This window comes from Serratia sp. EWG9 (assembly GCF_019913725.1).
Classification (GTDB): domain Bacteria; phylum Pseudomonadota; class Gammaproteobacteria; order Enterobacterales; family Enterobacteriaceae; genus Serratia; species Serratia ureilytica.
Genome location: NZ_JADNRO010000003.1, coordinates 281,095 through 338,603, shown reverse-complemented (window position 1 = coordinate 338,603; position 57,509 = coordinate 281,095). Strand labels below are relative to the sequence as shown.

The 57,509-nt window shown below is 59.8% G+C and carries 48 protein-coding genes, 3 pseudogenes and 1 other annotated feature (2 of these 52 only partly in view); of the genes and pseudogenes, 27 read left to right on the top strand and 24 right to left on the bottom strand.

Annotated elements, in window-relative coordinates; translation table 11 throughout:
- Together gspM and ITX55_RS09785 are read left to right on the top strand one after the other, a co-directional pair.
- Positions 1–102, top strand: the 3' portion of a protein-coding gene (gspM, locus tag ITX55_RS09790; protein ID WP_033651100.1) for a type II secretion system protein GspM. 363 nt of this gene lie to the left of the window's left edge; 102 of the gene's 465 nt are visible here — the last part of the coding sequence; its start codon lies off the left edge, out of view; its stop codon occupies positions 100–102.
- Positions 103–117: 15 nt separating this feature from the next.
- Positions 118–933, top strand: a complete 816-nt coding sequence (locus tag ITX55_RS09785; RefSeq protein WP_223085021.1) for an A24 family peptidase — start codon at positions 118–120, stop codon at positions 931–933.
- Here ITX55_RS09785 and gspS read toward each other — a convergent pair.
- Entirely contained in the window at positions 930–1,292 is a 363-nt protein-coding gene (gene gspS, locus ITX55_RS09780) for a type II secretion system pilot lipoprotein GspS (RefSeq protein ID WP_223085020.1), read from the bottom strand. The genes ITX55_RS09785 and gspS overlap by 4 nt on opposite strands.
- A 257-nt stretch (positions 1,293–1,549) precedes the next feature.
- Here gspS and gbpA point away from each other — a divergent pair, with 257 nt between their 5' ends.
- Positions 1,550–2,977 carry an N-acetylglucosamine-binding protein GbpA gene (gbpA, locus tag ITX55_RS09775; RefSeq protein WP_147838716.1) on the top strand — a complete coding sequence of 476 codons (1,428 nt, stop codon included), beginning with the start codon at positions 1,550–1,552 and terminating at the stop codon, positions 2,975–2,977.
- 52 nt (positions 2,978–3,029) lie between these two features.
- Positions 3,030–3,548: a cytochrome b gene (locus ITX55_RS09770; protein WP_033651103.1), complete on the top strand. Its 519-nt coding sequence runs from the start codon at positions 3,030–3,032 to the stop codon at positions 3,546–3,548.
- 281 nt (positions 3,549–3,829) lie between these two features.
- Here the strand turns inward: ITX55_RS09770 and ITX55_RS09765 are convergent, their stop codons facing one another.
- The 3 genes from ITX55_RS09765 to ITX55_RS09755 all read right to left on the bottom strand — a co-directional run bounded on the left by ITX55_RS09765 (position 3,830) and on the right by ITX55_RS09755 (position 4,965).
- Positions 3,830–4,033 (bottom strand): HHA domain-containing protein, encoded by a 204-nt coding sequence (locus ITX55_RS09765; protein ID WP_004940313.1) that lies wholly within the window; start codon positions 4,031–4,033, stop codon positions 3,830–3,832.
- Positions 4,034–4,083: 50 nt separating this feature from the next.
- On the bottom strand, positions 4,084–4,452 hold the full coding sequence (tomB, locus tag ITX55_RS09760) for an Hha toxicity modulator TomB (RefSeq protein ID WP_004940312.1): 369 nt from the start codon (positions 4,450–4,452) through the stop codon (positions 4,084–4,086).
- Between the two features lie 159 nt (positions 4,453–4,611).
- Positions 4,612–4,965: a hypothetical protein gene (locus ITX55_RS09755; protein WP_047025751.1), complete on the bottom strand. Its 354-nt coding sequence runs from the start codon at positions 4,963–4,965 to the stop codon at positions 4,612–4,614.
- A gap of 409 nt (positions 4,966–5,374) precedes the next feature.
- Here ITX55_RS09755 and ITX55_RS09750 point away from each other — a divergent pair, with 409 nt between their 5' ends.
- Genes ITX55_RS09750 through ITX55_RS09740 form a run of 3 tightly spaced genes read left to right on the top strand, consistent with a single transcriptional unit; the run spans position 5,375 to position 7,846 of the window.
- Complete coding sequence (locus ITX55_RS09750; protein WP_047025749.1) at positions 5,375–6,088, top strand: metal ABC transporter ATP-binding protein; 714 nt, start codon at positions 5,375–5,377, stop codon at positions 6,086–6,088.
- Entirely contained in the window at positions 6,085–6,942 is an 858-nt protein-coding gene (locus tag ITX55_RS09745; RefSeq protein ID WP_033642105.1) for a metal ABC transporter permease, read from the top strand. The genes ITX55_RS09750 and ITX55_RS09745 overlap by 4 nt, the downstream gene beginning before the upstream one ends.
- Positions 6,943–6,967: 25 nt before the next feature.
- Complete coding sequence (locus tag ITX55_RS09740; protein ID WP_042783804.1) at positions 6,968–7,846, top strand: metal ABC transporter solute-binding protein, Zn/Mn family; 879 nt, start codon at positions 6,968–6,970, stop codon at positions 7,844–7,846.
- A gap of 105 nt (positions 7,847–7,951) precedes the next feature.
- On the opposite strand, the gene ykgO is transcribed toward ITX55_RS09740, so the two are convergent.
- The 4 genes and pseudogenes from ykgO to sdeX all read right to left on the bottom strand — a co-directional run bounded on the left by ykgO (position 7,952) and on the right by sdeX (position 12,895).
- Positions 7,952–8,092 carry a type B 50S ribosomal protein L36 gene (gene ykgO, locus ITX55_RS09735; RefSeq protein ID WP_004940304.1) on the bottom strand — a complete coding sequence of 47 codons (141 nt, stop codon included), beginning with the start codon at positions 8,090–8,092 and terminating at the stop codon, positions 7,952–7,954.
- A 12-nt stretch (positions 8,093–8,104) separates the two neighbouring features.
- Positions 8,105–8,359 (bottom strand): type B 50S ribosomal protein L31, encoded by a 255-nt coding sequence (locus tag ITX55_RS09730; protein ID WP_004940303.1) that lies wholly within the window; start codon positions 8,357–8,359, stop codon positions 8,105–8,107.
- 186 nt (positions 8,360–8,545) lie between these two features.
- Positions 8,546–11,691 (bottom strand): annotated as a pseudogene (gene sdeY / locus ITX55_RS09725) (multidrug efflux RND transporter permease subunit SdeY).
- A 16-nt stretch (positions 11,692–11,707) separates the two neighbouring features.
- The gene (gene sdeX, locus ITX55_RS09720; RefSeq protein WP_033642108.1) at positions 11,708–12,895 is read right to left on the bottom strand and encodes a multidrug efflux RND transporter periplasmic adaptor subunit SdeX; all 1,188 of its coding nucleotides are present in this window, start codon (positions 12,893–12,895) and stop codon (positions 11,708–11,710) included.
- Positions 12,896–13,037: 142 nt separating this feature from the next.
- On the opposite strand from sdeX, the gene acrR reads away from it, so the two are divergent.
- The 3 genes from acrR (at position 13,038) to mscK (ending at position 17,555) form a co-directional block, all read left to right on the top strand.
- Positions 13,038–13,697 (top strand): multidrug efflux transporter transcriptional repressor AcrR, encoded by a 660-nt coding sequence (gene acrR, locus ITX55_RS09715; RefSeq protein WP_033642109.1) that lies wholly within the window; start codon positions 13,038–13,040, stop codon positions 13,695–13,697.
- Positions 13,698–13,708: 11 nt separating this feature from the next.
- Positions 13,709–14,062, top strand: coding sequence for a DsrE/DsrF/TusD sulfur relay family protein (locus ITX55_RS09710; RefSeq protein ID WP_042783805.1), 354 nt, complete (start codon positions 13,709–13,711; stop codon positions 14,060–14,062).
- 100 nt (positions 14,063–14,162) lie between these two features.
- A complete protein-coding gene (mscK, locus tag ITX55_RS09705) occupies positions 14,163–17,555 on the top strand; it encodes a mechanosensitive channel MscK (protein ID WP_108680247.1) in 3,393 nt (1,130 codons plus the stop codon).
- Positions 17,556–17,586: 31 nt separating this feature from the next.
- On the opposite strand, the gene rsmS is transcribed toward mscK, so the two are convergent.
- Together rsmS and priC are read right to left on the bottom strand one after the other, a co-directional pair.
- Positions 17,587–17,766, bottom strand: a complete 180-nt coding sequence (rsmS, locus tag ITX55_RS09700) for a pleiotropic regulatory protein RsmS (protein WP_016928837.1) — start codon at positions 17,764–17,766, stop codon at positions 17,587–17,589.
- A gap of 108 nt (positions 17,767–17,874) precedes the next feature.
- Complete coding sequence (gene priC / locus ITX55_RS09695) at positions 17,875–18,411, bottom strand: primosomal replication protein PriC (protein ID WP_033642112.1); 537 nt, start codon at positions 18,409–18,411, stop codon at positions 17,875–17,877.
- Between the two features lie 134 nt (positions 18,412–18,545).
- On the opposite strand from priC, the gene ITX55_RS09690 reads away from it, so the two are divergent.
- The 12 genes and pseudogenes from ITX55_RS09690 to ITX55_RS09635 all read left to right on the top strand — a co-directional run bounded on the left by ITX55_RS09690 (position 18,546) and on the right by ITX55_RS09635 (position 31,959).
- Positions 18,546–18,926: a DUF454 family protein gene (locus tag ITX55_RS09690; protein WP_016928835.1), complete on the top strand. Its 381-nt coding sequence runs from the start codon at positions 18,546–18,548 to the stop codon at positions 18,924–18,926.
- A gap of 268 nt (positions 18,927–19,194) precedes the next feature.
- Positions 19,195–19,746: an adenine phosphoribosyltransferase gene (gene apt, locus ITX55_RS09685; protein ID WP_019454166.1), complete on the top strand. Its 552-nt coding sequence runs from the start codon at positions 19,195–19,197 to the stop codon at positions 19,744–19,746.
- A gap of 92 nt (positions 19,747–19,838) precedes the next feature.
- Positions 19,839–21,797 (top strand): DNA polymerase III subunit gamma/tau, encoded by a 1,959-nt coding sequence (dnaX, locus tag ITX55_RS09680; protein WP_047025747.1) that lies wholly within the window; start codon positions 19,839–19,841, stop codon positions 21,795–21,797.
- Positions 21,130–21,194, top strand: a sequence feature (DnaX frameshifting element). (Overlaps the previous gene by 65 nt.)
- A 41-nt stretch (positions 21,798–21,838) precedes the next feature.
- Entirely contained in the window at positions 21,839–22,168 is a 330-nt protein-coding gene (locus ITX55_RS09675; RefSeq protein ID WP_004940264.1) for a YbaB/EbfC family nucleoid-associated protein, read from the top strand.
- Entirely contained in the window at positions 22,168–22,773 is a 606-nt protein-coding gene (gene recR, locus ITX55_RS09670; protein ID WP_004940263.1) for a recombination mediator RecR, read from the top strand. The genes ITX55_RS09675 and recR overlap by 1 nt, the downstream gene beginning before the upstream one ends.
- A gap of 141 nt (positions 22,774–22,914) precedes the next feature.
- Positions 22,915–24,780: a molecular chaperone HtpG gene (htpG, locus tag ITX55_RS09665; RefSeq protein ID WP_033651110.1), complete on the top strand. Its 1,866-nt coding sequence runs from the start codon at positions 22,915–22,917 to the stop codon at positions 24,778–24,780.
- A 202-nt stretch (positions 24,781–24,982) separates the two neighbouring features.
- Positions 24,983–25,627, top strand: a complete 645-nt coding sequence (gene adk / locus ITX55_RS09660; RefSeq protein WP_004940261.1) for an adenylate kinase — start codon at positions 24,983–24,985, stop codon at positions 25,625–25,627.
- Positions 25,628–25,791: 164 nt separating this feature from the next.
- The gene (locus tag ITX55_RS09655) at positions 25,792–26,925 is read left to right on the top strand and encodes a sugar diacid recognition domain-containing protein (protein WP_033651111.1); all 1,134 of its coding nucleotides are present in this window, start codon (positions 25,792–25,794) and stop codon (positions 26,923–26,925) included.
- A 119-nt stretch (positions 26,926–27,044) separates the two neighbouring features.
- A complete protein-coding gene (locus ITX55_RS09650; RefSeq protein WP_042783808.1) occupies positions 27,045–28,310 on the top strand; it encodes a GntP family permease in 1,266 nt (421 codons plus the stop codon).
- 9 nt (positions 28,311–28,319) lie between these two features.
- Entirely contained in the window at positions 28,320–29,483 is a 1,164-nt protein-coding gene (locus ITX55_RS09645) for a glycerate kinase (RefSeq protein WP_223085019.1), read from the top strand.
- A gap of 119 nt (positions 29,484–29,602) precedes the next feature.
- Positions 29,603–30,564 (top strand): annotated as a pseudogene (gene hemH, locus ITX55_RS09640) (ferrochelatase).
- A gap of 90 nt (positions 30,565–30,654) precedes the next feature.
- A complete protein-coding gene (locus ITX55_RS09635) occupies positions 30,655–31,959 on the top strand; it encodes an inosine/guanosine kinase (RefSeq protein ID WP_033651114.1) in 1,305 nt (434 codons plus the stop codon).
- Between the two features lie 54 nt (positions 31,960–32,013).
- Here ITX55_RS09635 and ybaL read toward each other — a convergent pair whose 3' ends face one another.
- Positions 32,014–33,705, bottom strand: a complete 1,692-nt coding sequence (gene ybaL / locus ITX55_RS09630) for a YbaL family putative K(+) efflux transporter (protein ID WP_004940247.1) — start codon at positions 33,703–33,705, stop codon at positions 32,014–32,016.
- A gap of 245 nt (positions 33,706–33,950) precedes the next feature.
- Entirely contained in the window at positions 33,951–35,171 is a 1,221-nt protein-coding gene (locus ITX55_RS09625) for an MFS transporter (protein ID WP_033651115.1), read from the bottom strand.
- 178 nt (positions 35,172–35,349) lie between these two features.
- On the opposite strand from ITX55_RS09625, the gene ushA reads away from it, so the two are divergent.
- A complete protein-coding gene (gene ushA / locus ITX55_RS09620; RefSeq protein ID WP_033651116.1) occupies positions 35,350–37,002 on the top strand; it encodes a bifunctional UDP-sugar hydrolase/5'-nucleotidase UshA in 1,653 nt (550 codons plus the stop codon).
- 107 nt (positions 37,003–37,109) lie between these two features.
- Here ushA and ITX55_RS09615 read toward each other — a convergent pair whose 3' ends face one another.
- On the bottom strand, positions 37,110–37,877 hold the full coding sequence (locus ITX55_RS09615; RefSeq protein ID WP_033642122.1) for a helix-turn-helix domain-containing protein: 768 nt from the start codon (positions 37,875–37,877) through the stop codon (positions 37,110–37,112).
- Positions 37,878–37,976: 99 nt separating this feature from the next.
- On the opposite strand from ITX55_RS09615, the gene ITX55_RS09610 reads away from it, so the two are divergent.
- Entirely contained in the window at positions 37,977–39,140 is a 1,164-nt protein-coding gene (locus ITX55_RS09610) for a multidrug effflux MFS transporter (RefSeq protein WP_164057368.1), read from the top strand.
- A 3-nt stretch (positions 39,141–39,143) separates the two neighbouring features.
- Here the strand turns inward: ITX55_RS09610 and ITX55_RS09605 are convergent, their stop codons facing one another.
- The 6 genes from ITX55_RS09605 to ITX55_RS09580 form a co-directional block, all read right to left on the bottom strand.
- Entirely contained in the window at positions 39,144–39,905 is a 762-nt protein-coding gene (locus ITX55_RS09605) for a thioesterase II family protein (protein WP_255612306.1), read from the bottom strand.
- Between the two features lie 68 nt (positions 39,906–39,973).
- Entirely contained in the window at positions 39,974–40,711 is a 738-nt protein-coding gene (locus ITX55_RS09600) for a tryptophan 2,3-dioxygenase family protein (RefSeq protein WP_042783814.1), read from the bottom strand.
- Entirely contained in the window at positions 40,708–41,520 is an 813-nt protein-coding gene (locus ITX55_RS09595) for a cyclase family protein (RefSeq protein ID WP_108680252.1), read from the bottom strand. Before ITX55_RS09595 ends, ITX55_RS09600 begins: the two co-directional genes overlap by 4 nt.
- On the bottom strand, positions 41,507–47,215 hold the full coding sequence (locus ITX55_RS09590) for a non-ribosomal peptide synthetase (RefSeq protein WP_108680253.1): 5,709 nt from the start codon (positions 47,213–47,215) through the stop codon (positions 41,507–41,509). The genes ITX55_RS09595 and ITX55_RS09590 overlap by 14 nt, the downstream gene beginning before the upstream one ends.
- Before the next feature lie 68 nt (positions 47,216–47,283).
- Entirely contained in the window at positions 47,284–48,219 is a 936-nt protein-coding gene (locus ITX55_RS09585) for a diiron oxygenase (protein ID WP_033651120.1), read from the bottom strand.
- A gap of 13 nt (positions 48,220–48,232) precedes the next feature.
- A complete protein-coding gene (locus tag ITX55_RS09580; protein ID WP_108680254.1) occupies positions 48,233–48,517 on the bottom strand; it encodes a 2Fe-2S iron-sulfur cluster binding domain-containing protein in 285 nt (94 codons plus the stop codon).
- 354 nt (positions 48,518–48,871) lie between these two features.
- Between ITX55_RS09580 and dacB the strand changes: the two genes are divergently transcribed.
- Positions 48,872–50,338, top strand: coding sequence for a D-alanyl-D-alanine carboxypeptidase/D-alanyl-D-alanine-endopeptidase (gene dacB / locus ITX55_RS09575; protein ID WP_108680255.1), 1,467 nt, complete (start codon positions 48,872–48,874; stop codon positions 50,336–50,338).
- Between the two features lie 10 nt (positions 50,339–50,348).
- Here the strand turns inward: dacB and ybaK are convergent, their stop codons facing one another.
- From ybaK to copA, 3 genes are all read right to left on the bottom strand, one after another.
- Complete coding sequence (gene ybaK, locus ITX55_RS09570; protein WP_004940240.1) at positions 50,349–50,828, bottom strand: Cys-tRNA(Pro)/Cys-tRNA(Cys) deacylase YbaK; 480 nt, start codon at positions 50,826–50,828, stop codon at positions 50,349–50,351.
- A gap of 228 nt (positions 50,829–51,056) precedes the next feature.
- Positions 51,057–51,863 carry a TraB/GumN family protein gene (locus ITX55_RS09565; protein WP_108680256.1) on the bottom strand — a complete coding sequence of 269 codons (807 nt, stop codon included), beginning with the start codon at positions 51,861–51,863 and terminating at the stop codon, positions 51,057–51,059.
- A gap of 133 nt (positions 51,864–51,996) precedes the next feature.
- A complete protein-coding gene (gene copA, locus ITX55_RS09560; RefSeq protein WP_033651123.1) occupies positions 51,997–54,708 on the bottom strand; it encodes a copper-exporting P-type ATPase CopA in 2,712 nt (903 codons plus the stop codon).
- A gap of 107 nt (positions 54,709–54,815) precedes the next feature.
- On the opposite strand from copA, the pseudogene cueR reads away from it, so the two are divergent.
- A pseudogene (gene cueR / locus ITX55_RS09555) lies at positions 54,816–55,216 on the top strand (Cu(I)-responsive transcriptional regulator).
- On the opposite strand, the gene ITX55_RS09550 reads toward cueR, so the two are convergent.
- Together ITX55_RS09550 and ITX55_RS09545 are read right to left on the bottom strand one after the other, a co-directional pair.
- Positions 55,213–55,674: an NfeD family protein gene (locus tag ITX55_RS09550; RefSeq protein WP_033642133.1), complete on the bottom strand. Its 462-nt coding sequence runs from the start codon at positions 55,672–55,674 to the stop codon at positions 55,213–55,215. The pseudogene cueR and the gene ITX55_RS09550 overlap by 4 nt on opposite strands.
- 2 nt (positions 55,675–55,676) lie before the next feature.
- Positions 55,677–56,582 carry an SPFH domain-containing protein gene (locus ITX55_RS09545; protein WP_004940203.1) on the bottom strand — a complete coding sequence of 302 codons (906 nt, stop codon included), beginning with the start codon at positions 56,580–56,582 and terminating at the stop codon, positions 55,677–55,679.
- A 319-nt stretch (positions 56,583–56,901) separates the two neighbouring features.
- Between ITX55_RS09545 and cfa the strand changes: the two genes are divergently transcribed.
- Positions 56,902–57,509: the 5' portion of a cyclopropane fatty acyl phospholipid synthase gene (gene cfa, locus ITX55_RS09540; RefSeq protein WP_108680257.1), read on the top strand. 544 nt of this gene lie beyond the right edge of the window; only the first 608 of its 1,152 coding nucleotides appear in the window; it begins with the start codon at positions 56,902–56,904; its stop codon lies beyond the right edge, outside the window.

Here is a 57,509-nt window from a genome sequence, read left to right as displayed (position 1 = left end):
TCACTCGCCGCAGAACGTGCGGGGCAGGCGCCGGGCGTGGTGCAAATAAGCCAACTGCGGGTAACGGCGCAACCGGCGATGTCACCCACGCGACGACAATAGAGGATCCAGAGAACCATGCTATCCGCAATAAACGCAGTGGCCGATGAACACTGGCTGCTATTTAGCGCTGTGTTGAGCCTGTGCATCGGCAGTTTTATCAATGTGGTCGTTTATCGGCTGCCTGTCATGCTTGAGCGCGAAATGGAAATGGCGCAGGCCGAACGATTTAATCTCTTTTTGCCGCGTTCATTCTGCCCGTGTTGCACAATGAAAATATCGGCGCTCGATAATATTCCTTTATTAAGTTGGCTGCTGTTGCGCGGTCGCTGTCGTTATTGTCGCACGCCTATTTCCATCCGTTATCCACTGGTGGAGTTATTGCTGATGCTAATGGGAATAACGCTGGCCTGGCGCGTCGGCATCGGTGTGGATTGGTTTTTCATGTTGGCGTTTGCTGCATTGCTGCTGGCCTTGGCGGCGATCGACAGCGAGCGTCAGCTGTTGCCGGATTGCCTGACGCTGTCGCTGCTGTGGGCCGGGCTGTTGTGGCATTGCCTGGCGCACCCGGCATTTTTGCCGACGGCGGTCATCGGCGCGCTGGCGGGGTATTTGACGCTGTGGCTGCTGTATTGGGGATTTCGTCTCGCGACCGGCCGCGAGGGGCTGGGATACGGCGATTTTAAACTGCTGGCGGCGCTCGGCGCCTGGGGCGGCTATGCCGTTTTGCCGTCGATTCTGCTGTTTGCCGCCACCGGCAGCCTGCTGTGGCTACTGCTGCGGGTGTGGCGCGGCGGCGATGGGGCACAGCCCCTGCCTTTCGGCCCGGGGTTGGCGGCGGCGGGCGGCGGCGCGGTAGCCTGCCAGTGGCTTGCGCTACCGCTGGCGGGTTAACGGAGCTGGGCTAAAAACGGCGCCAGCGTTCGGTTGAGTCCGCTGCACTTCTCTTGCAACGGCGTGGCGTCGGCCTCCAGCTGCGCGGCGACGTTTTTGCCTGCATCAAGCAACTGGGTGCGATTAAGCGCCGGCGCCCAGCCTTTTCTCTCCGCCGCCTGCAACGCCGCCGCCGCGAGTGGGTCGTTGGTCGGGATATCGGCGCGGTTGCAGCGTTCTCTCAGAAACTGGCCGGCGCCGACCAGCGATGACAGCTGGTCGCGCTGGATGACGGCGTCAGGGGCCGATTTGGCGGCGTGCTGACAGCCGGATAACAGCAGGCATGCCATGAACGCCGTGGCGATGTTTTTCAATGTCACGTTATTTTCCCTGTGGAATTAATTGGCGCGGTGTCGGTATTTTCTTGCGCCGCATGGCGGCGCTTTACGAGGTCAGGAGTATTTTAACCCTTTATCATGCGGTTTAATATTCTGACGGCATTAGGTTTTATTATTTTAATGCATTCTAAGTGCCGGGCGTTCAGGGCTTCTACTTATTATTCCTCTCGCGGTATCGCCGCATCTCTTTGAGTTTCTTCTCACTCAGTTGGAATCCAATAAATTTAACTGGAGTCGTAATGAAATTATCCAAAATCGCCCTGATGATGGCAGCGCTCACTGCCTCCTCGGCCGCCTGGTCGCACGGTTATATCGAAGTGCCCGAGAGCCGCGCCTACAAGTGCAAGCTGGGCAGCAACACCGACTGCGGCCGAGCGCAGTGGGAACCGCAGAGCGTCGAGCAGGTTTCCGGCTTCCCTGGCGGCGCGACGCCGCGCGACGGCCAGCTGGCCAGCGGCGGGGTGGGCGGTTTCGAGCCGCTGGATCGTCAGGGCGTCAACGTCTGGGCGTTGAACACCATGAAGCCGGGACCGCAGACGTTCACCTGGTACCACACCGCCAAGCACAAAACCAATAACTGGCGTTATTACATCACCAAACAAGACTGGGACGTGAATAAGCCGCTGTCGCGCGAGGCTTTCGAAAAAGAGCCGTTCTGTGAAGTCGATGGCCATGCTCAGGCGCCAAAAGATCGCGAAGTGCACCAGTGCGTGGTGCCGGAGAGAACCGGCTATCAGGTGATTTATGGCGTGTGGGAAATTAATGACACGGTGAACAGCTTCTATCAGGTGGTTGACGTCAACTTCGAGGACGACGGCGTCGTGTCCGAATGGCGCAAGCAGCTGCAAGGCTCTCTCACCGGCAAAAACCTGCAGGTTGGCGACAAGGTGATCGCCCGCTTCTTCGATGCGGACGGTGAAGTGCTGACGATGAAAACCGAGCTGGCGATCGACAGTGAGGCGCTGACCGACAAAAACCGCTGGAGCCACGCGTTGGCCAGCAAGATCAACGCCGAACAGAAAACGGTGCGTGCCGGGGTGAAAGACGGTAAAGGCAACGTCAATCCGGTGTTTGGCAATAATGCGGTCTTCGCCAAACAAGGCAGCACGATGAAGAGCGTGGTGATCTCCTATGAGGAAGAAACGCCGGCTATCACCGAAGAGATCCGCATCGGCAACCTGTCCAGCACCAAGATCAAGGACGGTAAAGCTCAGCTGACCTTCAATGCCGAGGTTAAAGGCAAATTGACCGTTGAAGCGCGCGTTTACGATCACGGCCAGACGGAAAAAGGCTACGTGAAAGAGACGCTGGAAGACGCCAGCCAGCCGCTGACCATCGCGCTGAACAACGTCAGCGAGGGCCACCACATGCTGAAAGTGATCGCCAGCAATGACAATGGGCAGAGCATTCAGCCGGATATCGAAAACTTCAATCTGGAAGCTGAATCCACCGGCGGTGGCGGCAATGGCGACTACAACTTCGTCTTCCCGAACGCGCTGAGTAAATACACCGCCGGCACCACGGTGCTGCAACCGAAAGACGGCAAGGTTTATCAGTGCAAACCTTTCCCTTACAGCGGTTACTGCATGCAGTGGAACAGCGGCGCGACTCAGTTTGAGCCGGGCGTGGGATCCAACTGGCAGGACGCCTGGGTCGTGAAAAAGTAAGTGCGAATCGGATAGTCAAGCGGCCAATGATGGCCGCTTTTAAAGGAGCTTTATGTCACACGAACCTGCCCGTTACGATCTTTTCAGTCGGTTACTGCATTGGGGCATTGCCGCCGTGATGATCTACGTCATGATCGTGGGTTATTCACTGCATTTTATGACGGATGCGCGCATCTTCGCCTTTTTCTCCGTGACCAATATGTCGTTGGCCTTGGTGCTGACACCGCTGATGGCGGCGCGCTTTATCTGGCGTTTTTTCCGGCCTAAAGTGCCTTATGGCGATATGCTGCAAGGGCGCGAGAAGGGGTTGGTGCATTTGCTGCACGAAATATTCTACCTGCTGATTTTTGTGGTGTTGCTGAGCGGCTTTCTTATGCTGGAGCACGGCTTTGCGGTTTTCGGCGCGATCGATTTTCCCCGTCCGATTGCGAATCTTGAGGTTAATCGTTTCTTTTTCGCCGTGCACCGTTATTCATGCATCGCGCTGTCGGCCATGATTGTACTGCACATCGCGGCGGTGATTAAGCATCACTGTTTCGCCCGGCGGGCGATTTTACGCCGCATGCTCTGAGCCTGGCGGTGATGGATCACGCCGCCCGGCGCGGCGGCGTGGCAGCGATGGCCTCAGGGATATTCGCCGCGATGTGCACCACACAGGCAATGTGAGGCGAGCGTCTTCACGCGTGAATAGCGTTAAGGAGTAATACCCCGGGCATTAACCGAGAATTGTTGCTATTTATTATTAACGGCAAAGATGAGTGTAATTAACATTTCGTTGTCAATAGGAAAATGACCTATTCAACTTGAACATTGAAGCCGATAAAAGCATCGGCTCAACGCGTTGGGGGCTGATTATCTGACATATTTCCAAACGGAGGTGGGGATTTTGTCATACAGCTTGTTCATGGTCAGCTCCGCCAAACGATGATCGGCGGCTGAGTAAAACAGCTCCAGTTCATCATCGGAAAGCTCGTACTTATTTTTTTCAATAACACGTTCGAGAGTATCAATCGTGGTGCATTTACGTAAACGCATCAGATAGTCGGTTTTAGTCATGGTGGCCTTTTAGTTTAATAACCGTAAAATAGCTCGGGAATAATTATCCCCTAAGTTTTCATTGTCGTACAGATGTCCTCTCCTGAGAACATTCTGAATAATCTCGCCTTGGTTTTTTGCCAGCGGCGCAGGTCGGAATCATTGATACCGTAGCTGCTGAACAGCGTATAGGTATCGTCGAGATATTCCTCGACTAACTCCGACAAATCGGATTCGTCCATGTATTTAATTTTATAACTCATCACAAACGAAGCGATATGTTCGATCAACTCATTAAGCTGAAGGTTGACGGAGGATGTCGGATCGTTGACCCACCCGTGGTGGCTGTCTCCCAGGGTGGCGATACCTTCATCATACAAATTTTCGCACAAGAATTTGAGTTGAGCAATGTCGTGTCGCTTAGGCGAATACTCATCCATATCATCCCCTCCGTAAGTCTTAATGGCGGTGTTGATAACACTATGTGAGTAAGCTGATTTACATCATGAACGGAGGCAGCTTAACGGTGGTTAAATAAACTTCCCGTAAAATGAATATAAATCATTTTTTCGCGTTTGGCCTGCAGTTATTACGTAAACTTACAATTCATCCGCGGTTGATGGGCGTGAGTTATCAATGATGTCGAAGATTAAACCCCGTTGCGCCACACGGAACCGGACGCTATCGCTGATCGTGTCTTCGCTGTTGATATCCAGGCAAGCATTAAAAATGCCCCACTTATAGCGATAACTCATTGAATAATCGCTGTCACCTTGTTGCACTATATCAAGTATTTCTAATGAATCTTCGGCATAGCGTGCGCTTTCAGAATAAAAACTGAGTCCGCTGGTCAGCGACGGCACTAACTCCGCAATATTGTCATTAATCACTTTCTTTAATTTTTTAACAGAAAGTGCGTTGACGTCCAGGTTACAGGCAAGGGTAACAAGCATTAATCTCGGCCAACAACAATGTTATCTGCTCATCTTACTCCTTTTCCACTCGCGCCGGTAAATTTTTCGATTTACCGCTGTTTTTTTACCTTCCGCCAACATTTTTGCCGAACGTGAATATCCCTGAGTTTGATAAGGGGGCGAGGGGGGAGGGACCTGCTGCGCGACGAGCTGTTACGTTCCGTTGCATTAATGAGTCCGGCAACGCTTGAGACATACTATTAATTGTGATGTTATATTGTAACTATAAATCTGCTGCTTTGGTTATTCCCTTGATTCCCACTTCTCAAAATGACGCCGCGTCGTCACTGAATTCGTTGTTCACCACCTCCGCGGCCGTGCGCTGTGCGGGCGCTATCGTTTTGTTGACTCTGCTGTGGCTCGGCATTTTTTGGGCGGTGTCGCTGCCATGATTTCATTACGTCAGCTGGCGATAGGCTATGGCGCCACGCCGCTTTTCCCGCCGCTGAGCGGGCAGTTTAGCGCCGGTTCGTTAACCGCGGTGGTGGGCGTTAACGGGGCAGGGAAATCGACGTTGCTGAAAACGCTCGCCGGTTTGTTGCCGCCTGTGGCGGGTCGCCTGGACTTTAGCGGTGAAAAGCCGCCGCGCAAGGCTTATTTACCGCAGCAGGCGGAGCTGGATCGGCAATTCCCGATCGCGGTGAGCGATCTGGTGGCGATGGGATGTTGGCCGCAAAGCGGCATGTTCGGCGGTATGAATCAGCGTGCGGCGAGCCAGGTTAATGAGGCGCTGGCGAGCGTCGGCATGAGCGCGCTGGCGCACAGTCCGGTGGGCGAGCTCTCCGGCGGCCAGCTGCAGCGGGTGCTGTTTGCGCGACTGCTGGTCCAACAGGCGCCGTTGATCCTGCTGGATGAACCCTTCACCGGCATCGACAGCGCCACTACGCAGATCCTGCTGCAGGTGATCGCGCAGCTGCACCAGCAGGGGAGAACGGTGATCGCCGTCCTGCATGACATGTCGATGGTCGCCGAGCATTTTCCGCAGGTGCTGTTGCTGACCCCGCAGGCGTGTCATTGGGGCGCGGCCGAGCGCGTGCTGGAACAGGTGCCGCGGTATCTCGCCGCCGAACGGCAGCCGAGCCTGCGGGTGGTGGCGCCATGATGCTGTTGCATGGGCTTATCGACCCTTTTCTCTCTTTCGGTTTTATGCGTCGCGCATTGATGGCGTGTCTGGCGCTGTCGCTCAGCGCCGCCCCGCTGGGGGTGTTTCTGTTGCTGCGCCGCATGAGCCTGGTGGGGGATGCATTGTCCCACGCGGTGTTGCCCGGCGCGGCAATCGGTTATCTGATTTCCGGCATGTCGCTGGTGGCCATGGGCGTGGGCGGCTTTATCGCCGGGCTGGCGGTGGCGATGTTGTCCGGCCTGGTGAGCCGCCGCACGCCGCTGAAAGAGGACGCCAGCTTCGCCGGATTCTATCTGGGGTCGCTGGCGCTCGGGGTCACGTTGGTCTCGCTGCGCGGTTCCAGCGTGGATCTGCTGCACGTGCTGTTCGGTTCGATTCTGGCGGTGGATGCGCAGGCGATGCTGATGGTCGGTGCGATCGCCACGGTGTCGCTGCTGGCGCTGGCGGCGCTGTACCGCGCGTTGGTGATCGAGTCCTTCGACGTCACTTTCCTGCGCGTTAACGCGCCGCGCCGGTTGGCGCTGATCCACGGCCTGTTTTTGGCGCTGGTGGTGGTCAATCTGGTGGCGGGGTTCCAGATCCTCGGCACCCTGATGTCGGTGGGGCTGATGATGCTGCCCGCCGCCAGCGCACGCTTCTGGGCGCGCAATCTGCCGCAGACGCTGGCGGTGGCGATGGGTATCGGCGCGCTGTCCAGCCTGACTGGGCTGGTGTGGTCCTACTACGCTTCGCTGCCTGCCGGTCCGGCGATCGTGCTCAGCGCCAGCGTCATCTTCTTTGTCTCGATCCTGTTTGGAACGCGCGGAGGCATTTACGCCTTTGCGCGCCGTTGAGAAGTGCCATTTGCAAGGAGAAAATATGAAACGTTTACCTATATCGCTGGCGGTTGCTGCTCTGCTGGCCAGCCCATTGGCGATGGCGAAGACCGTCGACGCCGTCGCCAGCTTTTCCATTCTGGGAGATATCGTTAAACAGGTGGGGGGCGATCACGTCAAGGTCAGCACGCTGGTGGGGCCGGATGGCGATCCGCACAGCTTCGAGCCTTCGCCGCAGGACGGCAAGACGTTGGCGCAGGCCGACGTGGTGTTCGTCAGCGGCCTGGGGCTGGAAGGGTGGATCGATCGCCTGGTCAGCGCTTCGGGTTATAAAGGACAGGTGATTACCGCGTCACAGGGCATCAACACCCGCCAAATGGAGGAGGACGGCAAACCGATTACCGATCCCCACGCCTGGAACAGCATGAAAAACGGCGTGCAGTACGCCACCAACGTGATGAACGCCCTGATCGCCGCCGATCCCGAGGATGCCAACTATTTTCGCCAGCGCGGCGCCGAATACATTCAGCAGTTGCAAAAGCTGGATCTGTGGGCCAAAACCCAGTTCGCCGCTGTGCCGCCGCAGAAACGTAAGGTGCTCACCAGCCATGATGCCTTTGGTTACTTTGGGCAAGAGTATGGCGTCACCTTCCTTGCGCCGGTCGGATTTTCCACCGAGGCCGAAGCCAGCGCCAGCGATGTGGCCGGCCTGATCAAGCAAATCAAACAGGAAAAAGTTAACGCTTACTTTATCGAAAACCAGACCGATCCGCGGCTGGTGAAACAGATTGCCGCCGCCACCGGCGCCAAGGCGGGCGGCGAGCTGTACCCTGAAGCGCTCTCGCGCGTGGGCGGCCCGGCGGCCACCTATGAGCAGGCGTTCAAGCACAATGTCGACGCGCTGCTGAGCAGCATGAAGTAATCTCCGCCCCCGCTTGCCGGCGGGGGCAGCTTGCAGGCACTTTCTCGCCATAAAAAAAGCCCCGTTGAGCAGCAACGGGGCTTTGCGACAGATGACACTTTGGAGTTAACGCTTTTTCTTACGTCCCTGTACCGCTTTGAATCGCGGATTGCTTTTACAGATCACATAGATGCGGCCACGACGACGCACGACTTTGCAATCCGGGTGGCGATTTTTCGCCGAACGCAATGAACTCAATACCTGCATGGGGGTTCCTTGTTACTTATTGCCGATAAAGCGGCCAAAGCGCTGCTGGAAGCGCGCCGTGCTGCCTTCTTTGGAATAGTCTTTCTGCTTGCCGGTGTAATACGGATGCGAAGCGGAAGAGACGTCGAGGGTGACATACGGCCAGCTTTCGCCGTCCAGCTCGATGGTGCGATCGGTTTTGATGGTCGATCCCACTTTGAAGTAGGCGTTGGCGCTGACGTCGTGGAACACCACGGTGCGATAATCGGGATGGATGCCGGGTTTCATAATGGCTCTCTCATGTAATGTTATACTATAACAGTAATTATGCGCCGACCGGGCATCACGATCAAGCGTAAATTGCACACACGAGTGAATTAATGAGAACGGTTTGCATTAAGCAACTGAAGCAAAAGAAAAAGGCCGCATGCGCGGCCTTTTCGATTATCGGGTAGAAATCCCTTCACTGAACGATCAGTGATGCTCTACCGGGTGGCTGTGTTCCAGGTCTTCGTTCTTCTTGCTGAAGCGGCGGCGAACCACCACGAAGAACACCGGTACGAAGAAGATCGCCAATACGGTCGCGGTGATCATCCCGCCCATTACGCCGGTACCTACCGCGTTCTGTGCGCCGGAGCCTGCGCCGCTGCTGATAACCAGCGGCAGAACCCCGAGGATGAAGGCCAGGGACGTCATCAGAATTGGACGCAGACGCATACGCACCGCTTCCAACGTCGCTTCGATCAGACCTTTGCCTTCTTTCTCCATCAGATCCTTGGCGAATTCCACGATCAGGATGGCGTTCTTCGCCGATAGACCGATGGTGGTCAACAGCCCCACCTGGAAGTACACGTCGTTATTCATGCCGCGCATCGTCGCGGCCAACAACGCACCGATAACCCCCAGCGGCAATACCAGCATGACCGAGAACGGCACGGACCAGCTTTCATACAGCGCCGCCAGACACAGGAACACCACCAGAATCGAGATGGCGTACAGCGCCGGCGCCTGGTTGCCCGACAGACGTTCCTGATAGGACATGCCGGTCCAGTCGTAACCGATGCCGCTTGGCAGTTTGGACGCCAGCTGTTCCATCAGGTTCATCGCTTCACCGGTACTCTTGCCCGGTGCAGCCTGGCCCAGAATTTCCATCGACGGCAAGCCGTTATAGCGTTCCAGACGCGGTGAGCCGTATTCCCATTTCGCCGAAGAGAAGGCTGAGAATGGCACCATCTGGCCGCTGGTACCGCGCACGTACCACTTGTTGATGTCTTCCGGCAGCATGCGGAACGGCGCTTCGGCCTGTACGTACACCTTCTTCACACGACCGCGGTCGATGAAGTCGTTGACGTATGAACCGCCCAGTGCGGTGCTCAGCGTGCTGTTGATGGTGGTGATGCTCACGCCCAGCGCCTTGGCTTTCTCCTGATCGACGATCAGTTTGAACTGCGGCGTATCTTCCAGGCCGTTCGGGCGCACGCCCACCAGCACGTCCGGATGCTGAGCAACCATGCCCAACAGCTGGTTACGCGCTTCGGTCAGTTTTTCGTGCCCCAGGCCGCCCTGGTCAATCAGCTCGAAGTCGAAGCCGGTTGCGGTACCGAGTTCGATGATCGCCGGCAGGTTGAACGGGAACACCAGGCCTTCTTTAATCTGCGAGAAGGCGCCCATGGCGCGACCCGCGATCGCTTCCACCTTGTTCCCGGCCCCCGGCCGCTCACCCCAGTCTTTCAGGCTGACGAATGCCAGGCCGTTGTTCTGGCCGTTACCGTTGAAGCCGAAGCCCGCGACGGTAAACACCGAAACCACGTTGTCCTTTTCCTTGTTCAGGAAGTAGTCGGAGACTTCTTCCAACACCTTGTTGGTGCGGGATTCGGTGGCGCCGGCAGGCAACTGCACCATGGTCAACAGGATGCCCTGATCTTCGTCCGGCAGGAACGAAGAAGGCAGGCGCAGGAACAGCAGGCCCATGCCAACCACGATCAGCAGGTAGATGATCAGGTAGCGGCCGGTGCTGCGCAGGATGTTGCCCACGCTGTCGGTATAGTGATGCGTGCTCTTCTCGAACATGCGGTTAAACCAGCCGAAGAAGCCCGTTTTAACCCCGTGATCGCCTTTCGGGATCGGTTTGAGCAGGGTGGCGCACAGCGCCGGCGTCAGGATCAAGGCCACCAGCACCGACAGCGCCATCGCGGACACGATGGTGATCGAGAACTGACGATAGATGGCGCCGGTTGAACCGCCGAAGAACGCCATCGGCACGAATACCGCCGACAGCACCATGGCGATACCCACCAGCGCGCCCTGGATCTGGCCCATCGATTTACGGGTAGCTTCTTTCGGCGGCAGCCCCTCTTCGGACATGACGCGCTCGACGTTTTCCACCACCACGATGGCGTCATCCACCAGTAGGCCGATCGCCAACACCATGCCGAACATCGTCAGGGTGTTTATCGAGAAGCCGAACGCCGCGAGTATCGCAAAGGTCCCCAGCAACACCACCGGCACCGCGATGGTTGGGATCAGCGTCGCGCGGAAGTTCTGCAGGAACAGATACATCACCAGGAATACCAGGATGATGGCTTCGATCAGCGTTTTCACCACTTCGTTGATGGAGATCTTAACGAATGGGGTGGTGTCGTACGGATAAACCACTTTCATCCCTTGCGGGAAGAAGGGCGCCATCTTGGCCAGCTCGTCTTTCACACCTTTGGCGGTGTTCAAGGCGTTGGCGCCGGTCGCCAGTTTGATACCCAGGCCGGCGGCAGGCTTGCCGTTATAACGCGCGGTAACGGCATAGCTTTCCGCGCCGCGCTCAATGTGAGCGACGTCGCGCAGGCGCACCTGGGAACCGTCGGTATTGACCTTCAGCAGGATCTTGCCGAACTCTTCCGGCGAAGTCAGACGGGTCTGCGCGATGATCGAGGCGTTCAACTGCTGCCCCGGCACCGGCGGCAGGCCGCCCAGCTGGCCTGCGGCGATCTGGTTGTTCTGCTCGGTGATGGCGGAGGTCACATCCGTGGTCGTCAGCTGGTAGTTGTTCAGCTTGTTCGGATCCAGCCAAATGCGCATCGCGTACTGGGCACCGAACAGCTGCACTTCACCCACGCCGGACGAACGGCTGATCGGGTCCTTGATGTTGGACGCCACGTAGTCCGCAATATCGTCCTGAGTCATGTTCGGATCGTCGGAAACGAAGCCGGCCACCATCAGGAAGCTGCTGCTGGATTTTTCTACTTTCAGGCCCTGCTGCTGAACTTCTTGCGGCAGCAGCGGGGTGGCCAACGACAGTTTGTTCTGGACCTGAACCTGCGCGATGTCAGGATCGGTGCCGGACTCAAACGTCAGGGTAATGGTGACGCTACCAGAGGAATCACTGGTGGAGGACATGTACATCAGGTTATCGATACCGTTCATGTTCTGTTCGATAATCTGTGTGACGGTATCCTGCACCGTTTTGGCATCTGCACCCGGGTAGTTGGCGGAAATACTCACCGCCGGCGTGCAATAGTGGGATACTGCGCGATTGGCAGTTTCATTATTGCAAGCACCCCCGCCAACATGACGATGATGGCGATTACCCAGGCGAAAATTGGGCGGTCTATAAAGAACTTAGCCATGTATTACAGGCTCCTTTTATGACTTCTGCGCTTCAGACTGCGGCTGTTTTTGCGCCTGAGTGTCAACTTCCTGCACTTTTACCTGCGCGCCCGGATGCACTTTCATCAGGCCGGTGACGATGACGCGATCGCCGGCTTTCAGGCCATCGGTAACCAGCCATTTGTCGCCAATCGCCTGGTCCGCCTTCAGCGTGCGCAGCTCAACTTTGTTGTCTGCCCCTACCACCAACGCCGTCGCGTCGCCGCGCGGGTTGCGGGTGACGCCCTGTTGAGGCACCAGCAACGCATCGCTGCGTACGCCTTCGTCCAGACGGGCGCGCACGAACATGCCAGGCAACAGCGTATCGTTCGGGTTAGGGAACAGGGCGCGAATGGTGATGGAGCCGGTGGTCTCATCGACGGTGACGTCGGAGAACTCCAGCGTGCCTTCCTGCGCGTACTCGGTGCCGTTTTCCAGCATCAGTTTCACTTTGGCCTTGCCGTTTTCCTGCTTCAGCGCGCCGCTGGCCAGTTCTTGCTTCAGGCGCAGGAAGTCGGTGCTCGACTGGGTGACGTCGACATACATCGGATCCAGCTGCTGCACGGTGGACAGGGCGGTTGCCTGGCCGTTGCTGACCAGCGCGCCTTCGGTCACGGCGGATTTGCCGATGCGGCCGGAGATCGGAGAGGTCACCTTGGTGTACGCCAGGTTGATGCGCGCGGTTTCCACGGCGGCCTTGGCGGCCACCACGGCGGCATCCGCTTGCTGCAGCGTGGACACGGCGTTGTCATAGTCCTGCTTGCTGATGTAGCTGGTGCCCAGCAATGGCTTGTAGCGGTTTACCGTCACGCGCGCGATGGAAGCGCTGGCCTGCGCTTTGGCCAAATCGCCTTTCGCGCTGTCGTAGCTGGCCTGATAGGTCGCGGGATCGATTTGGTACAGAGACGTCCCGGCCTTGATATCGCTGCCTTCAACGAAGTTACGCTTCAGGATGATGCCGCTGACCTGAGGGCGAACTTCGGCGATGCGATACGCAGCGGTGCGGCCAGGAAGATCGGTAGTGATATTGAGAGGCTCGGCCTTCAAAGTGACTACGCCCACTTCAGGAGCCTGCTGTTGGGCGCCTTGCTGTTGGGTTTCTTTATCGTTACATCCTGTTAGCACTAAGCTGCCTGAAAGCATCAGAACGGCCGCCAGAGGCGTTAACCCTCTGTTTTTGTTCATAGAAAAACCTCAAGTGTCCGATTTCAAAATGATCAATGGATCACAAGCTTTAAAACCCATTGCTGCGTTAATTATATGTGCGTGCTATGGTACATACATTCGCGAATGTATGTAAATCACACTCCCCCTAAATAACAATGCCATGGCACGAAAAACCAAACAGCAGGCGCAGGAAACCCGACAGCAAATCCTCGATGCTGCGGTGAGAGAGTTCTCTGAACGTGGCGTTGCTGCAACGTCACTGACAGATATTGCCACCGCTGCCGGGGTTACGCGTGGAGCCATTTACTGGCACTTCAAGAATAAGGTAGACCTGTTTAATGAAGTTTGGGAATCTACCGAGCCGAAAATTGACCAGCTCGAAACAGAGTATCAGGCAAAGTTTCCCGATAATCCACTGCGGGTTATCCGGGAAATTCTGATTTACATTCTGACGTCTACGGTTGAAGACGGCCGCAGGCGGGCGTTGATGGAGATTATATTCCACAAATGCGAGTTTGTCGGTGAAATGATGCCGCTGCTGGATTCGCGCAAGGTGTTGTACCTCGCCGGCTACGAACGCATCGAAGCGGTGCTGTATAACTGCATTCACCACGAGCAATTGCCCGCCGATTTGCATACCCGCCGTGCGGCGATCATCCTGCGCGGTTATATCACCGGCCTGATGGAAAACTGGCTGTTTATGCCGGAAAGTTTCGATCTGCGGGCCGAAGCCGAAGCGCTGGTCGATGCGTTTTTGGAGATGCTGCAGTTTTGCCCCACCTTGCGCCTCAACCCCGACGTCGACCGCCTTCCTTTATAAGGAGAGATTTCATGTCATCAGTTGTTCTCATCGCCAACGGCGCCGCCTATGGCCATGAATCCTTGTTCAATGCGCTGCGGTTGGCCATCGCGCTGAAAGAGCAGCAAAGCAGTCTCGACCTGCGGCTGTTTCTGATGTCCGACGCGGTGGTGGCCGGGCTGGCAGGACAGCAGCCGCACGAAGGATACCATCTGCAGCAGATGCTGGAGATCCTCACCGCGCAGCAGGTGCCGGTCAAGCTGTGCAAGACCTGCGCCGACGCGCGCGGCGTCAGCCGCTTGCCGCTGGCGGACGGCGTGGAGATCGGCACGCTGGTCGAACTGGCGCAGTGGACGCTGGCGGCGGAGAAAGTGCTCACTTTCTGATTTCGCGACAACGGGACATCACCGGCAACGTTTTTGTTGTTCGTTGCCCGCCGGCGATCGTGATAATCTTCAGGCTTCTTAACCGATCCGAAGCTAAATCATGCATCGCTGGTTGACTCTGCCCTCTCTGACGCCGCGCTCGTTTGTCGGCGCATGCCGGCGGCGCATCGCCGCCGCGACACTCCTTTTCCTGATTTGCACGCTGAGCTTGCCGGTGCAGGCGGCGCTGAACGGCGATTTGCCGCAGCGCAGCGAAGTGCAAAGCCAGCTGGAAGCGCTGAACAAGCAAAAAGCCCTGACGCCGGTCGAAAAGCTGTCCCAACAGGATTTAACCCGCACGCTGGAGCTGCTGGACGCCATCGAGCGCAATCGGCAGGATGCGGCGCAGCTTAAACAGCAGGTGCAGCAGGCGCCGGCGAAGCTCAATCAGGTGACCGCCGAGCTGGATGCGCTGAAGCGGCCGACGGACAGCGCGGCGGCGCGCGCCGCGCTGTTGCCGCTGTCGCTGCGCCAATTGGAAAGCCGGCTGTATCAAACGCTCGACGAGCTGCAAAGCGCGCAGGAGAGCCTCTCTACTTACAACAGCCAACTGGTGTCGCTGCAAACCCAGCCTGAACGAGTACAAAGCACCATGTACGCCGCTTCGCAGCGCCTGCAGGAGATCCGCAGCCAGCTCAGCGGCCAGACGCCGGGGCAAGATTCGCTGCGCAACAGCCAGCAGGTGATGCTGACCACCGAGCAGGCGTTGCTCAACGCACAGCTTGAGCTGCAGCGCAAAAGTCTGGAAGCCAATACCACGCTGCAGGATCTGCTGCAAAAACAGCGTGATTACACCACGGCGCATATCGACGCGCTGGATCGCTCGGTGCAGTTGCTGCAGGAGATCGTCAACAGCAAACGTTTGACGCTGTCTGAAAAGACCGCCAAAGAGGCGCAGAACCCGGAAGACGCCACCGATATTCAGCACGATCAACTGGTCAGCAAGCAACTGGACGTCAACCGCCAGCTGAGCCAGCGGCTGATCGCCGCCACCGAAGAGAGCAACACCCTGTTCCAGCAGAACATTCGGGTCAAAAACTGGCTCGACCGCGGGCTGCAGGCGGAGCGTAACCTGAAAGAACAGATCCAGGTGCTGAAGGGCAGCCTGGTGCTGTCGCGCATCCTGTATCAGCAGCAGCAGAGCCTGCCGCAGGGCACGCTGTTGGCGGATATGGACACGCGCATCGCCGATTTGCGGCTGGAGCAGTTCGATATCAATCAGCAACGCGACGATCTGTTCAAGGGAGAGGATTACATCAACCAGCTGGTGGCCGAAAGCAAGGAAAAGGCCGGCCCGGAGGTGATCGACGCGTTAAACGAGATCGTCGATATGCGCCGTGAACTGCTGGATCAGCTGAACAAGCAGCTCAGCAACCAGCTGTCGCTGTCGATCAACCTGCAGATCAATCAGCAGCAGCTGACCAGCGTCTACGGTTCGTTGCAGGATACGCTGACCCAGCAGATCTTCTGGGTCAACAGCAACAAGCCGGTCGATCTGGCGTGGCTGAAGGCGATGCCCGAGGCGGTGCGCGATCAGCTCGCCGGTCTCGATCTCAAATTCGACGGCGGCAAGCTGGTGCAGGGCGGGCTGAATGCGCTGGTGTTCCTGATCCCGATGCTGTTGGCGATCGGGGTATTGCGCTGGCGCTACCGGCTGATCGACGGCCATTTGCAAAAGCTGGCCAACGACGTGGGGCAACTTAAGCGCGATGGCCAACTGCACACGCCGAAGGCCATCGCGCTGACCTTGCTGAAAGTGTTGCCCGGCGCCGCGTTACTCCTCGGCGTCGGTTTCTGGATGTATCGCGCGGATTTCGGCATCAGCGACTTTATATGGGCATTGTCGCAGCAGCTGGCGCTGTCGTGGCTGGTGTTCGGCTTCAGCTATCGCATGCTGAAACCGGGCGGCATCGCCGAGCGGCATTTCAACTTCGGCGCCAACCTGTGCGCGCATTACCGCCGTCAGACGCTGCGACTGGGGTTGGCGCTGCAGCCGTTGATCTTCTGGTCGGTATTGGGCGAGAAAGCGCCGCTGCGTCTGGTGGAAGACGTGATCGGCCAGATCGTGGTGATGTTGACGCTGGCGCTGCTCACGGTGCTGGTGTTTCCGCTGTGCCGCGACAGCTGGCGTGAAAAAGGCTCGCATGCCGTGCGGCTGGTGGTGGTCACCGCGCTGGCCGCCACGCCGCTGATCCTGCTGGGGCTGATGTTCGCCGGCTACTTCTATACCACGCTGCGGCTGGCCAGCCGCTGGATAGACAGCCTGTATCTGTTTTTCCTGTGGAATATCGTATACCTGACCGCGCTGCGCGGCCTGAGCGTGGCGGCGCGGCGTCTGGCTTACCGGCGCGCGTTGGCGCGGCGGCAAAACGTGGCGAAAGAAGGAGCCGAAGGCGGCGAACCGGTGGTGGAAGAGCCGCCGCTGGCGCTCGATCAGATCAACCAGCAGTCGCTGCGCCTGACCACCCTGGTGCTGTTCGCCATCTTCGCCAGCGCCTTCTACGCCATTTGGTCGGATCTGGTGACGGTCATCGCTTATCTGGACAGCATCACGCTGTGGCATTACACCAGCACCGTGGCGGGCAGCAGCGTGTCGCAGGCGGTGACGCTGGGCAACATGATGGTGGCGATCGCCGCAGTGATTGTCGCCTACGTGCTCACCCGCAACTTGCCCGGTTTGCTGGAGGTGGCGGTGCTGTCGCGGCTGCAACTGCGGCAGGGGGCGTCTTACGCCATCACCACCGTGCTCACTTACCTGATTACCGCCGTGGGTGCCGTGGTTGCGCTGGGATCGCTCGGCGTATCCTGGGACAAACTGCAATGGCTGGCCGCCGGTCTGACGGTCGGGCTGGGCTTCGGCCTGCAAGAGATCTTCGCCAACTTCGTCTCCGGCCTGATCATTCTGTTCGAACGCCCGATCCGCATCGGCGATACCATCACCATCGGCACCTTCTCCGGTTCGGTCAGCAAGATCCGCATTCGCGCCACCACCATTACCGACTTCGATCGCAAAGAGGTGATCATTCCGAACAAGGCGTTCGTCACCGAGCGTCTGATCAACTGGTCGCTGTCCGATACCATCACCCGCGTGCTGATCAAGGTCGGCGTGGCCTACGGCTCCGATCTCGACAAGGTGAAAAAGGTGCTGCTGCAGGCGGCGCACGACAATCCACGGGTGATGACCGATCCCGAACCGCAGGTGTTCTTCCTCAACTTCGGCGCCAGCACGCTGGATCACGAACTGCGGCTCTATGTGCGGGAACTGCGCGATCGCAGCTACACGGTGGACGAACTGAATCGCTCAATCGACCGCTTGTGCCGGGAAAACGGCATCGACATCGCCTTCAATCAGCTGGAGGTGTATCTGCATAACCAGCAGGGCAATGAAGTGCAGGAAGTGAAAAGAACGCTATCGCCGGACGACGGCGGCCAGACGGCGGCGGATAAGCAATGAGAGGCGAAAGGGACAGCGGCGCTGTCCCCGGTTACTGTCCGGCAGGCAGATAGGGAGAGGTGACGCCGGCGCGCTGCAGCTTTTCCTGATAATCCCGTTTGACGATATCCAGCGCCGCCAGCGCGGTGGCCGGATCGATCTCGTTGCATTCCAGCAGGTAAATCAAGTCTACCGCCAGCTGCAGTTCGGGTGAGGCGTTTTCCAGAGACATAGCACCTGCGCTTATTTAATTAATGGGATGAATAACTCGGGTATCGGCAGAGTATAGTGAACCCGGCGCGCAACCGGGGAATAATCATTAAAATATTGTGATAAATCTTCAAAAACCGTTTTCTTTGCGCTCGATATTGCGCTCGATGCGCGCCAACGCCTGACGACAGCGCATCAGCCGCCCCTCCAGCGCCGCCAGCTCGTGCTGCAGCTTTTGCTGCGCCGCCAGCGTGGTCTGGCGCCCCAGCAGGCTTTCCCGATCCTGAATCATGGCGATCAGCCGGCGTTCGTAATCCTGATGCTCGGCCAGCTTGTGGTAGAGATCGACCTCGGGGGCTTCCTTCGGCTGATTCTTGCGCCGCAGCGCCTGGGTCGCCAGCTCGCGCTGCAGGGCGGCGATCTGAGCCACCAGTTTTTCGGCCAGAAAGGCCACCTGGCTGGCGCGGCTGTCGTTAGCGGCGTTTTGCAGCTGGGCGAAGTTTTTCTCCACTTCGGCCAGGTAGTCGCGCAGCCGCGTGCCGCGGTTGGCGAACAGGGCGGCGTCGAACCGCGCCTGCGGGATCGGGGCGTCGCCGCGCGGGCTGACTTCGGCCGCCAGCGCCGCAATCTGCTGTGCCAACACCTGTAATAGACGCTGAGTGCTCACATAAGCTCCCTCTTGATTTCAACAGGCGTAAGCTTGCCCGCGAAGCCGTCCTGAAACAAGCGCCGCATGCATATTCCGCCGGCGCGGCGCCGATGCTACAGTAAGCCGCAACCGATTGAGGAGCGAAGAACCGCATGACGCGTGGGTTATTGATCATTTTGGGCTGGTTGGCGGTGGTGCTGGCGACGTTGGGCGTGGTGTTGCCGCTGTTGCCGACCACGCCGTTCCTGCTGTTGGCCGCCTGGTGCTTCGCCCGCTCCTCGCCGCGCTTTCATCACTGGCTGCTGTACCGTTCCTGGTTTGGCCCTTATCTGCGCCATTGGCAGCAGCATCGCGCGCTGCCGCCGGGGGCGAAGTGGAAAGCGGTGCTGGTGATCGTGCTGACCTTCGCCTGTTCGCTGTGGCTGGTGAAAATCTGGTGGGTGCGCGGGCTGTTGCTGCTGATGTTGGCCATTTTGCTGACCTTTATGCTGCGCCTGCCGGTTATTGATCTGCCGCAACAAAAACAGCGCTGATTGTACCTTAAACTCCTCAATAGCTTTCAAGCCGCAGCCAGGCGACAAACGCAGGCATCCCCGGGAGCTTACTTAGGTAAGTAATGCGTGCGGTCAACAACGCTGCGGGTTGAAAGATGCAGGGGAGAGTTGCATTTGTCCGCCAGTTTGCATAGATTTGGGCGTTTTCGTGCGCGGATCGCCTGCCATTTTTTCTCCGGTGTGTTTCACCCGGGGGCGGCGGGTGAGCGGCGCGCCGGTTTTCAGGCAGTTTTATCAGGCAACAATTATGACCGCTACTGCGCAGCAGCTTCAGTTTATTAAAGACAGTATCAAAACCATCCCGGATTATCCGAAGCCGGGCATCCTGTTCCGCGACGTGACCAGCCTGCTGGAAAACCCGTTGGCCTACGCCGCCAGCATCGAGCTGCTGGTTGAGCGCTATCGCGAAGCGGGCGTGACCAAGGTGGTGGGTACCGAAGCGCGTGGTTTCCTGTTCGGCGCGCCCGTCGCGTTAGCGTTGGGCGTCGGTTTCGTGCCGGTGCGCAAACCGGGCAAACTGCCGCGCGCCACGCTCAGCGAAAGCTATGAGCTGGAGTACGGCACCGACAAGCTGGAGATCCACACCGACGCCATCACCGCGGGCGACAAAGTGCTGGTGGTGGACGATCTGCTGGCGACCGGCGGCACCATTGAAGCGACCACCAAACTGATCCGCCGTCTGGGCGGTGAAGTGAAAGACGCCGCGTTCATCATCAACCTGCCGGATCTGGGCGGAGAAGCGCGTCTGAACAAGCTGGGCATCGACTGCTACTGCCTGGTGGACTTCGCCGGTCATTGATGCGGCATCGCCCCTTGGGCACAACGGCCTCGCGGATTGCCGCGGGGCTGTGTTAGCATGACCCTCCAGATTACTCGACTTCTCCGGTATTAATGAGCTATCAGGTTCTCGCCCGTAAGTGGCGCCCTCAAACGTTCGCAGACGTGGTCGGCCAGGAACATGTCCTGACCGCGCTGGCCAACGGCCTCTCGCTGGGGCGGATCCATCACGCCTATCTGTTCTCGGGCACGCGCGGCGTGGGGAAAACCACCATCGCCCGCTTGCTGGCCAAAGGCCTGAACTGTGAAACCGGCATCACCGCCACGCCGTGCGGCCAATGCGACAACTGCCGCGAGATCGAGCAGGGGCGCTTCGTCGATCTGATCGAGATCGACGCCGCTTCCCGAACCAAGGTGGAAGATACCCGCGATCTGCTGGACAACGTTCAGTACGCGCCGGCGCGCGGCCGCTTCAAGGTCTACCTGATCGATGAAGTGCACATGCTCTCGCGCCACAGCTTCAACGCGTTGCTGAAGACGCTGGAAGAGCCGCCGCCGCACGTCAAATTCCTGTTGGCCACCACCGATCCGCAAAAATTGCCGGTGACCATTCTTTCCCGCTGCCTGCAGTTTCACCTCAAAGCGCTGGACGTCGATCAGATCCGCCAGCAGCTGGAAACGGTGCTGACGGCGGAGCAGATCACCAGCGACGCCCGCGCGCTGCAGCTGCTGGCGCGCGCCGCCGACGGCAGCATGCGCGATGCGCTGAGCCTGACCGATCAGGCGATCGCCATGGGGCAGGGGCAGGTGACCGCCGCCACCGTCAGCCAGATGCTCGGTACGCTCGATGACGAGCAGCCGCTGGCGATCCTCGAAGCGCTGGTCAGCGCCGACGGTGAAAAGGTGATGGCGCAGGTCGCGCAGGCCGCTTCGCGCGGCGTGGATTGGGAAAACCTGCTGGTGGAGACGCTGGCGTTGCTGCACCGCATTGCGATGGTGCAACTGCTGCCTTCGATGCTCGACAACCACTACGCCGCCGTGGAACAACGGCTGCGTGAGCTGGCGCGCACCCTGCCGCCGGCCGATGTGCAACTCTATTACCAGACGCTGTTGGTGGGCCGCAAAGAGCTGGCCTATGCGCCGGATCGCCGCATGGGGGTTGAGATGACCCTGCTGCGCGCGCTGGCGTTTCACCCGAAAGCGGTGATCCCGGAGCCGGTGGCGTTGGTGCAGACCGCGCCGACGCCGATGGCGCAGCCGCAGCAGGCCGCATCGCCACAGCCGCCGCAGTTTCAGGACGCGCCGCCGCCGCTAGGGCAGCCGGCCGCGCCGCAGCGACAATCATCGACCCCTTTACCGGATGCCACCGCCCAGCTGTTGAAAGCGCGGTCCCAGCTGCAACGGCAGCAGGGAGCATCCACACCAAAAAAGAATGAGCCGGCGGCGCCAGGAATAGCGCGGCCGGCAAACTCGGCGCTGGGGCGTTTGGCTTCCGTGACCGAGCGCAGCCAGCAGCGCCTGGCGGAGAAGAAGGTGCCGGAAAAACCGGCGAAACCGGAAGCCTATCGTTGGCGCGCGCAGACCGAGCCCGAGGCGGCGCCGGAACCGCTGGCGACGCCGAAAGCGCTGCGCACGGCGTTGGAGCACGAGAAAACGCCGGAGCTGGCCGCCAAGCTGGTGGTGGAGTCGCTGGAGCGCGACGCCTGGGCGGCGGAAATCGATAAGCTGAAGATCCCGAAACTGGTGCAGCAGCTGGCGTTGAACGCCTTCAAGCAGCAGCCGGAGCCGGGCAAGATTAGCCTCCATCTGCGGTCTTCGCAGCGCCATCTGAATTCGCCTTCGGCGCAGAAGACGCTGGCCGACGCGCTCGGTGAGCTGTACGGCAGCCCGATCGAGCTGACCGTGGTGGAGGACGATAATCCGGCGGAGCGCACCCCGCTGGAATGGCGACAAGCCATCTATGAGGAAAAGCTGGCGCAGGCGCGCCAGTCCATCGAAGCGGATACCAACATTCAGACGCTGCGCCGATTCTTCGACGCGGATCTGGATGAAGAGAGTATTCGCCCCCTTTAAACGCTGCGCGATGTGCGCGGCCCTAGCGACGAGAGACGACTATGTTTGGTAAAGGCGGTCTGGGCAACCTGATGAAGCAAGCCCAGCAAATGCAAGAAAAAATGCAGCAGATGCAGGAAGAAGTCGCCAAATTGGAAGTGACCGGCGAATCTGGCGCCGGCCTGGTGAAAGTCACCATCAATGGCGCGCACAACTGCCGCCGCGTGGAAATCGATCCAAGCCTGATGGAAGACGACAAAGAGATGCTGGAAGATCTGATCGCCGCTGCGTTTAACGACGCCGCGCGCCGCATCGAAGAGACCCAGAAAGAGAAAATGGCCTCCGTCTCCAGCGGCATGCAGTTGCCGCCTGGCTTCAAGATGCCGTTCTGATGCAAACCAGCCCGCTCCTTGAATCCCTGATGGAGGCGCTGCGCTGCCTGCCGGGCGTCGGCCCGAAATCGGCTCAGCGCATGGCGTTTCAGCTGCTGCAGCGCGATCGCAGCGGCGGCATGCGCCTGGCGCAGGCGTTGACGCGCGCGATGTCGGAGATCGGCCACTGCGCCGACTGCCGCACCTTCACCGAGCAGGACGTCTGCACCATCTGCGCCAATCCGCGCCGCCAGCAAAACGGCCAGATTTGCGTGGTGGAAAGCCCGGCGGATATCCACGCCATCGAGCAGACCGGCCAGTTCGCCGGGCGCTACTTTGTGCTGATGGGGCATCTGTCGCCGCTGGACGGCATCGGGCCGGGCGATATCGGTCTGGATCGCCTGGAGCAACGGCTGGAAAAGGAAAGCATCACCGAAGTGATCCTCGCCACCAACCCGACGGTGGAAGGGGAGGCGACCGCCAACTATATCGCCGAGATGTGTGGCCAGTATGGCGTGCTCGCCAGCCGCATCGCCCACGGCGTGCCGGTGGGCGGCGAGCTGGAGATGGTCGACGGCACCACGCTGTCGCATTCGCTGGCGGGACGCCACGCCATCAAGTTCTGATGTTTTCCCGGATGGGGCCGCCCGGCCCCATTGTTTTTGCCAAAAATTTCCCGCCGTCCGCTTGAAAAACAAGACCCTGACCCTCATCTGATCCTCATTGTTCGATTTTGGTAGCCATTGTCTTTGAGGTAATCAATGAGTATGAAAGGTCAAGAAACCCGCGGGTTCCAGTCTGAAGTAAAACAGCTGCTTCATTTGATGATCCATTCGCTGTACTCCAACAAAGAAATTTTTCTGCGCGAGCTGATCTCCAACGCCTCTGACGCCGCCGACAAGCTGCGCTTCCGCGCTCTGTCCGCGCCGGAGCTGTATGCCGGCGACGGCGAGCTGCGCGTGCGTTTGTCCTTCGATAAAGAGCAGCGCACCCTGACCATTGCCGACAACGGCATCGGTATGCGCCGCGAAGAAGTGATCGAAAACCTCGGCACCATCGCCAAATCGGGCACCAAAGCGTTTCTGGAATCCATCGGTTCCGACCAGGCGAAAGACAGCCAACTGATCGGCCAATTCGGCGTCGGTTTCTACTCGGCGTTCATCGTGGCGGACAAAGTGACCGTGCGCACCCGCGCGGCCGGCGCCGCCGATGACGAGGGCGTGTTCTGGGAGTCCGCCGGTGAAGGCGACTACACCATCGCCGACATCACCAAAGAAACCCGCGGCACCGAAATCACCCTGCATCTGCGCGAAGGCGAAGATGAGTACCTCGACGCCTGGCGCCTGCGCTCGGTGATCGGCAAATATTCCGATCACATCGCCTTGCCGGTGGAGATCGAAAGCAAGAATGAAGAAGACGGCACCGTCACCTGGGAGAAGATCAACAAGGCGCAGGCCCTGTGGACCCGCAGCAAGGCTGACGTGACCGACGAAGAGTACAAAGAGTTTTACAAGCACATCGCCCACGATTTCACCGATCCGCTGAGCTGGAGCCACAATCGGGTGGAAGGCAAGCAGGAATATACCAGCCTGCTGTATATCCCGGCGCAGGCGCCGTGGGACATGTGGAACCGCGATCACAAGCACGGCCTGAAGCTGTACGTGCAGCGCGTGTTCATCATGGACGACGCCGAGCAGTTCATGCCGAACTATCTGCGCTTCGTGCGCGGCCTGATCGATTCCAACGATCTGCCGCTGAACGTATCGCGCGAGATCCTGCAAGACAGCCGCGTGACGCAGAACCTGCGCGGCGCGCTGACCAAGCGCGTGCTGCAGATGCTGGATAAGCTGGCCAAAGATGACGCCGAAGGCTACCAGAAATTCTGGCAGCAGTTCGGTCTGGTGCTGAAAGAAGGCCCGGCGGAAGATAACGGCAACCAGGAAGCGATCGCCAAACTGCTGCGCTTCGCCACCACCCATGGCGACAGCTCGGCGCAGACCGTGTCGCTGGAAGAGTACGTCGGCCGCATGGCGGAAGGGCAGGAAAAGATTTACTACATCACCGCCGACAGCTACGCCGCCGCCAAGAGCAGCCCGCATCTGGAGCTGTTCCGCAAGAAAGGTATCGAAGTGCTGCTGTTGTCCGATCGCATCGACGAGTGGATGATGAGCTACCTGACCGAGTTCGACGGCAAGCCGTTCCAGTCGGTCAGCAAGGCGGATGAAACGCTGGATAAACTGGCGGATGAAACCGAAGAGCAGAAGGCGGCCGAGAAGCAGTTGGAACCGTTCATCGAACGCGTGAAAACCCTGCTGGGCGACCGCGTGAAGGATGTGCGTCTGACGCACCGCCTGACCGATACGCCGGCGATCGTGGTGACCGACGCCGACGAGATGAGCACCCAGATGGCCAAGCTGTTCGCCGCTGCGGGCCAGCAGGCGCCGGAAGTGAAGTACATTTTCGAGCTTAATCCTGAGCATGCGTTGGTCAAACGCGCATCCGACGTGGGCGATAACGAACATTTCGCCGAGTGGATCGACCTGCTTTTGGATCAGGCGCTGTTGGCTGAACGCGGCACGCTGGAGGATCCGAACCTGTTCATCCGCCGCATGAACAAGTTGCTGTCCGCCTGAAGTTGATTATATGCGCCCTTAACGGCACCGTTAGGGGCGCATTTCCTGTTTTTCCCTGCATTTTCCCCTCTTTTGTTCGCTTGAATTTTTGCATGTTCCGCAATCGATTTCCTTCGCGCGCCTTGAGCCTGCCCCCCCTGAAATGGTATCGTTGAGCGTTTTCGCAATTTTATAAAAACTACATAGCAAGGGGATTTACGCAATGCGTATCATTCTGCTGGGCGCTCCGGGCGCTGGTAAAGGTACTCAGGCTCAATTCATCATGGAGAAATACGGCATTCCGCAAATCTCCACCGGTGATATGTTGCGCGCAGCCGTGAAGGCCGGCAGTGAACTGGGCAAGCAGGCGAAAGAGATCATGGACGCCGGCAAGCTGGTGACCGATGAGCTGGTGATCGCGCTGGTCAAAGAGCGCATCGCTCAGGAAGATTGCCGCAAGGGCTTCCTGTTGGACGGCTTCCCGCGCACCATTCCGCAGGCTGACGCGATGAAAGAAGCCGGCATCAACGTTGACTTCGTGCTGGAGTTCGACGTGCCGGACGAGCTGATCGTTGACCGCATCGTTGGCCGCCGCGTGCACGCGCCGTCCGGCCGCGTATACCACGTGAAGTTCAATCCGCCGCAGGTGGAAGGCAAAGACGACGTGACCGGCGAAGAGCTGACCACGCGCAAGGACGATCAGGAAGAGACCGTGCGCAAGCGCCTGGTGGAATACCATCAGATGACCGCGCCGCTGATCTCTTACTACAGCAAAGAAGCGGCAGCGGGCAACACCCAATACCGCAAAATCGACGGCACCCGCAAGGTGGCCGAAGTGAGCGCAGAGCTGGCGACTATCCTCGGTTGATAGCAAGCTGGCTGTGCATGACGCCGGGCCTGTGGTCCGGCGTTTTTTTTGCCGTTTTCCCGCCAAATTGTGATCGCGGCGGCTTGTTGCGGCCGTGCCCGTTAATCGCCCGCGCCAAATGGCGTATAACAAGCCTGCGTTTTCATCCTCAGCAGGGAGCCGGCATGCTCAGACAGACCAAACTTCTGGCGGAAGCCACCGCGCGCCAGATCGTCCAGCGGGCGATGGGCATCATCAGCCATTCCGTCAACGTGATGGACAGCAACGGCGTGATCATCGCTTCCGGCAACCCGCAGCGCCTGTTCCAGCGTCATGAAGGCGCGGTGCTGGCGCTGGCGGAGAATCGGGTGGTGGAAATCGATCGCGCCACCGCCGAACACCTGAAGGGCGTGCGGCCCGGCATCAACCTGCCGTTCAGCTTTCGCAATCAGCGGGTGGGAGTGATCGGCATTTCCGGCGAGCCGGCCGAGGTGCGCGCCTACGCCGAGTTGGTCAAAATGGCGGCGGAGATGATGGTGGAGCAGGCGGCGCTGCTGGATCAGCACCAGTGGGAAAAACGCTACCGGGAAGAGCTGGCGAACCAGCTGTTGCAGCCGCAGCCGAACACGGCGTCGCTGGAAGCGATGGCGGCGTATCTGGGATTGGATCTGCGTCAGGCGCGCATCGTCTGGATCGTCGAGCTGCAAGAGGCGCAGCCGCACCTGCTGCGCGAACTGCTGGCTGAGCTGGAGGCCACCCAGCGCGATGCGTTGATCGCCATTACCGGCTTCAATGAAATGACCCTGCTGCGCCCGGCCAGCATGGCGCAAGGCGAGTGGAGCCTGAAGCTGGAGCGCCAACAGGCGCAGCGTTTGCAAAACCAGCTCAAGCACCGCTTTCGGGTGCGGCTGATCGTCGGCGGTTTCTACGACGATCCGCAAAGCGCCTACCGCTCCAGCCTGACCGCGCGCGCCACCCAGGCGATGGCGCAGCGCCTGAAATTGCGCCACGCCACGCTGTTCTACCACGACTATCCGCTGCCGTCGCTGCTGTGCGATCTCGGGGAGGACTGGCGAGCGCAAGAGCTGGGGCGCCCCTGGCGGACGCTGGAGGAACAGGATGAAAAAGGCGTGCTGCGCGCCACGCTGCGCCACTATTTTTCGCAGAATTGTGATCAGACGCAGGCCGCCGCGCAGCTGCATATTCACGTCAATACCCTGCGCTATCGCCTGCAGCGCATCGAAGCCATAACCGGTATGAAAATCAATCAATTAACTGACTCTCTGCGGTTGTATATCGGCATGCTGATGCACGACTGAGTTGTGCCAACCCACAAATTCCGCGCCGTTCCTTCGGCGATTTTTTGTTGTTTCCCCTCAGGCCAACGCCGGGCGCGCGGGATATGTTGGCCTGCACATCAACCACGGAGAAAACAACAATGACAACCGTATCCACTCTGGGGGCGCTGGTGGCGTTAGCCGTCGCCATCGTCCTGATTCTACGCAAGGTTCCACCGGCTTACGGCATGATTGCCGGCGCGCTGGCGGGCGGGCTGTGCGGCGGCGCCGATCTGGTGCAGACCGTGACGCTGATGATCGGCGGGGCGCAGGGCATCACCAACGCCGTGATGCGCATTCTGGCGGCGGGGGTATTGGCCGGGGTGCTGATCGAATCCGGCGCGGCGCACACCATCGCCGAAACTATCGTACGCAAGGTGGGCGAAACCCGCGCGCTGCTGGCGCTGGCGGTGGCTACACTGATCCTGACGGCGGTGGGGGTGTTTATCGACGTGGCGGTGATCACCGTCGCGCCGATCGCGCTGTCGATCGCCCAAAAGGCCGGCATTTCTCGTGCGGCGATCCTGCTGGCGATGATCGGCGGCGGCAAGGCCGGCAACGTGATGTCGCCCAACCCGAACACCATCGCGGCGGCGGACAACTTCCACGTGCCGCTCACCTCGGTGATGATGGCCGGCATCGTGCCGGGGCTGTGCGGCCTGGTGGTGGCCTATCTGCTGGCGCGTCGCCTGAGCGATAAAGGTAGCAGGGTGATGGCTGAAGAGCTGACTCAGCATGCCGAAGGGGCGCGGCCGGGCTTCGCTGCGGCGATCAGCGCGCCGCTGGTGGCGATCCTGCTGCTGTCGCTGCGGCCGATCGCCGGTATCGCCGTTGATCCGCTGATCGCGCTGCCGGCCGGCGGTTTGGCGGGCGCGCTGCTGATGGGGCGCATTCGTCAGTGCAATCAGTTTATGGTCTCCGGCCTGTCGCGCATGGCGCCGGTGGCGATCATGCTGCTCGGCACCGGCACGCTGGCGGGCATTATCGCCAACTCGGCGCTGAAGGATGTCTTGATTACCGGTTTGACGCACACCGGGCTGCCGGCCTGGCTGCTGGCGCCGCTGTCCGGCGCGCTGATGTCGATGGCGACCGCCTCGACCACCGCCGGCACCGCCGTCGCCTCCGGGGTGTTCAGCTCCACGCTGCTTGAGCTGGGGGTGAGCGGATTGGCCGGCGCGGCGATGATCCATGCGGGCGCCACGGTGCTGGATCACCTGCCGCACGGCAGCTTCTTCCACGCCACCGGCGGCAGCGTCAATATGGCGGTGCACGAGCGGCTCAAACTGTTGCCGTATGAAACGCTGGTGGGGTTCACCATCGCGGCAATCTCGGCGCTGATGTTTGGCGTATTTAACCTGGCGGGATAAGGAACAGTGATGAAAACGCTGAAAAAAGTGGTTATTGCCCCGGATTCTTTCAAAGAGAGCCTGAGCGCGCTCGGCGTCGCCGACGCCATTGAGCGGGGATTCCGTCAGATTTACCCGCAGGCGCACTACGTGAAGCTGCCGATGGCGGACGGCGGTGAAGGGACGGTGGAGTCGATGGTGGCGGCCACCGGCGGTGAAATCGTTCAGGTGACGGTCACCGGCCCGCTGGGGGAGCCGGTGCAGGGGTTCTATGGCTTGTTGGGCGACGGCGAAACCGCGGTGATTGAAATGGCCGCCGCCTCCGGGCTGCACTTGGCGCCGCCCAACCGGCGCGATCCGCGCATCACCACCAGTTACGGCACCGGCGAACTGATGCTGGCGGCGCTGGATCGCGGCGTGAAGGCGATCGTTCTCGGCATTGGCGGCAGCGCCACCAACGACGGCGGCGCCGGAATGATGCAGGCGCTGGGCGTTAAATTGCTGGATAAGGATCGTCGCCCGCTGGCAATGGGCGGCGCGGCGCTGGCGCAGCTGGCGCACCTCGATCTCGCCGGACTGGACGCACGTTGGCAGCGGGTGAGCGTAACCGCCGCCTGCGACGTGGATAACCCGCTGTGCGGTGCAAAGGGCGCGTCGGCGGTATTTGGGCCGCAGAAAGGGGCGACGCCGGAGATGGTGGCGCAGCTCGATGCGGCGTTGCACCACTATGGCGAACTGCTGGAACGGGAAACCGGCCGCGCCGTGCTGAGCCAGCCAGGGGCGGGTGCGGCGGGCGGCATGGGGGCGGCGCTGCTTGGCATGCTCAACGCGCGCTTGCGGCCGGGCATCGAGATCGTCACTGAAACCCTGCGCCTGGATGAAGCGGTGCGCGATGCCGATTTGGTGATCACCGGCGAAGGGCGGCTGGACAGCCAGTCTGTCCACGGTAAAACGCCGATCGGCGTGGCGCGGGTAGCCAAGCGTCACGGCGTGCCGGTGATCGCCATTGCCGGCAGCCTGGCGCCGGATTATCCGGTGGTGCATCAACACGGCATCGATGCGGCGTTTTCGGTGCTCGATCGCATCGTGACGCTGGAAGACGCGCTGGCGGACGCCGATCGCAATCTGCAGGTGACGGCGCGCAATGTGGCGGCGGTATGGCAGCTGGCGCAAGGAAGATGCCCACAGGCATAGCCTGTTGCTGTTATCGGTTTCGACGCAGGACTTTTCCGTTACAATAGCCGGCATTAATGGCTGCTGACATCCCGACCCAGAACGGAATGCCGGCCGGAAAGGAAATGAGGGGAACTGAGATGAAGCAAGAGAAACACGGCGTATTGCTGGTGAACCTGGGCACGCCAGATGCGCCGACCTCGTCGGCGGTCAAACGCTATCTGAAGGAATTCCTCAGTGACGATCGCGTGGTCGACACGGCGCCGCTGATCTGGTGGCCGATCCTCAACGGCGCGATCTTGCCGATCCGTTCGCCGCGCGTGGCTAAACTCTATCAGTCGGTGTGGATGGAAGAGGGTTCGCCGCTGCTGGTGTACAGCCGCCGCCAACAGCGGGCGCTGGCGGCGCGCATGCCGAATACGCCGGTGGAGTTGGGCATGAGCTACGGTTCGCCGAGCCTGGCGGAAGCCATCGACAAGTGCTGGCGCAGGGCGTGACCAACCTGGTGGTGCTGCCGCTCTATCCGCAATATTCCTGTTCCACCAGCGCGGCGGTATGGGACGGCGTAGCCCGGGTGCTGAAAGGCTATCGCCGCTTGCCGTCGGTGGCCTTCATTCGCGATTACGCCGAACACCCAGCCTATATCGCCGCGCTGCAACAAAGCGTGGAGCGTTCGTTCGCCGAGCACGGCCAGCCGGACCGGCTGGTGCTGTCTTTCCACGGCATCCCCAAACGTTATGCGCGGCTTGGCGACGACTACCCGCAGCGCTGCGAGGATACGCTGCGTGCGCTGAGCGCGACGCTGCCGCTGGCGCCGGAGCGGGTGATGATGACGTACCAATCGCGCTTCGGCCGCGAGCCTTGGCTGACGCCGTATACCGATGAGACCCTAAAAGGGCTGCCGGCGCAGGGCGTGAAGCACATTCAGCTGCTCTGCCCCGGTTTCTCGGCGGACTGCCTGGAAACGCTGGAAGAGATTAAAGAGCAGAACCGCGAGATCTTCCTTAAGGCCGGCGGCGAGAAGTTTGAATACATCTCAGCGTTGAACGACGAGCCGGCGCATATCGATATGATGCAGCAGTTGGTGGCGCAGCGTCTGTAATCATCCATAATCTGTCTATTAGGTGCATCGTGATCGGGCGGGGATGTGTTAACATTCTCCGCTTGTTAAACCGCCACCACCACCAATCACATGAAATTTCCTGGTAAACGCAAGTCCAAACACTATTTCCCGGTGAGCGCCCGCGATCCGCTTCTGCAGCAGGCCCAGCCCGAAAGTGAAATCAGCACCTCGTATATCGTCGGCATCGACCAGACGCTGGTGGATATCGAGGCGAAAGTGGACGACGCTTTTGTCCAGCGCTACGGCCTGAGCCTGGGCCACTCTCTGGTGATCGAAGATGACGTCGCCGAGGCGCTGTATCAGGAATTGAATGAAAACAACCTGGTCACCCATCAGTTCGCCGGCGGCACCATCGGCAACACCATGCACAACTATTCGGTGCTGGCGGACGACCGCTCGGTGCTGCTCGGCGTGATGTGCAGCAACGTGAAAATCGGCAGCTACGCCTACCGTTATCTGTGCAATACCTCCAGCCGCACCGATCTTAACTATCTGCAGGGCGTTGACGGCGCCATCGGCCGCTGTTTCACGCTGATCGGCGAAAGCGGCGAGCGCACCTTCGCCATCAACCCCGGCCAGATGAACCAGCTGCGCCCGGAAAGCATCCCTGAAGAGGTGATCGCCGGCGCGTCGGCGCTGGTGCTGAGCTCTTATCTGGTGCGCTGCAAGGAAGGGGAGCCGATAAAGGAGGCTACCCTGCAGGCGATCGAATACGCCAAAAAGCACGATGTGCCGGTGGTGCTGACCCTGGGCACCAAGTACGTGATCGCCGACAACCCGCAGTGGTGGCGCGACTTCCTGAAGGAAAATGTGACCATTCTGGCGATGAACGAAGACGAAGCGCTGGAGCTGACCGGGCTGAGCGATCCGTTGACCGCCTCGGACATGGCGCTGGAGTGGGTGGATCTGGTGCTGTGCACCGCCGGGCCGAACGGCCTGTATATGGCGGGCTACACCGAAGAGGCCAACAAGCGTCAGACCCAGCACCCGCTGTTGCCGGGGCATATCGCCGAGTTCAACCGCTACGAGTTCAGCCGCGCCATGCGCCGCGAACACTGTGAGCATCCGCTGCGCGTTTACTCGCACATCGCGCCGTATATGGGCGGGCCGGAGAAGATCATGAACACCAACGGCGCCGGCGACGGCGCGCTGTCGGCGTTGCTGCACGATATCGCCGCCAACGGTTATCACCGCCACAACGTGCCGAACTCGAGCAAGCACGTGCGCAGTTACCTGACATACTCTTCGTTGGCGCAGGTGTGCAAATACGCCAATCGCGTCAGCTACCAGGTGTTGAACCAGCATTCGCCGCGTCTCACTCGCGGCCTGCCGGAGCGCGAAGACAGCCTGGAAGAGTCCTATTGGGAGCGTTAACCCGCTGAAAAAGAAAAGGTCCGGCATGCCGGACCTTTTTTTGTGCGCGGTGCCTCAGATCGGGCAGCCCCCCATTTTTTCTTCTTCGCTCAGGGTATCCAGCTGCAGGATGTTCAGCATGCTGTTGGCGATCTCCCGTTCGCCCATCACCACCTGATTGGCGCCGCGATCGGTGATGTAGGCCACCTCGTCGTCGTAGTGGGCGCGGGCGATGATCTCGATGTTCGGCCGCTTGGCGCGCGCCGAGGCGACGATCTCGCCGGCCTCATAGCCGTTGGGGATGGTCAGCAGCAGCCAGCGCGCGCAGTCGAGCCGCGCCAGATCCATCACTTCCGGATTGGCGGCGTTGCCCAGCACCGTCTTGATGCCCTGTTCGCGCAGCGCTTCCACCCGCGGGCGGGAGTTCTCGATCACCACCAGCGGAATGCCCGCCTCGGCCAGTTTGCCGCCCAGCAGGCTGCCGACGCGGCCGTAGCCGACCACCAGCGCATGGTTGCACATGTCCACCGGGATCTGCTTCTCCTCTTCCACCGCCTCTTCGAGGATTTGCTCTTCGATGGTTTCGGTTTTGGCCAGATAGCGCTCCAGCAGGGTGAACAGCAGCGGGTTGAGCATGATGGACAGAATGGCGCCGGCCAGCACCAGATTGCGCCCGTGTTCCGACATCATGCCGAGCGCGATGCCGAGGCCCGCCAGAATAAAGGCGAACTCGCCGATCTGCGCCAGGCTGGCGGAGATGGTCAGCGCGGTGCGCTTGGAGTGGCCGAACATTTTCACCAACAGGAACGCGGCGGCGGATTTGCCGAACACGATGATCGCCAGCGTCGCCAGCACCGCCAGCGGTTCGTTAATCACGATCATCGGATCGAACAGCATGCCTACCGAGACGAAGAACAGCACCGCGAACGCGTCGCGCAGCGGCAGGGTGTCGTGCGCCGCGCGGTGGCTCAGCTCGGACTCGTTCAGCACCATGCCGGCGAAGAAGGCGCCCAGCGCGAAGGAGACGTCGAACAGCTTCACCGCGCCGTAGGCGATGCCAAGCGCCAGCGCCAATACCGCCAGGGTGAACAGCTCGCGCGAGCCGGTGCTGGCGGTTTTCGACAGGATCCACGGCACCAAACGGCGGCCGACCACGATCATCAACGCGATGAAGGCGATGACCTTGCCGATGGTCAGCGCCAGCTCCATCAGCAGCTGGCTGCTGCTGGCGTTGTCGTTGCCCAGCATATTGCCGAAGGCGGGCAGTAATACCAGCGTCAGCACCATCGCCAAATCTTCGACGATCAGCCAGCCGATAGCGATTTGCCCGCGCTGGCTGTCGATCAATTGCCTCTCCTCCAGCGCGCGCAACAGCACCACGGTGCTGGCGGTGGAGAGACAGAGGCCGAACACCAGGCCGGAGATCAGATCCCAGCCGAGCAGCTTGGACAGCCCCATGCCGAGCAGGGTAGCGACGGCTATCTGCGCCACGGCGCCGGGTATGGCGATAGATTTTACTGCGAGGAGGTCTTTCAAAGAGAAGTGCAGGCCAACACCGAACATCAACAGGATAACGCCGATTTCCGCCAGTTCCGGCGCCAGTGAGGTATCGGCGACGAAACCGGGGGTGAACGGGCCGGCGAGCACCCCTGCGGCCAGATATCCCACCAGGGGTGAGATGCGCAGGCGGTTCGCCAGCATACCGAGGAGGAAGGCGAGTACTAACCCTCCGACGATGGTGGTGATGAGCGGTGTTGAATTATGCATCCATACTCCTTCTGGCTATGCATCGCGGCACGGGAGAAACGCAACAAAGTTACGAAAAGATACATTTAGTTTATTGCATTTGTTCGCGGCTTGCTTGGCTAATTTGGCCTTTTTTGTAAAAAAGCAGAGGATTTCGCTTAAGGCGCGGCAATGAGGGAGTTTTGTGCCAGATAAACCAAATAACATTGATTTATCCGTAGGATAACCCGGATGAATAAATAATTTCATCCGGGCGGTTCGCGGGGTTATTGCGGTTTATGCTCCATATTGGGCAGTAGCGCGGTGATAATGCCGATCAGCGGCAGGAAAGCACAGATTTGGTAGACCAGCTCGATACTGGTCAAATCGGCGACATAACCAAGAACTGCCGCACCTAACCCGCCCATACCGAAAGCAAAACCGAAGAATAAACCGGAAACCATGCCGACTTTACCGGGGATCAGCTCCTGTGCGTAGACCAGGATGGCGGAGAACGCCGAGGCGAGAATAACCCCGATGATCACCGTCAAAATGCCGGTCCAGTACAGGGATGCATGGGGTAAAATAAGCGTAAATGGCGCTGCGCCAAGGATTGAGCCCCAAATAACGTATTTTCTCCCTATCTTGTCGCCAAGAGGCCCGCCGATGATGGTTCCGGCGGCCACCGCGAACAGGAAGGCGAACAGGTGAATTTGCGCATTCTGCACCGAAACGCCGAACTTATGTATCAGATAAAAGGTGTAATAGCTGCTGATGCTGGCCAGATAGAAGTATTTAGAGAAAATCAGCACCAGCAGAATGCCCAGCGAGTAGGCGACGGTACGTTTTGGCAGCGGTTTCAGCATTGCGGGGCTTTTCGGCTGCCCTTTCGCCGCCCGATGCTGATGTTGGTACCACTTGCTGACCTGCAGCAATACCACGATCGCCAGCAGCGCCGCCAGCGTGAACCAGGCGACGTTGCCTTTGCCGTAAGGCGCGATGATCAGCGCGGCCAGCAGCGGGCCGAGCGAGCTGCCGAAGTTGCCGCCGACCTGGAACAGCGACTGCGCCAGGCCGTGTCGTCCGCCGGAGGCCATGCGCGCCACGCGCGAGGATTCCGGGTGGAATACCGATGAGCCGGTGCCCACCAGCGCCGCCGCCAGCAGCACCAGCGGGAAGGTGTTCGCCACCGACAGCAGCAGCAGGCCGGACAGGGTAAAGCCCATGCCGATAGGCAGTGAGTAAGGCTGCGGGTGTTTATCGGTGTAATAGCCGATCAGCGGTTGCAGCAGGGAAGCCGTTAGCTGATAGGTCAGGGTGATCATACCGATCTGCACGAAGCTGAGGTGGAAATCGGCTTGCAGGATCGGGTAAATCGCCAGGATCAGCGACTGGATCATATCGTTGAGCAGGTGAGACACGCTGATGGCGCCGAGGATGGAGAAAGCGGTCCTCTTTACCGTACTGCCCTTGGCGGGCGGCATCGCGCTTTGGCTACTGTCGGTCATATTATTATTAGCCTGATAAGTTGTTGAGCACAGAGATGACATCTTAGGCAGGGCGTTCAATTTTTACCATATCTGAAATAATCAGACTCACATCGCAAAAAATTGAAATCAGCTGTCATTAATTCGCGCTACAATTTCGCCCTCATCATAAAAGCCATTTAATACACGGAGATCCGCCATGCGTTTTTCGCTGAAAACCACCGCATGCGCGTTGGCCGTATCCCTGACGCTGCTGTCGGGGGCCGCCAGTGCCTGGGAAAAGGATAAGACCTACGCCATCACCATTCTGCATACCAACGATCATCACGGTCACTTCTGGCAGAACGATCACGGTGAATACGGTCTGGGCGCGCAGAAAACCCTGGTGGACGGCATTCGCCGCGAAGTGGCGGCGCAGGGCGGCAGCGTGCTGTTGCTGTCCGGCGGCGATATCAACACCGGCGTGCCGGAATCGGATCTGCAGGACGCCGAGCCGGACTTTCGCGGCATGAACCTGGTGGGTTACGACGCGATGGCGATCGGCAACCACGAATTCGACAACCCGCTGAGCGTGCTGCGCCAGCAGGAGAAGTGGGCGACCTTCCCGCTCTTGTCCGCCAACATCTACCAGAAAAGCACAGGCCAGCGCCTGTTCAAGCCTTACGCCTTGTTCGACAAGCAGGGTATCAAGATTGCCGTGATCGGCCTGACGACCGACGACACCGCCAAGATAGGCAATCCGGAGTACTTCACCGACATGGAGTTCCGCGTGCCGGCGCAGGAAGCGAAGCAGGTGGTGGAGCAACTGCGCAAGGACGAGAAGCCGGACGTGATCATCGCCGCCACCCATATGGGGCACTACGACAACGGCGAGCATGGCTCTAACGCGCCGGGCGACGTGGAGATGGCGCGCAGCCTGCCGGCGGGATATCTCGACATGATCGTCGGCGGCCACTCGCAGGATCCGGTGTGCATGGCCGGTGACAACCGCAAACAGGCGGATTACGTACCGGGCACGCCATGCTCGCCGGATCGTCAGAACGGCACCTGGATCGTGCAGGCGCACGAGTGGGGCAAATACGTCGGGCGCGCCGATTTCGAATTCCGCAACGGCGAGCTGAAGCTGGTGCATTATCAGCTGATCCCGGTGAACCTGAAGAAGAAGGTGGAGAAAGCCGACGGCACCAGCGAGCGCGTGTACTACACCCAGCAGATTGCGGAAGATCCGACCATGATGAAGCTGCTGACGCCGTTCCAGGATAAGGGCAAGGCGCAGCTGGGCGTGAAGATCGGCAGCGTCAACGGCAAGCTTGAAGGCGATCGCAGCAAGGTGCGCTTCGTGCAGACCAACCTGGCGCGGGTGATGCTGGCGGCGCAGAGGGAGCGCGCCGACGCCGACTTCGCCGTGATGAGCGGCGGCGGGGTGCGCGATTCGATTGAAAGCGGCGATATCACCTACAAGAACGTGCTCAAGGTGCAGCCGTTCGGCAACACGCTGGTGCATGTCGATATGAAAGGCCGCGAGGTTGAACAGTATCTGGCGGTGGTGGCCAACATGAAGCCGGATTCCGGCGCCTATGCCCAGTTCGCCAACGTCAGCCTGGTGGCGGACGGCAAGGGCGTCAGCGAGGTGAAGATCAACGGCCAGCCGCTGCAGGCGGATAAAACTTACCGCATGGCGACGCTGAACTTCAACGCGCTGGGCGGCGACGGCTATCCGAAGCTGGACGGGCTGCCGAGCTACGTCAACACCGGCTTTATCGATGCCGAAGTGCTGAAGCAGTACATCGAGAAACACTCGCCGCTGGATGCAGCGGCCTACGAGCCGAAGGGCGAAATCGTCTATCGCTAGGGGCGTCGCGGAACGGCGCTCTCGCTTGTCGCGGGGGCGCCGTTCCCCCCTCGCTTTTCTCCTCTGCATCAACGCCTTTTGTCAGCGTTGCCGTTTTAAACGGCGTCTTACTTCCTTCTCTCCATATACGCCCTCGGCGGGCAGCCCGCCATATTCTTGAAAAAAGTGGCGAAGGCGCTGTCGCTGGAAAACGCCAGCCGACCGGCGACGTCGGATTGGCTCATCCCTGCGGCCAGCATCTCTATCGCTTTGATCAGGCGCCATTGCTGACGCCATTGTTGATAACCGAGCCCGGTTTCACGGCGGAAAATCCGGCTGATGGTTTTCTCGGAAGCGCCGCTATAGCGCGATAGCTCGTGCAGCGGCGGAAGCATGTCCAGATTGGCCAGATGGCGCAGGCGGCGGTCGCTGGGCAGCGGCAGCAGCGTCAGTTCGCGCGGCGCGGCGGCGATCTCGTCCAGGCAGACCGCCAGAATATTGGCGTAAGGCCCATGCTGCCAGTCGGTGTCGAAGGCGGCGAACGCGATGCGTTCCAACACCTCGCGCAGCAGTGGCGAGGCTGTCAGTACGGCAAGCTGCGCAGGCAGACAGGCATAGCGATCGGCGTCGAGATAAAGCGAACGGTAACCGACGACGCCGTTGACCTGAACGCGGTGAGCCACCTGCGGCGGGATCCAGGCGACTCTGCCCGGCGGCAGCATGCAGATGCTTTGGTTGAGCGTGATGCGCATGCTGCCTTGCTGACAGAACAGCAACTGCCCCCTGTCATGCCAATGCGTGCCCGAGTCGTGCTGCGCCAGTTCGGCGGCGATCCCGAGCACCCCGTTGTCGAGCGTATCCGGATTAAAACTGTCCTGCGCCTGAAGCCACGCCATAGTCTGTCCGATTTTGTAAATTTATTGTCTTTTATATTGTAATCGGCGCTGGGACCAGATGCTACCTTGTGCAGCCTATTCTTGGCTACAGGATCTGTTATGCAACGTAAACTGACGCTGACGTTGGCGACGTCGATGATGATGTTTCCCCAGGTGGTGGAGACCATCTACAGCCCTGCATTGACGCATATTGCGCACGGTTTCCGGGTCAGTGCGGAAATGGCGGCGCAAACGCTCTCTTGTTACTTTTTCGCCTTTGCGCTGGGCGTGGTGGTATGGGGGCGGATGTGCGATGTCATCGGGCGGCGTCCCACTATTTTGGCCGGGCTGACGCTCTATCTGCTGGCTTCTCTCGTTGCGCTGTTCAGCGGCAGCTTCAGCGTACTGCTGGCGGCGCGGGTGCTGGCCGCCTTTGGCGCGGCGGTCGGGTCGGTCGGGACGCAAACGGCGATTCGCGATCGCTTCGACGGTTATGAATTGGCGCGGGTGTTCTCGGTGATGGGGATCGCCATGGCGATCAGCCCGGCGGTTGGCGTGTTGAGCGGCGCAGTGCTGACTCACTATTGGGGCTATCAGGGGGTGTTCGGCGGTTTGGCGCTGTTGGCGGCGCTGTTACTGGGCTATGCCGGTTGGCAACTGCCGGAGACGCGTCCGCAGCAGGTGGTGAAGAATTCATTTTTCGGCACGCTGGGACGGATGGTCAAGGACGGGGATATTTGGCTCAGCGCGCTGTTGGTGGCGTTGTTCAATATTTGCATGTTCAGCTATTACCAGCTGGCGCCATTCCACTTCTCGGCGTTGGCGCTGCCGGCACAGTGGTTCGGTTATACCGGTTTGGTGTTGGCGGCCGGGGTGGGTATCGGCGCGGCGATCAACAAGTTTTTGATCGGCAAGCACTGGCTGTTCCCCGCGCTGTTGATGCTGGCCTGCGGATTATCGCTGACCGGCGGCCTGCTGGTACTGCTGCTGGAAGGGACCTTGTGGTTCGTTCTGCCGATGATGCTGGTGGTGATGGCGTACGGTATCGCCATTCCCAATATTCTGGCGCGCGCGCTGCGCCATTATAAAGACTGCATGGGCACCGCCGGCGCCATCCTTGGCCTGATGTATTACCTGATGCTCGGCGGTGGCTTGGTGTTGGCGGGGCTGTCGCAGCACCTGGGCGCCGTGCTGTCGCTCTGCAGCCTCTGCGTGCTGCTGTTGGCGTGGCGGGTGGTGCACAACGAGCGTCGTTTGGCGATGCTTGAGAGTGAAAACGCCTGACGGCTATATGCTGGCCGGTTCACTCAGGTGGCCTGCCAGCAACTGGTGAATGCCGGCTATCACGGCGTCGCGCTGCGTGGTGATATACATATGCCCGCCGGCAAAAGTGCGCTGCTGAAAATCGCCTTGCGCGATCCGGCGCCAGTCGAGCAAATCCTGCCGATCGATCAGCTCGTCGTTTTCACCATAAAACATCGCCAGCGGGGCGGGGTAACCCGGTTGCTCAGGGAAAAGCAATTGGCTGGACAGCATCAGATCGGCACGGATCAGCGGCAGATAGTAATCGAGCAGCGCGCTGTCGTCGATGAGCGACGCATCCAGACCCTCGCCGGCACATAGCGCGTTCAACAAAGCGGCACGCGGCATTCTCAGCAACGAACTGTGGCGCGCCAGGAAGGGCGATGAACTGGCGGAAATGATCAACTGCAGCGGCGGCTGAGGCAGCGCCGTCGCTAACGCCAGCGCAACCCGTCCGCCAAGACTGTGGCCGAAAAAGATCAGCGGTTTGTCCTGCAGTGGCTGCAGTGCCGGCATCAGTTGATTGATGAGTGATTGGGGGTGACAGAGCGGCGCTTCGTTTGCCCGCTCCTCTCGACCGGGGTATTGCACGGCATAGAGTTCGATGTCCTGATGCAACGAGGGGCTCCACCCCTGAAAGGCAGTGGCGCCGGCGCGGCATGAGGAAAAGCGATCAGCCGCAGGCTGCCCTGGCGCCCTGGCGTCAGCGGTTTCAAGCTGCGTGGGGCGTTGGGGAAGTGGGTGCAATGCATGGCGAAATCCGTATTTTCAGGGGGCCAAGGAAGCCTGAACTTCCTTGGCGTTAAGGAACGCATTCAGTTGATGGCGTTCCACAATTCATCGAAGATCGGCGTGAACAGCGTTGATTTCAGATAGTCTGAACCCGATGAACCGCCGGTACCTTTCCGCTGCCCGATAGTACGTTCCACCAGTTTCACATGGCGGTAACGCCACTCCTGCAGCAGTGAATCCAAATCCAGCAGTTGATTGAGCAGCAGCGACTCGCAGCTCGAACGCGTCAGCGATTGCCTGATGATGTCGTCGAAGCCTTGCGCCGCCTGATTGGGCTGATCATTGAGACGCATCAGATGGCCGCGTATTGCCTGCCATAGGGAAACCGGTTGGATGATAGCCGCCAATCGACGCTGTGCCTCTTCATCACCCTGATACTGCTGTAGTTTTTTCGGATTTTCCTTGCCGAGCAGCGCTTCTATGCCGGCGAACTGGTAGGATTGAAAACCGCTGGCGGTGCCGAGATAGCTGCGAAAACGCTGGAATTCGTGAAACTTCAGCGTGCAAATCACGGCGATCTGATTCACCACGGTTTGGGTAATGGCATTGACGCGCGTCATCGTTTCGATCGCCGCCGGTATATCTCCTTCTTCGATCTGCGCGATCGCCAGATGAAGCTCATCGATCAGCTGCTTGAACCAGAGCTCGTAGGTTTGATGAGTGATGATAAACAAGTTTTCATTGCGGTGTTCCGCAGACGGCGAGGCTGGCTGTTGCAGCGACAGCAGCTGGTTTAGCTGCAGATAGCTGGCGTAATTCATGATGTCACTTTCCCTGTAGAAAACGAAAATAAGATGGGCCGGCTGGGAAGGGCATCCCCGCTCAGATCCGGCAGTTGAATGGTCAGAAAATAGTGTCCCGCCGTGGCCTGCGCGGGAACCTGAATCAGCTCGGTCACGGAGGCGTATTTGCGCCCTTCTTGCGGCCTGTCGGGGGCCTCAAGCCCCCAAAAACGTCGATGGTTGTCCATGCGTCCGCCGTCGTATAGACGGTCGATCGACGGAATGTCCACCAACAGATGCTGGACGCCGAGTTCGACGATGCGCGCCAAGGCTTGATGGCTGAAGTAGGGCGCGCAGGACGCGGCGCGGAATTCGCTCGGCGCCTCGACCGCAATCACCAAAGCCTGCAGGTAGTCGCCCGACAACGGCGCCAACGCGTCATCGAGCGCCGCCCGGGTAATCAGCCAATCTTCACAGGCAGCGCTGGCGTTATAGCTCTCCACGGTCGCGTCCGCTCGCTGCGGCCTGATGCGAATCAGGGTGGCGGCGATGAACGGTTCAAGCGGCAAGTCAGCCACGTTGCGCGTTTCAGGAAGAATATGGCCGATGCATTCGGTGTGCGTACCATGGCAGTGCGGCACCAGGCTGATGCGCTCGGCGTTGCAGACCCCGCCATGACGCACGTTGGCGACGGTATCGCCGTAACTCAGCGGCGCCGAGTCGGCGGGGGCCACACCATAAAGGTTGGTTGGGTTATCGGCGAAGTCCAGCCTGGCCGAGAGCCGCAGCGGCTCTCGGTGGTCAAGGTGATGACAACGCCCTTGGTGGTACACCTCAATGCGTTTCATCGGCGACCTCGGCAGTTTTGCTCAAGGCCAGCGCGGTAAGTTCGCGGATCTGGCTGTGCATGATGAATTCGCGGATAGTCAGCGAGACGCCCATCTGTTGACGAATGGCGTGCAGCAGCTGCGGGATCTGCAGTGAATTTCCACCCAGGCTGAAGAAGCTGTCGCAGACGCTGATCTGCGTCTGTGACAATACTTGTTGCCAGATATGCTGCATGGCGCTTTCCGCCTCATTGGCCGCGGGCGTGTAGTCCGCTTCGGAAGCCGAGTAGCGGGTTTCCGGCGCCGGTAGCCGACGGATGTCGATTTTGTTGTTGTTGGTGAGCGGGAAGGCCGACAGCACCACAAAACCGGACGGGATCATGATATTCGGCAAACGGGCTTTCAGCGCCGTGCGTACCGCTTTTTCATTCAGCTCTTCGCCCGACGTTAACTGCAGGTAGCTGACGATGCGGGCCTGCTGGCCTTCACCGACAATTAAACTGAGTGACCGCTCGATATTGTCGAGGGACGATAGACTGAGATCGATTTCGCTCAACTCAATACGGTGGCCGCGAATTTTGACCTGGTGATCGTTCCGGCCGAGATACTCCAGCTGCCCCTGTCGATTAAAACGCACAATGTCGCCGGTGCGGTACATATAGCGCTCGGCGCCGAACGCCTGACGCCGTAGAAAGACCTTATCGCTCAGCGTCGGGTTGCGCCAATACCCCGGCGATACCCCTGCGCCGCCCAGCCACAGCTCACCAAATGCGCCGCTTGGCAGCGGGTTGCCGGCCTGATCCATGACCAGAACCTCAGTCGCCTGGATCGGCGTGCCGATACAGTCGCTTGCGCCTTCGTGAGTCAGATCGGCGCAGGTCGACCAGATGGTGGTTTCCGTCGGGCCATACACCTGCAGCACCCGTGTCGCGATACGTCGCAATTGCGTCAACAGGGCCGCCGGCATTTTCTCGCCGCCGCATAGCACGGTCAGGGGGCGTTGGCTCGCCGCCGGCAGGTGGTGGACGATGGTACTCCAGACGGTAGGTGTCGCTTGAATCACGCTGGGCTGCTGTCGCTCGATAAAGTGATACAGCTTGACCGGATCCATGGCGGTTTCTCGTGGACACAGCGTGACGTGCGCGCCGCCGGCCAGCGAGCAGAACAGTTCCAACCCAAAAATATCGAAGCTGATGCTGGTCAGGCTGAGCACCTTATCGCGCGCGCTCAGCGCCAGCCGCCCGACGAAGTCGTTGGTGAAATTGTTCAGGTTGCCATGCGTGATCATCACCCCTTTGGGGTTACCGGTTGAGCCTGAGGTGTACATGATGTAGGCCAGCGTATCGTCGGCTGGGATCGGCAACGCGTCGGCCGCTGCAGGATGAGAAACCAGCGAGTCGAAACCGACGGCGGGACTGGCCCAACCTTGCTCTGGCTCACCATCGGTCACCAGCAACCGGGCTTGCGCGTTCTCGATCATGTAGCTCACGCGGTCGGCCGGGTAGTGTACGTCAATCGGCACGTAGTGTTTGCCGGCTCTCAGCACGCCGAGCAGGAGCACGGCGACGTGGCAACTTTTCTCCATCATGACGCCGACCGAGAAAGGCCGGCTGTCGATGCGCAGCAATGCATGCGCGACGCGCTCAGACTGCGCCCACAGCTGACGGTAGCTGTACTGTTGCCGTTCGCAGCTGACGGCGAGGCTGTCAGGCTGAGTATGTGCCAACCGGCCAATGTGCATCAGCAGCGAGTCACGTGAACCTGCGTCGGCGTTGACGGCCAACTGTTGCAGCCACTGTTGTTCCCGTTCGCATAGCGGGTTGAGGGCAAGCTGCGCCGTATTGGCCGGCAGGGTGAGCAGTTGCCGCAGCGTTTGCTGATAGTTGTCCAACAGCATTTGCATGCTGGCGGGATAAAACAGTTCGCTGGCGTAATCGAGTTCGATGGTGACGGCGTCCTGTTCCACACTGAAGTTCCAGGTCATATCGAACATCGAGAAGCCGGACGAAAGCGGCAAGCGATGCAGAGTGCAATCGCGCAGGTTTTGTTGGCATACGTCACCGGCGTTCTGCAGGATAGCCATGATCTGGAATAACGGATTTTTATTCGACATCCGTTCGTATTCGATCTGGTGCAAGATCCGGTCGAAGGAGAGCTGCTGATGCTGGTAGGCGCCGATGCAGGTTTCCATCATGTTACCGATCAGTCCGGCCAGGGTGTCCTGTTCGCTCAGTTGGATACGCAGCGGTACGGTATTGACGTGGAAGCCGCTGACCTGCGCCTGATCCAGGTTATCCCGCGCTGCGATGGCGGTGCCGATGACGATATCCTGCTGCTGGGTATAACGGCTGAGCAGCAAACTTAATGCCGCGCAGAGCAAGGCGAAAGGCGTGGCGCCCAGCGCTTTGCCCCGTGACGCCAGCAGACCGGCTACGTCAGGCTGCAGCTGATAATGGATGCGCTCTCCGGCGTGCGTCGGCATTAGCGGGCGCGGTTTATCCAGCGGGAAGTCCAGTTCGCGGCAGTCTTGCAGTTGCTGTTGCCAATAAGCAACATCCGCCGGCGCAGGTGACGCGATGCCGCTATTGACGATGTCGATAGTTTGAATCTGCGGTTGCGGTGCGTCTAAGCCGTGGTGATCGTCGAGCTCGTTATAGCGCTGCCACAGATCGTTAAGGATCAGTTGTTCGCTCCAGGCATCGGTAATAATGTTGTGTTTTACCCAAATCAAAACATGGTGCTGCTGCTGATACTGGACCAGCCGAAGCACCAGCGGCGGACGAGCGGTGATGTCGAAAGGCGTGGCACACAGTTGGCGCACCCACTTTTCTGCCGACAGCGTTTGGCCTTCCACCCAGTGATCGGCAAGGCGAATCGGGGTATGTGGTTCTGCCAACTGATAGGCGATACCGTCGGTTTCGGTGAAACGAGTGCGCAGGCTTTCATGTTTTTCATAAATAAAATTGAGCGCCTGCTCAAAGCGGCCCAGATCAAGCGGGCCCTGGATGCCTATCGCCAGCGGCAGGTTGTAACTGCAGTCGTCAGGATTCAATGCGCTCAGGTACCAAAGCAGGTTCTGCTGTGGGCTGAGCGGCGCGCGGCGTTCGTCGCAGATCGCGATGGCGCGCTCCGCGGCAACGGCCTTATTCTCGATATATTCGGCCAGTTTGCGCACCGTATTGTGGCGGAACAGATCGGCGATGCTCAGGTGGCAGCAAAGATCGCGTGCGACGAGCGCGACGATTTTGCTCATGGTCAGCGAGTGCGCGCCCAGGTTGATGAACTCCTGGGTGACGTCGGCTTGCGGACAGCCGATCGCGTTGGCCACGATGCGCTCGAGAATGGCCTCCGTTTCGGTTTCCGGCGGTGTAAGGCGCTCATTCCGCTCATCCAGTGGCCAGTTTTCCAACTGTTGGCGGGCGATCTTGCCATTGATGGTCAGCGGCAGCGCTGGCAAGAAAATAAAGACGCTGGGGATCGCGGCGGGGTGGAGCAGTGTGACCAACGCGTGGCGCAGCGCGTCGATCGTCAGCTCAGGCGAAGCGGGTTGCACGAAGGCGGCGAGAATTTTGCCCGAGGGCTGGCTGCGAGCGACCACGCAGGCGCTTTCAACCAGTGGATGACTGCGGACGGCGCTTTCCACTTCTCCCATCTCGATGCGCACTCCGCGTATCTTCACCTGGTGATCACGGCGGCCGACGAAAATAATGTTGCCCTGTTCGTCCCATTTGGCGATGTCGCCGGTTCGATAAAGACGCTCTTCGGCCGCCATATACGGTAGCCGACAGATAATGAACTTCTCTGCGCTCAGCGCCTCTTGATGCAGGTAACCGTGCGCCAGGCCGCTGCCGGCGATGCACAGTTCGCCCTCAAAACCGACCGGCAGTGGATTATGGTGGAGATCAAGGATGTGGCAACGGTAGTTTTTCAGCGGTTTGCCAATGCAGTTCCAGGGAACGCCGGGACGATACTCGCACAGCGAAGTGGCAATGGAAGCCTCGGTCGGCCCGTAACCGTTGCACAATCGGGTGCGTTCGGCCCACCAGGCGACGACGTCTGCAGGTGGGGCGTCTCCCATGACGATCATCGTCCGCAGTCCCGGCCACATTTCGCGGGGCAACAATTCCAGAATTGCCGGCGTAATAGTGATATGGCCGATATCGTGTTGAGTCAGATAGTCGTGCAGCGCGCCGACATCGGTATGCAGCTCCGAGGGCGCAAGATAAAGCGTCGCGCCGCTGACTAACGCGCCATAGACGTCCCAGCCGAAGGCGTCGAAACCCAGCGAGGCGATGGCCAGCACGCGGCTGCCTTGCGCCAGTCCAATGAAATCGCGGTGGTTTTGCGCCACGTTGCTCAGGCCTTCCCGCCCGATCATGACGCCTTTGGGCTTGCCTGTCGTCCCGGAGGTATAGCAGACGTAAGCCAGAGCGTCTCGCGATTGAGGGAGTTGCTCCGCATGGATGTTCAGCGAACGGTAATCAATGCTTGATGGCGCAATGCATGGCGCGTCGCCGGAGTGCAACGGCGAGTCGGCCAAAATCAGCGCGGGCTGTACGTCGTCAAGAATGCTTTGATTGCGTGCCGCTGGCGCCTGCGGGTCGAGCAGCACATAGGTTTTATTGCTTTTCAGTATCCCCAACAGCACGATCAGCAGCGTCGCTGACTTGTCCATCGAGACGGCGACGACCGAACTGGCGGCGCCGCTGTGTTCAAGCAGCCAACAGGCAAACTGATCCGAGGCGCGATCGATTTCTCCATAGCTGTATGTCTGGCCATCGGCATGCAGCGCGGCCTGTTGCGGATGAGCGGCGGCGGCGTGGCGGAACAAAGCGATGACGTCGTGCGCCAGGAGCTCGGCATCGTCGGTTGCGTTGAATTGGCTCAGGCGATGTAACGTGTGAGGTTGAGTAACAATGGGCGCGGCGATGGGATCGGCCGGATCTGCCAATAGCGCGTCAAGATAGTCGGTGAACGCGTTGAAACGCATGTCGTCGCCATACAGGGTAAGCTGAGTGCCGTCACCGCAAGCCGCTACGTCGACCATCACTCGTGGCTGGGCATAGCGTCCCTGTTTGAGCGCGCCGGTTTCATTAAAGAAGAAATGTTGCAGCTGTGCGGGGGACGTGATGTCCGCTACCGGCACCGTATGGAAGTCGGCGCCGGGTTGCCAGGTGAGATGGCAGAGATCGCTGCCGCAACGTCCCTGCATCTGATCGCCAAGACGTTCCATCAGCAATGCGGTCAATTCGCGCATGCGCGTCGGTGATTCGGCATAGTATTTACGCGCCAAGCGGTAGGGAAGTTCTTGTACCGGCGGTATACCGCCACGCGACAGCTCGACCACAATGTCGACAAGCCTTTCCTGCAGCAGGGGAAGTTGGGCGTCAGCGGCCATATCCGACAGCGCATCGCACAGATAAGCGGCCTGGCCGGCGGAGCTAAAGTACAGAGAGAAGTGTTCTTGGTTTTGCAGGGTGTCAATGTCGTTAATATTTTTTTTATTGGTTGCGAGCGTCAGCAGATTTTTTCCCTGCTGTTGCAGTCGTCGTATTGTTTCAGCGTTATTTTCAGTGGTGATAATAAGGTCGAGCTTTTCGGTTGGGCGGTGTTCGAGACTGATAAAGCTAACCTGATGGCCGTATTCCTGGATTTCGTCGGTTAATAATTTACCGCAGGCGCTGTCGCCGAAATAGCCAATATGAAGTAATTCCATTTTTGCTTCCTGAGAATAATGGTTTCCCTTGCGGAATATCAAAGGTGCTGGATTTTTATACCGGTTAATTAGATTTTTGCATGCAGCGCATCGGCGATAGGCAAATCAGCCAGAATGCCCGATTTATTCAGCGCCACCAACATTTGCTCCGTGACGATATTATTGGTTTCCCACGGTTTAACATGCGTTGCTGGATAAGTGTCTGCGATGATGTCGATAATTTCCGCTTCTGTCAGTCCGAGTTGGCGCAACATGCAGGCGCTGAAATCTTTGGCGATAGCGTCGGTTGCGTAGCCTTCCAGGAAAGCCAAAATCGGTTGTTGCAACGCTTGCTTGGTGGCCGCGTCGCTGTGGCGCCAGATATGGCTCAGCACCTGCTGTGAGAAGCGGGCATGGCGGCCTTCATCCGCAACGTGATCTTTCATCACCAGATAGAAGGTCGGGAAGATATCTTCGTTGTTGATCACATCGATCAGATCGGTCGTCAGCGCCTGCTCCGACAGGGACACGCAAACCAGTCGCAGCAGCTCGCGCAGCCGTTCGTCGCCCATTGCCAACGATTGCGCCAGGGCATAGGAGGCCTCGGTATCTTTTGGCATCGGCAGCGGCGCAATGGACGTCATCTGCTCTACCTGATTGATCAGATCCAGCGCCACCAGGGCGTGATAGGACTCATCCACGACCACGGTCAGCGCGTCTAAGCGCATTTCAAGCGGAAAGTCTACGCCGACCGCGTTTTTGTAGAGCTTGTAACTGGAATCATTGATGATATCCAACTCGATGTTGGCGATGCCATTCAGGTAATGGTAGAGGGTTTGTACCTGAATATAGCGCAAGGCTTGTTCACCGAGCGCGGCAACGCGCGGATGGAGGCACAGCGGCAGACGTTCGAGGGGGAAGAAAAGGGTTGATTGGCTGTCCTGTTCGTTGAGAAGGCGACGCGGGCGGGAGCGGACAATCGCGGCGCGATCCCATTTTTTCAACGTGGTTTCAATGAGGCTCATCGGTTAATCCTTATTAATAGAGTTCTATTTCAATATCCGATTGTGAATAGGCGCAGCAGGCCAGAATAATATTCTCTTCTAACTCCTCTTCGCATAAGGCACTCTGTTTTTCATGGCGTATATTTCCGCTGATTAGAAGTAATTTGCAACAGCCGCACCTCCCCTTTCGGCATAGGTTGGGAATGTCGATATTTAATCTTTCAAAGTTTTCAAGCAGCGACGTTTCAGGACAAAAGTCACCGATGCCCGCGCCATCAAAAATAACTTGATGACCTTCGGGCCCTGTATTTGCAGACATGGCGTGTTATTCCCTATGGAAGTCAGTGAGTGAGATCACATTTTAAAATTCATATAAGTAAATTGTTATTAATAATAGGTTGTGAGTTTTAATGGGGAGTAACGATAGCTTTGGCTTTGTTTATTGTCAACACGACACATTAAAAACATTAACATTATATTAAAGGTTGTTTCACATAATATAGTTCATATTCAAACTTTATTGCCTGGATTGTTTAGCAATTCTTATTATTGCTTGTTTTATAATATCAATAGGCAAAAATCGTTGTTCAGTGAATGGAAAACAGGACGTCGCCGCCTTCCAATGATAGCCTGAGCGACAATTTGGTTTTGATAACGCAAACAGGAAGATGACATGTTGAAAACCGCAGGCTGGCTGCTGCCCGCCATCGTGGCGCTGGCGGGGTGTTCGTCATCCGGCGAACGTCATGGACAAACCCTCAGCCAGGCGCTGGCGGCCCTCGGCCAGGACAAGGCGTTGGTCGGGGCGTCGAACGGCGTGATGGTGCGCGATGCCGACAGCGGCAAGGTGCTGTATCAGGCGCACGCGGAGCAGCGTTTGGCGCCGGCTTCCAACATGAAGATCTTCACTTCTTTGGCGGCGTTCGGCGTGCTGGGGGCGGATTACCGGTTTGAAACCCGGCTGCTGACCGCCGGCGAGCAGCGCGGCGACACGTTGCGGGGAAATCTCTATCTGCAGGGCAGCGGCGATCCGACGCTGCATCCGGACGATCTCGACACCTTCGCCGCGGCGCTGGCGCAGCGCGGCATCCGTCATATACAGGGGCGGTTGTTGCTGGACGCCGGCGCCTTCGATCAAACGCCATTCGGCGCCGGCTGGAGCTGGGACGATGAACCCTTCGCCTTCGCTGCGCCGATCTCGGCGCTGAACTACGCCTTTACCCCCGGCGGCGATATCAACGTGGTGCAGGTGGATGTGCGGCCGGGCGCTCGCGCCGGCGCGCCGGGACGGGCGAGCTTCTATCCCGCCAATGACGCGGTGACGCTGGTCAATCGCACCACCACCGGCAGTGACACCGCGCTGACGTACGAGCGCCGGCCGGGCAGCAACCGGATCGTGGTCAGCGGCACCATCGCCGCACAGGCGGAGGCCAGCTCGCGATTGATTACCGTCGATCAACCGGCCCTCGTCGTCGGCGCTTTATTGCAACATGCTCTGCGCGCGCACGGCATCACCCTGCGCGGCAACGCTGAAGAGGGCGTGACGCCGGCCGGCGCACAGCTGCTGGCGCAAAAAACCTCGCCGCCGCTCTCCCGCCTGGTCGTCACCTTCCTGAAAGTGTCCAATAACGGCTACGGCGAGATATTGACCAAGGCGATGGGCCGCAAGACGCAGGGCAAAGGGGATTGGGCCGCCGGCCTTCAGGCGATAAACGGATTTGTGCAAAGCCAGGGCATCGCGGCCGACGCGTATCGCCAGGTGGACGGTTCAGGGCTGTCGCGCATGAACCAGATCACGCCGCAACAGCTGACGACGCTGCTGCTGGCGGCCAGAAAACAGCCGTGGTTCGCCGACTGGTATCGCGCCTTGCCCGTCGCGGGCGAGCCGGGGTTGCTGGTGGGCGGCACGCTGCGTAACCGCATGGTGAAAAGTGCGGCGGCGGGGCGCGCTCACGCCAAGAGCGGTTCCATGACCGGCGTATCGTCGCTCAGCGGCTATGTTGATTCGGCGACCGGGCGGCCGCTGGCGTTCGCCATCATCAGCAATAACTATCTGGTGCCCGGCGCGCAGGTGAAGGCGCTGGAGGACCGCCTGGTAGAAACGCTGGCGGCCTGTGACGCCACGGTGGTGTGCCGCTGAGTACGCGGCGTCAGTCGCGTTTGGCGATGTCGGCGAAGCTGCCGGCCAGCAGGCGGCACAGATCGGCGGCGGCCAGCTCGATATCCAGCCCGCGTTTGCCGCCGGAAACGTAAATGGTGGCGAACGCTTGCGCCGGACTGTCGATCACCGTCGGCAGCCGTTTTTTCTGCCCCAGCGGGCTGATGCCGCCCACCAGATACCCGGTGACGCGCTGCGCCAGCTGCGGATCGGCCATCTCGGCCTTTTTGGCGCCGAGGGCGCGGGCAACCTTTTTCAGATCCAACTGGGTTGCGACCGGCGTGACCGCCACCGCCAGGTGTTTGGCGTCGCCGTTCAGCGCCACCAGCAAGGTTTTGTAAACCCGATCGGCATCCAGCCCCAGCTTTCTCACCGCTTCGTCACCGAAGTTGGTTTCGTCACTGTCGTGGTGATAAGGATGAAGGGTGAAGGCGACCTTTTGTTTCTCAAGCAGAACGACTGCGGGCGTCATGATGTGTTGTCCAAAATGTCCCCGGCGGGGAAGGGGTGATAACCAGTCTTAAAAATACAAAAATCCAACCTGCCCGGCAACCTGAGCGGCTGTTACATAAAGCGGGTTGCCAAGATATTCACCGGGTTGCTACCCTGTTTACTGTAACCGTTAACACGGTTGCTATGCGTATAACTAGAATACAAGAAATTCCTCTTTGACTGGCCAATAGCGATATTGGCCACTTTTTTACCCCTGCGGCTGCAGCATCGCCGGCAGGTTATCCTCGCCATACAGGTGCAATGCGCCAACCGCCACCACATAGTCTCCGGCCGGCAGCGCCTCCAGCTGACGCCGCCAGTCGCGATTGCGCTGATGCATCAGCACGTCGTAAAGCCCGGCGCTGAAGGTGGCCGGCAGCGTGTCCAGCGTGCCGCGCGGTTTGGCGTCCAGCCACCAGCTCACCATGGTTTGCAGCAGCCGCGCGTTGGTATGCCAGTGCTCCAGCGTATCGCGCAGCAGCGCGATGCCGCCTTCCGGTAGCTGTTCCAGCAGCGCCAACTGCTGCTGCGCCCCCTCGAGTTCGATCACCGGTTTGTCCTGCGCTCTGGCGGCCTGCAGCAGCTGATAATCTACGCCGTACTCTGCGCGCAGCCCCAGACGCTGAGCCTGCCGCGCCTGCATCATCAGCGCCACCTGCCAGCCGGGCAGGGTGGCGAAGGCGTGCGGATCGGCGCCCAGTTCGTGGCACAGCGCCAGCAGCTGTTGATATTCTTCGGCGGACAGGCGCTGTTCCAGCTCCGGCTGTTGCTCTGCGTGGTCGAAAGGGGAGGCGGCACTGGTGATATCGGCTTCGACGATCAGCGCGTCGGCCTGTTGCAGCCGGGCGGCCAGCCGGGGCGGCAGCGGCGACATATCGATGGTGCCCATATGGATGCTGCCCACCAGATGGAGCCGACGCTCGCCCGGTAGAGTGATGTCCAGCGCCGGATAAGCGTAACTTTTGGGCGAGATCAGGCCGAGAAAGGCGGCGAGGCGGCGTAACAGTTGACCCATACGGCGTGGCTCCTGAATAACGGGTGCGCGTTTTCGCGTGCAAGGCGAGGGAAAATCGTCATTCATGCTAAACGCTATCCGCCGCGCAGGGAAGCCCGGAAAACAGCGGGGCGCCTTGACGGCGCCCCGGAGCTTACTTCCTGGGTTTAAAACGCAGCAGCCGGTTGGCGTTGCTGACCACGGTAATCGACGACAGCGCCATCGCCGCGCCCGCTACCACCGGGCTGAGCAGCGTGCCGGTCAGCGGGTAGAGCACGCCGGCGGCGATCGGAATGCCCAGCGTATTGTAGATAAAGGCGCCGAACAGGTTCTGCTTCATGTTGCGCAGCGTGGCCTTCGACAGTTCCACCGCATCCGCCACGCCGTGCAGGCTGTGACGCATCAGGGTGATGGCGGCGGTCTCGATGGCGATGTCGCTGCCGCCGCCCATCGCGATGCCCACGTCGGCCTGCGCCAGCGCCGGGGCGTCGTTGATGCCGTCGCCGACCATCGCCACGCGTTGGCCCTGCGCCTGCAGCTGTTTGATCGCCGCCGCTTTGCCGTCCGGCAGCACGCCGGCAATCACCCGATCGATACCGGCCTCTTTGGCGATGGCGTTGGCGGTCACCGGGTTGTCGCCGGTCAGCATCACCAGCTGATATCCCTGCTGGTGCAGGCGCTGCAGCGCCGCGACGCTGTCCTCGCGCAGCGGATCGCGAATGGCGAACAGCGCAGCCGGTTTACCGTCAACGGCCAGCAGCACCGGCGTCACGCCGCGTTCGGCCTGGGCGCGCATCGGCGCCTCCAGTTCGTCGGCCGCGACCTGATGTTGTTTCAGCAGCGCGGCGTTGCCCAGCAGCACCTGCACGCCGTCGATCTCCCCGCTGACGCCGGCGCCGCGCAGGGTGCGGAACTGCGCCACCTGCGGCAGCGTTTGCCCGGCGGCGCGTTCCATGATGGCGCGCGCCAGCGGGTGATTGGAGCCTTGTTCCAGCGCGGCGGCCCAGCCGAGCGCCTGCTGTTCGCTGACCTGATTGAAGGTCAGGATCTCCACCACCTGCGGTTTCCCTTCGGTCAGGGTGCCGGTTTTATCGAACACCAGGGTATCCAACTGGCTGGCCTGCTGCAGGGCGTCGGCGTCGCGCACCAGCACGCCGAATTCCGCCGCGCGGCCCACGCCGGAGATGATCGACATCGGCGTCGCCAATCCTAACGCACATGGGCAGGCGATGATCAGCACCGTGGTGGCGATCACCAGCGTATAGACCAGCTGCGGCTGCGGACCAAAGAAGTACCACACCGCCGCGCTGAACAGGGCGATCGCCACCACCGCCGGCACGAACACCGCCGAGACGCGGTCGGCCAACTGGCCAATCGCCGGCTTACTGCTCTGCGCCTGACGCACCAGTTTGATGATGCGCGCCAGCGTGGTTTGGCTGCCGATGGCGGCGGCGCGGAACAGCACGCTGCCGTCGTCGACTACCGTCCCGGCATGCACCGTGTCGCCGGGGCCTTTCTGCTGCGGCACCGCTTCGCCGGTCAGCATCGCTTCATCAAGCCAGACTTCGCCCTGCACGATTTCACCGTCGACCGGCACGCGATCGCCGGTGGTCAGCCGCAGCGTCATGCCGAGCTGCACCTCCGCCAGCGGAATATCGCGCTCGCCGTCGTCAGTCACCAGCCGCGCGGTGGGCGGCGTCAGATCGAGCAGCCGCTCCAGCGCCTGCGAAGAACGTTGGCGGGCGCGCTGTTCCAGCGCATGGCCGAGGTTGATCAAACCGATGATCATCGCGCTGGCCTCGTAATAGAGGTGACGCGCCTCCATCGGGAAGAAATCGGGCCAAATGTTGACGGCGATCGAATAGAGCCAGGCGGCGCCGGTGCCGAGCGCCACCAGGGTATCCATGGTGGCGCTGCCGTTCATCAATGCGCGCCAGGCGTTGCGGTAGAAGTGCCCGCCGGCGAACACCATCACCGCCAGGGTAATGACGCCGACCAGCAGCCAGGGGCGCTGGGTTTCCGGCGTCAGCGTCATGCTGCCGCCGAACAGCCCCCAGGCCATCAGCGGAATACCTAACGCCAGCCCCAGCGCCGCCTGCCAGCTAAAGCGCTTCATGTTGGCGCGTGCGGTCTGTTGCTGACGTTCGCGGCGTTCGGTTTCGTCCTGAATCATCTCGGCGCCGTAGCCGGCTTTTTCCACCGCCGCCACCAGCGCCTGCGCATCGGCGGCGCCGGTCACCAGCGCGCTGCGCTCCGCCAGGTTGACGCGCGCGTGCTCCACGCCGGGAACGCTTTGCAGCGCCTGCTGCACCTTATTGACGCAGCTGGCGCAGGTCATGCCGCTGAGCAGCAGCTGTACGCTGTCGTCCGCGCTGTCGGTTGCCGGAAGAGAAGGCTGCGCCGCTGGCTGAACGTCCGGCAACGAAGGTGTTGCGTCAGTCAACGGCTCAGTTTTTGGGACGACGGCGCCCGCCACGCTGGCGTGATAACCGGCATGTTCCACCGCGGCGATCAGCGCCTGCGGATCGGCATCGCCGTACACTTTCGCGTTGTCGATCTCGACGTCGGCGGCGAACACGCCCGGCACCGCTTCCAGCGCCTTGCGGGTGCTGCCGACGCAGTGCATGCAGCTCAGGCCGCTCAGCTGTAATTCGGTGTCGGCGCGCGGCGCGACTTCTGCCTGATAGCCGGCGGCGATCACGCTGTCGATCAATGCGCTGTCCGGCGCTTCGCCGGTCACTTTGGCGTAATGGACGTTAACCTCCGCCTGTTCGACATCGCTGCGGCTTTCCAGGGCTTTTTTCACCCGCTGCGCGCAGTTCATGCAGGACAACCCCTGCAATGCCAGCATAGTGGTGTGTGACATGATTGAACTCCTTGCGTAGAGGCGGTGTTTAAAGGTTGACCGCCTGACCTGTTTTCACTAAGAATGGAGCTTAAACCTTCCAGCAAGGGTAAGGTCAAGGAGGGAAAATGAATATTAGCGACGTCGCGAAAAAACCGGTTTAACCAGCAAGACGATTCGTTTTTACGAAGAGAAAGCGTTGATTACCGCCCCGATCCGCAGCGACAACGGTTACCGCCACTATTCCGCCAAGCATGTCGAAGAGCTGACGCTGCTGCGCCAGGCGCGGCAGGTGGGCTTCAACCTGGACGAGTGCCGCGAACTGGTAGCGTTGTTCAACGATCCGGCCCGCCACAGCGCCGACGTGAAGGCGCGCACGCTGCAGAAGGTGGCGGAGATCGAAAAGCACATCAGCGAGCTGGGGAACATGCGCCAGCGCCTGTTGACGCTGGCGGAACAATGCCCGGGCGACGAGGGGGCGGAGTGCCCCATCATCAATAACCTGGCGGGGTGTTGTCGTTCTAATTAACGGCTGATGGCACGGATCACCAGCGTGACCCCTTCCACCGCCACCACTTCCACTTCGGTGCCGGCGGGCAGATCTTCCGCCGCCTGCGCGCGCCAGCTGCTGTCGCCGATATTGATGCGCCCCATGCCGTTGTGCATCGGCTCCGTCAGCGTGGCGCGGGTGCCGATCAGCTGACGGTTGCGCTGGTTGAGCACCGGCGAACCGCCGGATGCGGCCGCCGGGCGGCGACGCAGCCAGTACCACCACAGATAGGCGACGACGACGGTCAGGACGGCGAAGATCACGCCTTGCCATTCCCAGGAAAGCGGTGGCAGCAGCCAGATCAAGGCGCCGACCAACAGCGCCGCCACGCCGCTCCACAGCAGGTAGCCGCCGGCGCCGAGCATTTCCGCCGCCAGCAGCACGCCCCCGAGGGAGAGCCAGAACCACAGCGGATTCGCCGCGATCAGTTCGAGCATGATTATTTGCCTTTGCTTTCTTTCAGCAGTTCGGTAATGCCGCCGATCGAGCCGAGCAGGCTGCTGGCGTCCAGCGGCATCATCACCACCTTGCTGTTGTTGGAGGAACCGATCTTCTGCAGAGCATCGGTGTATTTCTGCGCCACGAAGTAGTTCACCGCCTGAATGTTGCCGCTGGCGATGGCGTCGGACACCAGCTGGGTGGCGCGCGCCTCGGCCTCGGCGGCGCGCTCACGCGCTTCCGCCTGCAGGAACGCCGACTGACGTTCGCCCTCGGCCTTCAGGATCTGCGATTGCTTCTCCCCTTCGGCGCGCAGAATGGCCGCCTGACGCACCCCCTCCGCCTCCAGGATGTCGGCGCGCTTGGTGCGCTCGGCCTTCATCTGGGCGTTCATCGAGGCGATCAGTTCTGCCGGCGGCCGCACGTCGCGGATCTCGATACGGGTGATTTTCACCCCCCAAGGGTTGGTCGCTTCATCGACGATGTGCAGCAGGCGGCTGTTGATGCTGTCGCGCTGCGACAGCATTTCGTCCAGCTCCATCGAGCCGAGCACGGTGCGGAAGTTGGTCATGGTCAGGTTGACGATCGCCTGTTCGAGGTTGCTGACCTCGTAGGCGGCGCGCGCCGGATCGACCACCTGGATAAAGCACACCGCGTCGATGGCGACGTTGGCGTTATCGCGGGAAATCACCTCTTGGGAAGGGATGTCCAGCACCTGCTCCATCATGTTGATTTTGCGGCCGATGCGGTCCATGAACGGCACCACCAGGTTCAGGCCCGGCATCAGCGTTTTGGTGTAGCGGCCGAAGCGTTCTACCGTCCATTGGAACCCCTGCGGCACAATTTTGACGCCGGCGAACACCACAATCAGTGCGACGACGATCACGATGGGAATAAAAGTAAGCATGCAAACCTCCTGTCAGACATATGTAAACAGATATTACGACAGCGCCGGAAAAATGCCTACTGATACCGCGACTTAATCCAGGGCGCTGACGCAACCCGCGAGCGGTGGATCCCGCGTCTGGAACAGAGTGTTGTCACGACAAGTGTGGCACAGCTGAAAAATAAGTATGCCTAAATGGCATGATTTCAATAATTTTTATTCATTTCATGATGTTGCTCGCCTTGGCTAGAGTAAAAACACCCCCGTGTTTACCGTCAAAAATTTGTCATTTTCATTTGCGACTATGCTTTTTGAAATGACATTTCGGCCAAGGATTGTTATGGATTCGCTCAGTGTTGATGAACTCGCCCAGAAGAACGATCGCTGGTATCGCATTGTGGAGGAGATGTTGGCGGAAGCCGGCGTCGCCATCAACGGCCCGCGTGCCTGGGATATCCGGGTGAATAACCCGGCGCTGTTCAAACGCATTTTGCAGGAAGGCTCGCTCGGCTTCGGCGAAAGCTATATGGACGGCTGGTGGGAGTGCGAACGGCTGGACATGCTGTTCACCCGCATTCTGCAGGCCGGCGTCGATGAACGGCTGCCGAAAAGCCTGAGCGACATCGCGCGCATCGCCTATGCCCGGCTGTTCAATCGCCAATCGCGCAAGCGTGCCTGGCAGGTGGGCAAAGAGCACTACGACATCGGCAACGACCTGTTCCGGGCGATGCTCGATCCTTATATGCAATACTCCTGCGGCTACTGGAAAGAGGCGCAGACGCTGGAGCAGGCGCAGCAGGCCAAGCTCAGGATGATCTGCGAAAAACTGCAGTTGAAACCGGGCATGACGCTGCTGGATATCGGCTGCGGCTGGGGCGGATTGGCGCAGTTTGCGGCGCAAAACTACGGCGTCTCGGTGCACGGCGTGACCATTTCGGCCGAGCAGCA

Bases quoted from the DNA above. Each gene is read 5' to 3' on its own strand.
- copA (WP_033651123.1), bottom strand. From the start codon at position 54,708: ATGTCACACACCACTATGCTGGCATTGCAGGGGTTGTCCTGCATGAAC.
- recR (WP_004940263.1), top strand. From the start codon at position 22,168: ATGCAAACCAGCCCGCTCCTTGAATCCCTGATGGAGGCGCTGCGCTGC.
- ITX55_RS09690 (WP_016928835.1), top strand. From the start codon at position 18,546: ATGACGCGTGGGTTATTGATCATTTTGGGCTGGTTGGCGGTGGTGCTG.
- ITX55_RS09545 (WP_004940203.1), bottom strand. From the start codon at position 56,582: ATGCTTACTTTTATTCCCATCGTGATCGTCGTCGCACTGATTGTGGTG.
- ITX55_RS09745 (WP_033642105.1), top strand. From the start codon at position 6,085: ATGATGCTGTTGCATGGGCTTATCGACCCTTTTCTCTCTTTCGGTTTT.
- ITX55_RS09610 (WP_164057368.1), top strand. From the start codon at position 37,977: ATGCAACGTAAACTGACGCTGACGTTGGCGACGTCGATGATGATGTTT.
- ITX55_RS09585 (WP_033651120.1), bottom strand. From the start codon at position 48,219: ATGAGCCTCATTGAAACCACGTTGAAAAAATGGGATCGCGCCGCGATT.
- ITX55_RS09765 (WP_004940313.1), bottom strand. From the start codon at position 4,033: ATGACTAAAACCGACTATCTGATGCGTTTACGTAAATGCACCACGATT.
- ITX55_RS09740 (WP_042783804.1), top strand. From the start codon at position 6,968: ATGAAACGTTTACCTATATCGCTGGCGGTTGCTGCTCTGCTGGCCAGC.
- sdeX (WP_033642108.1), bottom strand. From the start codon at position 12,895: ATGAACAAAAACAGAGGGTTAACGCCTCTGGCGGCCGTTCTGATGCTT.
- dnaX (WP_047025747.1), top strand. From the start codon at position 19,839: ATGAGCTATCAGGTTCTCGCCCGTAAGTGGCGCCCTCAAACGTTCGCA.
- ITX55_RS09600 (WP_042783814.1), bottom strand. From the start codon at position 40,711: ATGAATTACGCCAGCTATCTGCAGCTAAACCAGCTGCTGTCGCTGCAA.
- gbpA (WP_147838716.1), top strand. From the start codon at position 1,550: ATGAAATTATCCAAAATCGCCCTGATGATGGCAGCGCTCACTGCCTCC.
- ybaK (WP_004940240.1), bottom strand. From the start codon at position 50,828: ATGACGCCCGCAGTCGTTCTGCTTGAGAAACAAAAGGTCGCCTTCACC.
- ITX55_RS09565 (WP_108680256.1), bottom strand. From the start codon at position 51,863: ATGGGTCAACTGTTACGCCGCCTCGCCGCCTTTCTCGGCCTGATCTCG.
- ITX55_RS09785 (WP_223085021.1), top strand. From the start codon at position 118: ATGCTATCCGCAATAAACGCAGTGGCCGATGAACACTGGCTGCTATTT.
- htpG (WP_033651110.1), top strand. From the start codon at position 22,915: ATGAAAGGTCAAGAAACCCGCGGGTTCCAGTCTGAAGTAAAACAGCTG.
- ITX55_RS09755 (WP_047025751.1), bottom strand. From the start codon at position 4,965: ATGCTTGTTACCCTTGCCTGTAACCTGGACGTCAACGCACTTTCTGTT.
- ITX55_RS09615 (WP_033642122.1), bottom strand. From the start codon at position 37,877: ATGGCGTGGCTTCAGGCGCAGGACAGTTTTAATCCGGATACGCTCGAC.
- ITX55_RS09595 (WP_108680252.1), bottom strand. From the start codon at position 41,520: ATGAAACGCATTGAGGTGTACCACCAAGGGCGTTGTCATCACCTTGAC.
- acrR (WP_033642109.1), top strand. From the start codon at position 13,038: ATGGCACGAAAAACCAAACAGCAGGCGCAGGAAACCCGACAGCAAATC.
- dacB (WP_108680255.1), top strand. From the start codon at position 48,872: ATGTTGAAAACCGCAGGCTGGCTGCTGCCCGCCATCGTGGCGCTGGCG.
- ITX55_RS09650 (WP_042783808.1), top strand. From the start codon at position 27,045: ATGACAACCGTATCCACTCTGGGGGCGCTGGTGGCGTTAGCCGTCGCC.
- ITX55_RS09550 (WP_033642133.1), bottom strand. From the start codon at position 55,674: ATGCTCGAACTGATCGCGGCGAATCCGCTGTGGTTCTGGCTCTCCCTC.
- mscK (WP_108680247.1), top strand. From the start codon at position 14,163: ATGCATCGCTGGTTGACTCTGCCCTCTCTGACGCCGCGCTCGTTTGTC.
- apt (WP_019454166.1), top strand. From the start codon at position 19,195: ATGACCGCTACTGCGCAGCAGCTTCAGTTTATTAAAGACAGTATCAAA.
- ITX55_RS09580 (WP_108680254.1), bottom strand. From the start codon at position 48,517: ATGTCTGCAAATACAGGGCCCGAAGGTCATCAAGTTATTTTTGATGGC.
- tomB (WP_004940312.1), bottom strand. From the start codon at position 4,452: ATGGATGAGTATTCGCCTAAGCGACACGACATTGCTCAACTCAAATTC.
- ITX55_RS09655 (WP_033651111.1), top strand. From the start codon at position 25,792: ATGCTCAGACAGACCAAACTTCTGGCGGAAGCCACCGCGCGCCAGATC.
- adk (WP_004940261.1), top strand. From the start codon at position 24,983: ATGCGTATCATTCTGCTGGGCGCTCCGGGCGCTGGTAAAGGTACTCAG.
- ITX55_RS09750 (WP_047025749.1), top strand. From the start codon at position 5,375: ATGATTTCATTACGTCAGCTGGCGATAGGCTATGGCGCCACGCCGCTT.
- ybaL (WP_004940247.1), bottom strand. From the start codon at position 33,705: ATGCATAATTCAACACCGCTCATCACCACCATCGTCGGAGGGTTAGTA.
- ITX55_RS09590 (WP_108680253.1), bottom strand. From the start codon at position 47,215: ATGGAATTACTTCATATTGGCTATTTCGGCGACAGCGCCTGCGGTAAA.
- ushA (WP_033651116.1), top strand. From the start codon at position 35,350: ATGCGTTTTTCGCTGAAAACCACCGCATGCGCGTTGGCCGTATCCCTG.
- ITX55_RS09675 (WP_004940264.1), top strand. From the start codon at position 21,839: ATGTTTGGTAAAGGCGGTCTGGGCAACCTGATGAAGCAAGCCCAGCAA.
- ITX55_RS09770 (WP_033651103.1), top strand. From the start codon at position 3,030: ATGTCACACGAACCTGCCCGTTACGATCTTTTCAGTCGGTTACTGCAT.
- rsmS (WP_016928837.1), bottom strand. From the start codon at position 17,766: ATGTCTCTGGAAAACGCCTCACCCGAACTGCAGCTGGCGGTAGACTTG.
- ITX55_RS09625 (WP_033651115.1), bottom strand. From the start codon at position 35,171: ATGACCGACAGTAGCCAAAGCGCGATGCCGCCCGCCAAGGGCAGTACG.
- ITX55_RS09710 (WP_042783805.1), top strand. From the start codon at position 13,709: ATGTCATCAGTTGTTCTCATCGCCAACGGCGCCGCCTATGGCCATGAA.
- ITX55_RS09635 (WP_033651114.1), top strand. From the start codon at position 30,655: ATGAAATTTCCTGGTAAACGCAAGTCCAAACACTATTTCCCGGTGAGC.
- ITX55_RS09730 (WP_004940303.1), bottom strand. From the start codon at position 8,359: ATGAAACCCGGCATCCATCCCGATTATCGCACCGTGGTGTTCCACGAC.
- ykgO (WP_004940304.1), bottom strand. From the start codon at position 8,092: ATGCAGGTATTGAGTTCATTGCGTTCGGCGAAAAATCGCCACCCGGAT.
- ITX55_RS09645 (WP_223085019.1), top strand. From the start codon at position 28,320: ATGAAAACGCTGAAAAAAGTGGTTATTGCCCCGGATTCTTTCAAAGAG.